Origin of the sequence: Microbacterium sp. 4R-513 (assembly GCF_011046485.1) — a bacterium.
Classification (GTDB): domain Bacteria; phylum Actinomycetota; class Actinomycetes; order Actinomycetales; family Microbacteriaceae; genus Microbacterium.
This window is the reverse complement of record NZ_CP049256.1, coordinates 2524812-2582482: the sequence shown is the minus strand read 5'-3', so window position 1 is coordinate 2582482 and position 57671 is coordinate 2524812. Positions and strand designations below refer to the sequence as shown.

General features: G+C 70.8%; 49 protein-coding genes and 2 tRNA genes (2 of these 51 cut by a window edge). 18 read left to right on the top strand and 33 right to left on the bottom strand.

Annotated features, from left to right (window positions below):
• The 3 genes from G5T42_RS11345 to cysS all read right to left on the bottom strand — a co-directional run.
• Positions 1–255, bottom strand: the 5' end (the start) of a protein-coding gene (locus G5T42_RS11345; RefSeq protein WP_165128600.1) for an NAD(P)H-binding protein. 387 nt of this gene lie to the left of the window's left edge; only the first 255 of its 642 coding nucleotides appear in the window; its start codon is at positions 253–255; its stop codon lies beyond the left edge, outside the window.
• Positions 256–339: 84 nt separating this feature from the next.
• A complete protein-coding gene (gene rlmB, locus G5T42_RS11340; protein ID WP_165128598.1) occupies positions 340–1329 on the bottom strand; it encodes a 23S rRNA (guanosine(2251)-2'-O)-methyltransferase RlmB in 990 nt (329 codons plus the stop codon).
• Positions 1322–2740 (bottom strand): cysteine--tRNA ligase, encoded by a 1419-nt coding sequence (cysS, locus tag G5T42_RS11335; RefSeq protein ID WP_165128596.1) that lies wholly within the window; start codon positions 2738–2740, stop codon positions 1322–1324. Before cysS ends, rlmB begins: the two co-directional genes overlap by 8 nt.
• Before the next feature lie 95 nt (positions 2741–2835).
• On the opposite strand from cysS, the gene G5T42_RS11330 reads away from it, so the two are divergent.
• Both G5T42_RS11330 and G5T42_RS11325 read left to right on the top strand, forming a co-directional pair.
• Positions 2836–3804, top strand: coding sequence for an EamA family transporter (locus G5T42_RS11330; RefSeq protein WP_165128594.1), 969 nt, complete (start codon positions 2836–2838; stop codon positions 3802–3804).
• A 7-nt stretch (positions 3805–3811) separates the two neighbouring features.
• A complete protein-coding gene (locus G5T42_RS11325; protein WP_165128592.1) occupies positions 3812–4282 on the top strand; it encodes a GNAT family N-acetyltransferase in 471 nt (156 codons plus the stop codon).
• On the opposite strand, the gene G5T42_RS11320 is transcribed toward G5T42_RS11325, so the two are convergent.
• The 4 genes from G5T42_RS11320 to G5T42_RS11305 form a co-directional block, all read right to left on the bottom strand.
• Complete coding sequence (locus G5T42_RS11320; RefSeq protein WP_165128590.1) at positions 4260–5369, bottom strand: NAD(P)/FAD-dependent oxidoreductase; 1110 nt, start codon at positions 5367–5369, stop codon at positions 4260–4262. The genes G5T42_RS11325 and G5T42_RS11320 overlap by 23 nt on opposite strands.
• 98 nt (positions 5370–5467) lie before the next feature.
• Complete coding sequence (locus G5T42_RS11315) at positions 5468–7105, bottom strand: response regulator transcription factor (RefSeq protein ID WP_165128588.1); 1638 nt, start codon at positions 7103–7105, stop codon at positions 5468–5470.
• Between the two features lie 51 nt (positions 7106–7156).
• Positions 7157–8365: a 2-C-methyl-D-erythritol 4-phosphate cytidylyltransferase gene (gene ispD, locus G5T42_RS11310; protein WP_206535768.1), complete on the bottom strand. Its 1209-nt coding sequence runs from the start codon at positions 8363–8365 to the stop codon at positions 7157–7159.
• 96 nt (positions 8366–8461) lie between these two features.
• Positions 8462–8944, bottom strand: coding sequence for a CarD family transcriptional regulator (locus tag G5T42_RS11305; RefSeq protein ID WP_133542479.1), 483 nt, complete (start codon positions 8942–8944; stop codon positions 8462–8464).
• 143 nt (positions 8945–9087) lie between these two features.
• On the opposite strand from G5T42_RS11305, the gene G5T42_RS11300 reads away from it, so the two are divergent.
• Positions 9088–9555, top strand: coding sequence for a DNA modification methylase (locus G5T42_RS11300; RefSeq protein WP_165128586.1), 468 nt, complete (start codon positions 9088–9090; stop codon positions 9553–9555).
• A gap of 76 nt (positions 9556–9631) precedes the next feature.
• On the opposite strand, the gene G5T42_RS11295 is transcribed toward G5T42_RS11300, so the two are convergent.
• Both G5T42_RS11295 and G5T42_RS11290 read right to left on the bottom strand, forming a co-directional pair.
• Complete coding sequence (locus tag G5T42_RS11295) at positions 9632–10315, bottom strand: response regulator transcription factor (protein ID WP_165128584.1); 684 nt, start codon at positions 10313–10315, stop codon at positions 9632–9634.
• A complete protein-coding gene (locus G5T42_RS11290) occupies positions 10312–11541 on the bottom strand; it encodes an ATP-binding protein (RefSeq protein WP_165128582.1) in 1230 nt (409 codons plus the stop codon). The genes G5T42_RS11295 and G5T42_RS11290 overlap by 4 nt, the downstream gene beginning before the upstream one ends.
• Before the next feature lie 166 nt (positions 11542–11707).
• On the opposite strand from G5T42_RS11290, the gene phoU reads away from it, so the two are divergent.
• Positions 11708–12400 carry a phosphate signaling complex protein PhoU gene (gene phoU, locus G5T42_RS11285; protein WP_165128580.1) on the top strand — a complete coding sequence of 231 codons (693 nt, stop codon included), beginning with the start codon at positions 11708–11710 and terminating at the stop codon, positions 12398–12400.
• Positions 12401–12484: 84 nt separating this feature from the next.
• On the opposite strand, the gene G5T42_RS11280 is transcribed toward phoU, so the two are convergent.
• Positions 12485–13234, bottom strand: coding sequence for a phosphoglyceromutase (locus tag G5T42_RS11280; protein ID WP_165128578.1), 750 nt, complete (start codon positions 13232–13234; stop codon positions 12485–12487).
• Between the two features lie 52 nt (positions 13235–13286).
• Here G5T42_RS11280 and G5T42_RS11275 point away from each other — a divergent pair, with 52 nt between their 5' ends.
• On the top strand, positions 13287–14114 hold the full coding sequence (locus G5T42_RS11275) for a class I SAM-dependent methyltransferase (RefSeq protein WP_165128576.1): 828 nt from the start codon (positions 13287–13289) through the stop codon (positions 14112–14114).
• 3 nt (positions 14115–14117) lie between these two features.
• Here the strand turns inward: G5T42_RS11275 and G5T42_RS11270 are convergent, their stop codons facing one another.
• The 4 genes from G5T42_RS11270 to G5T42_RS11255 form a co-directional block, all read right to left on the bottom strand.
• Positions 14118–15230 (bottom strand): FUSC family protein, encoded by a 1113-nt coding sequence (locus G5T42_RS11270; protein WP_206535628.1) that lies wholly within the window; start codon positions 15228–15230, stop codon positions 14118–14120.
• A complete protein-coding gene (locus G5T42_RS11265) occupies positions 15227–16333 on the bottom strand; it encodes a folate-binding protein YgfZ (protein WP_165128574.1) in 1107 nt (368 codons plus the stop codon). The genes G5T42_RS11270 and G5T42_RS11265 overlap by 4 nt, the downstream gene beginning before the upstream one ends.
• Positions 16330–16929 carry an FABP family protein gene (locus G5T42_RS11260; RefSeq protein WP_165128572.1) on the bottom strand — a complete coding sequence of 200 codons (600 nt, stop codon included), beginning with the start codon at positions 16927–16929 and terminating at the stop codon, positions 16330–16332. Before G5T42_RS11260 ends, G5T42_RS11265 begins: the two co-directional genes overlap by 4 nt.
• A gap of 134 nt (positions 16930–17063) precedes the next feature.
• A complete protein-coding gene (locus tag G5T42_RS11255) occupies positions 17064–17354 on the bottom strand; it encodes a hypothetical protein (RefSeq protein ID WP_165128570.1) in 291 nt (96 codons plus the stop codon).
• Positions 17355–17469: 115 nt separating this feature from the next.
• Here G5T42_RS11255 and G5T42_RS11250 point away from each other — a divergent pair, with 115 nt between their 5' ends.
• Genes G5T42_RS11250 through G5T42_RS11240 form a run of 3 tightly spaced genes read left to right on the top strand, consistent with a single transcriptional unit; the run spans position 17470 to position 21316 of the window.
• On the top strand, positions 17470–18171 hold the full coding sequence (locus G5T42_RS11250; protein ID WP_165128568.1) for a response regulator transcription factor: 702 nt from the start codon (positions 17470–17472) through the stop codon (positions 18169–18171).
• 44 nt (positions 18172–18215) lie between these two features.
• Positions 18216–20381 (top strand): RNA degradosome polyphosphate kinase, encoded by a 2166-nt coding sequence (locus tag G5T42_RS11245; RefSeq protein WP_165128566.1) that lies wholly within the window; start codon positions 18216–18218, stop codon positions 20379–20381.
• Entirely contained in the window at positions 20378–21316 is a 939-nt protein-coding gene (locus G5T42_RS11240) for an NUDIX hydrolase (protein WP_165128564.1), read from the top strand. Before G5T42_RS11245 ends, G5T42_RS11240 begins: the two co-directional genes overlap by 4 nt.
• A 60-nt stretch (positions 21317–21376) precedes the next feature.
• Here the strand turns inward: G5T42_RS11240 and G5T42_RS11235 are convergent, their stop codons facing one another.
• A complete protein-coding gene (locus G5T42_RS11235) occupies positions 21377–22012 on the bottom strand; it encodes a hypothetical protein (RefSeq protein WP_165128562.1) in 636 nt (211 codons plus the stop codon).
• A gap of 191 nt (positions 22013–22203) precedes the next feature.
• Between G5T42_RS11235 and pstS the strand changes: the two genes are divergently transcribed.
• The 5 genes from pstS to G5T42_RS11210 all read left to right on the top strand — a co-directional run bounded on the left by pstS (position 22204) and on the right by G5T42_RS11210 (position 27259).
• Complete coding sequence (gene pstS / locus G5T42_RS11230; protein WP_165128560.1) at positions 22204–23304, top strand: phosphate ABC transporter substrate-binding protein PstS; 1101 nt, start codon at positions 22204–22206, stop codon at positions 23302–23304.
• 78 nt (positions 23305–23382) lie between these two features.
• Positions 23383–24327, top strand: coding sequence for a phosphate ABC transporter permease subunit PstC (pstC, locus tag G5T42_RS11225; RefSeq protein WP_165128558.1), 945 nt, complete (start codon positions 23383–23385; stop codon positions 24325–24327).
• Positions 24327–25427 (top strand): phosphate ABC transporter permease PstA, encoded by a 1101-nt coding sequence (gene pstA, locus G5T42_RS11220; RefSeq protein WP_165128556.1) that lies wholly within the window; start codon positions 24327–24329, stop codon positions 25425–25427. Before pstC ends, pstA begins: the two co-directional genes overlap by 1 nt.
• Positions 25428–25452: 25 nt before the next feature.
• Positions 25453–26232, top strand: a complete 780-nt coding sequence (gene pstB, locus G5T42_RS11215; protein ID WP_165128554.1) for a phosphate ABC transporter ATP-binding protein PstB — start codon at positions 25453–25455, stop codon at positions 26230–26232.
• A gap of 556 nt (positions 26233–26788) precedes the next feature.
• Positions 26789–27259, top strand: coding sequence for a DUF559 domain-containing protein (locus tag G5T42_RS11210; protein ID WP_241245785.1), 471 nt, complete (start codon positions 26789–26791; stop codon positions 27257–27259).
• A 114-nt stretch (positions 27260–27373) separates the two neighbouring features.
• On the opposite strand, the gene G5T42_RS11205 is transcribed toward G5T42_RS11210, so the two are convergent.
• The 6 genes from G5T42_RS11205 to sigK all read right to left on the bottom strand — a co-directional run bounded on the left by G5T42_RS11205 (position 27374) and on the right by sigK (position 31690).
• Positions 27374–28261, bottom strand: coding sequence for an aminodeoxychorismate lyase (locus G5T42_RS11205; protein WP_165128553.1), 888 nt, complete (start codon positions 28259–28261; stop codon positions 27374–27376).
• 306 nt (positions 28262–28567) lie between these two features.
• The gene (locus G5T42_RS11200; RefSeq protein ID WP_165128552.1) at positions 28568–29206 is read right to left on the bottom strand and encodes a DNA-directed RNA polymerase subunit beta; all 639 of its coding nucleotides are present in this window, start codon (positions 29204–29206) and stop codon (positions 28568–28570) included.
• A 101-nt stretch (positions 29207–29307) separates the two neighbouring features.
• Positions 29308–29715 (bottom strand): VOC family protein, encoded by a 408-nt coding sequence (locus G5T42_RS11195; protein WP_165128551.1) that lies wholly within the window; start codon positions 29713–29715, stop codon positions 29308–29310.
• Between the two features lie 77 nt (positions 29716–29792).
• Positions 29793–30140: a helix-turn-helix transcriptional regulator gene (locus G5T42_RS11190; RefSeq protein WP_165130203.1), complete on the bottom strand. Its 348-nt coding sequence runs from the start codon at positions 30138–30140 to the stop codon at positions 29793–29795.
• Between the two features lie 99 nt (positions 30141–30239).
• Complete coding sequence (locus G5T42_RS11185; RefSeq protein WP_165128550.1) at positions 30240–31091, bottom strand: anti-sigma factor; 852 nt, start codon at positions 31089–31091, stop codon at positions 30240–30242.
• Positions 31088–31690: an ECF RNA polymerase sigma factor SigK gene (gene sigK, locus G5T42_RS11180; RefSeq protein WP_165128549.1), complete on the bottom strand. Its 603-nt coding sequence runs from the start codon at positions 31688–31690 to the stop codon at positions 31088–31090. The genes G5T42_RS11185 and sigK overlap by 4 nt, the downstream gene beginning before the upstream one ends.
• 337 nt (positions 31691–32027) lie before the next feature.
• On the opposite strand from sigK, the gene G5T42_RS11175 reads away from it, so the two are divergent.
• Complete coding sequence (locus tag G5T42_RS11175) at positions 32028–32699, top strand: fasciclin domain-containing protein (RefSeq protein WP_165128548.1); 672 nt, start codon at positions 32028–32030, stop codon at positions 32697–32699.
• Positions 32700–32809: 110 nt separating this feature from the next.
• Positions 32810–33958, top strand: coding sequence for an SLC13 family permease (locus G5T42_RS11170; protein ID WP_165128547.1), 1149 nt, complete (start codon positions 32810–32812; stop codon positions 33956–33958).
• A gap of 98 nt (positions 33959–34056) precedes the next feature.
• Here G5T42_RS11170 and G5T42_RS11165 read toward each other — a convergent pair.
• Positions 34057–34129: transfer RNA gene (locus G5T42_RS11165), tRNA-Lys, on the bottom strand.
• Positions 34130–34319: 190 nt separating this feature from the next.
• On the opposite strand from G5T42_RS11165, the gene G5T42_RS11160 reads away from it, so the two are divergent.
• Both G5T42_RS11160 and G5T42_RS11155 read left to right on the top strand, forming a co-directional pair.
• On the top strand, positions 34320–35564 hold the full coding sequence (locus G5T42_RS11160; RefSeq protein WP_165128545.1) for a serine/threonine-protein kinase: 1245 nt from the start codon (positions 34320–34322) through the stop codon (positions 35562–35564).
• Complete coding sequence (locus tag G5T42_RS11155; RefSeq protein ID WP_165128543.1) at positions 35561–36067, top strand: hypothetical protein; 507 nt, start codon at positions 35561–35563, stop codon at positions 36065–36067. The genes G5T42_RS11160 and G5T42_RS11155 overlap by 4 nt, the downstream gene beginning before the upstream one ends.
• Positions 36068–36086: 19 nt before the next feature.
• Here the strand turns inward: G5T42_RS11155 and G5T42_RS11150 are convergent, their stop codons facing one another.
• Positions 36087–36665 (bottom strand): isochorismatase family protein, encoded by a 579-nt coding sequence (locus G5T42_RS11150; protein ID WP_165128541.1) that lies wholly within the window; start codon positions 36663–36665, stop codon positions 36087–36089.
• On the bottom strand, positions 36662–38935 hold the full coding sequence (locus G5T42_RS11145; protein ID WP_165128539.1) for an efflux RND transporter permease subunit: 2274 nt from the start codon (positions 38933–38935) through the stop codon (positions 36662–36664). Before G5T42_RS11145 ends, G5T42_RS11150 begins: the two co-directional genes overlap by 4 nt.
• Before the next feature lie 55 nt (positions 38936–38990).
• On the opposite strand from G5T42_RS11145, the gene G5T42_RS11140 reads away from it, so the two are divergent.
• Positions 38991–39953, top strand: coding sequence for an EamA family transporter (locus G5T42_RS11140; RefSeq protein WP_165128537.1), 963 nt, complete (start codon positions 38991–38993; stop codon positions 39951–39953).
• 124 nt (positions 39954–40077) lie between these two features.
• Here G5T42_RS11140 and G5T42_RS11135 read toward each other — a convergent pair whose 3' ends face one another.
• The 9 genes from G5T42_RS11135 to tmk form a co-directional block, all read right to left on the bottom strand.
• Positions 40078–40473 carry a hypothetical protein gene (locus G5T42_RS11135; RefSeq protein WP_165128535.1) on the bottom strand — a complete coding sequence of 132 codons (396 nt, stop codon included), beginning with the start codon at positions 40471–40473 and terminating at the stop codon, positions 40078–40080.
• A 231-nt stretch (positions 40474–40704) separates the two neighbouring features.
• Positions 40705–42090, bottom strand: a complete 1386-nt coding sequence (locus G5T42_RS11130) for a hypothetical protein (protein ID WP_165128533.1) — start codon at positions 42088–42090, stop codon at positions 40705–40707.
• Between the two features lie 3 nt (positions 42091–42093).
• On the bottom strand, positions 42094–44523 hold the full coding sequence (locus tag G5T42_RS11125) for a zinc dependent phospholipase C family protein (RefSeq protein ID WP_165128531.1): 2430 nt from the start codon (positions 44521–44523) through the stop codon (positions 42094–42096).
• Between the two features lie 14 nt (positions 44524–44537).
• Positions 44538–50429: a toxin TcdB middle/N-terminal domain-containing protein gene (locus G5T42_RS11120; protein ID WP_165128529.1), complete on the bottom strand. Its 5892-nt coding sequence runs from the start codon at positions 50427–50429 to the stop codon at positions 44538–44540.
• A gap of 25 nt (positions 50430–50454) precedes the next feature.
• Positions 50455–53700 (bottom strand): tetratricopeptide repeat protein, encoded by a 3246-nt coding sequence (locus G5T42_RS11115; RefSeq protein ID WP_165128527.1) that lies wholly within the window; start codon positions 53698–53700, stop codon positions 50455–50457.
• Positions 53701–54087: 387 nt separating this feature from the next.
• A tRNA-Thr gene (locus tag G5T42_RS11110) sits at positions 54088–54163 on the bottom strand.
• Between the two features lie 149 nt (positions 54164–54312).
• A complete protein-coding gene (locus G5T42_RS11105; protein ID WP_165128525.1) occupies positions 54313–55872 on the bottom strand; it encodes an alpha/beta hydrolase in 1560 nt (519 codons plus the stop codon).
• The gene (locus tag G5T42_RS11100; RefSeq protein ID WP_165128523.1) at positions 55869–57026 is read right to left on the bottom strand and encodes a DNA polymerase III subunit delta'; all 1158 of its coding nucleotides are present in this window, start codon (positions 57024–57026) and stop codon (positions 55869–55871) included. Before G5T42_RS11100 ends, G5T42_RS11105 begins: the two co-directional genes overlap by 4 nt.
• A 10-nt stretch (positions 57027–57036) precedes the next feature.
• A protein-coding gene (gene tmk / locus G5T42_RS11095) for a dTMP kinase (RefSeq protein ID WP_165128521.1) crosses the window boundary here: on the bottom strand, positions 57037–57671 show its 3' portion. 70 nt of this gene lie beyond the right edge of the window; 635 of the gene's 705 nt are visible here — the last part of the coding sequence; the start codon falls outside the window, past its right edge; its stop codon occupies positions 57037–57039.

The following is a 57671-nucleotide window of genomic DNA, read 5'->3' as shown; positions in this document are numbered from 1 at the left end:
CGCGACGTTCGACCGGACGTTGCCCTCCATGTCGCCGCGCGCGGGAACCGCCAGGACGACGACGTCGACCCCCTCGAGCTCGGCCACGAGGCTCGGCACGTCGAGGAGCGTGCCCTCGATGTAGGTGGCGCCTTCGACGCGCTCGGCGGGGACGGTCCGCGCCACGGACACCACCGTGTGACCGCGACTCACCGCCTCTGCGACGATGTGCGAGCCGGCGTAGCCGGTGCCTCCGATGACGGCGATGCGAGCCATGGTCTTCCTTTCGTCGGTGTCTCGGGGTGCAAGCTCAGCCCGGGACGGTTCATTCCCTCGAATGGAATTGTTTCGGACGGTGACTCAGGCGCCGGCGGCGCGCAGCGTCGCGACCTGGTAGAGCGCGACGGATGCCGCGATGCCGGCGTTGAGCGACTCGGTCGACGCCGAGATCGGGATGGAGACGATCTGGTCGCACGTCTCGGTGACCAGGCGCGAGAGGCCCTTGCCCTCCGAGCCGACGACGATCACGACGGGCCGGTCGGCGAGCTCGAGCGCGGGAAGCGACACGTCGCCCCCGCCGTCGAGGCCGAGGACGAACACGCCCTGCTTCTTGAACTCCTTGAGCATCGACGTGAGGTTGGCCGCGATCGCCACCGGGATGCGCGCTGCGGCACCGGCGCTCGTCTTCCACGCGGCCGAGTTGACGCTCGCCGAGCGGCGCTGCGGCACGATGACGGCGTGCCCGCCGAAGGCGGCGGTCGACCGGATGATCGCGCCGAGGTTGCGCGGATCGGTCACGCCGTCGAGCGCGACGAAGAGCGGGGTCTGGCCGGCGTCGATGACCTGCTCGAGGAGATCCTGCGGATGCGCGTACTCGTACGGCGGCACCTTGAGCGCGACGCCCTGGTGCACGCCGTCGAAACCCGCCATGCGGTCCAGCTCAGGACGGGTGACCTCCATGACCGGGATGTCGCGGTGGGTGGCGATCGACAGCATCTCCTTGACGCGGTCGTCCATCTCCACGCGCTGCGCGATGTAGAACGCCGTCGCCGGGATCTTGGCGCGGAGGGCCTCCAGCACAGAGTTGCGGCCCGTGACCGTCTCCGTGTCGTCATCCTTCTTCGCCCGCGACTGACGGGTCTGGCCGGCCTGCCCACCGGGACGGCCCTTGCCGCCCGCGGCGGCGTAGCGCTCGGCCGCGGCCTTGCGCTTGCCGGCGGGGTGCCACGCGCGGTCCTCGGCCTTGGGCGTCGGTCCGCGCCCCTCAAGCGACCGCTTGTTCTTGCCGCCCGAGCCCTTCGTGGGGCCCTTGCCGCCCTTGCTCGCGCCGGGGCGCCCTGGCTTAGCCATCGATACTCCAATGCGTCCCTTGGGGACCGTCTTCGAGGGCGATGCCGGCCGCCGCGATCGCGTCGCGGATGCGGTCGGCTGCCGCCCAGTCCTTGGCAGCCCGCGCTTGTGCGCGCTGCTCGATCATCGTCTGCAGGAGGGCGTCCAGAGCGGATGCCTCGGGCCCCGCCTGTCCTGCCATCCACCTGGGGTCTTCGGGGTCGATGCCGAGGATCCCCGCCATCACCGCCACCTCACCGAACGCCCGGAGCACTCCGTCGCGGTCGCCGGCATCCAATGCGGTGTTGCCGTCCCGCACCGTCTCGTGCAGCACGGCGAGCGCCTGGGGCACGCCGAGATCGTCATCCATCGCCGCCGCGAATCGCTCGGGCACGGAGGTCTCGACGCGCTGGTCGTCGTCTGCCGCGAGAACGCGCGCCGCACGGTGAAGGAACGTGCGAATGCGGTCGATCGCCGCTTCGGCCTCATCGAAGGACGTTCCCGTGATGTCGAGGCTCGACCGGTAGTGCGCCGCTGCGAGCGCATAGCGCACGACGAGCGGGTCGCGCTCGCGCAGCACGTCCTCGGCGAGGACGAAGTTGAAGAGCGACTTCGACATCTTCTGCCCGCCGACGGTCACGAGGCCGTTGTGCACCCAGTACCGCGCGAACGGGTCGCCCGCGGCCGTCGACTGAGCGAGCTCGTTCTCGTGGTGCGGGAAGCGCAGGTCGAGCCCTCCCCCGTGGATGTCGAACTCCGGCCCCAGATACCGGCGCGACATCGCGGAGCACTCGATGTGCCAGCCGGGACGGCCCTTGCCCCACGGCGAGTCCCACTTGGCGGACGCCGGCTCATCGGCCTTGGCGCCCTTCCAGAGCGCGAAGTCCCGCGGGTCGCGCTTGCCGCGGGGGTCTGCGTCCTCGGCCGGCTCCATGGCATCGAGGGACTGGTTGGTCAGCGAGCCGTACGAGGCCCACGACCGCACGTCGAAGTAGACGTCGCCGGCCGCGCCCTCCGACGCGGCGGCGTACGCGTGCCCCGCGTCGATGAGACGCTGGATCAGCTCCTGCATCTGCGGGATGGACGCCGTCGCCCGGGGCTCGTAGGTGGGAGGCAGGATGCCGATCGCGGCATACGCCCGTGAGAACTCGAGCTCCATGCGGTAGGCCAGCGCCCACCACGGCTCGGCGTCCGTCGCGTTCACGAGCACCTTGTCGTCGATGTCGGTCACGTTGCGCACGAACGTGACGCGCCCGTAGCGATGACCGAGCCACCGACGGAGGATGTCGAAGCTGAGCGCACCGCGCAGGTGACCGATGTGCGGCCCGGACTGCACCGTCGGCCCGCAGACGTAGATCGTGACGTTCCCGGGGGCGAGGGGCACGAAGTCGCGCAGCTGCTGCGCCTTGGTGTCATAGAGCCGGACGGTCACCGCACAAGCTTACCGGCGCGGGTCTGTGCGAATCGGGTGTGACGACGAGGCCTGCCGGGGACGAGGCATCCCGTCCAGTGCGGTGAGAATAGAGCGTGCTCCACGTCCTCGCCGTCTTCGCCGCGGCCGTGCTGTTCGGCACGACGGGGACATCGCAGGCCATCGGCCCGGAGGGAACGACGCCCCTCGCCGTCGGCGCTGTGCGTCTCGCGATCGGCGGCACGGGCCTCGCCATCATCGCCTTCGCACTCGCCCGCCGTCACCGCGTGCGCGCCGAGCGCGCCGGTGAAGAGCGGCCACGGAGCTTCCGCACCCTTCCCAGCACGGCGAGCCGGATGCGCCCGCTCGCGCTCATGGTGCTCACCGGGGTGTGCCTGGCGATCTACCAGCCGCTCTTCTTCCTCGGGACGGAGCGCAACGGCGTCGCGGTCGGGACAGTGATCGCCCTCGGCTCCGCCCCGATCATGGCGGGCGTCCTGGAGTGGCTCCTCACCCGACGCTCCCCGAGCGGCGCGTGGATGGTCGCGACCGCCCTCGCGACGGTCGGTGTCGTGCTGCTGGGCTTCGGCGGCGCGGCGTCGGGCACCGGTGCGGGCGGGACGGATCCCGTCGGGCTCCTCGGATCGCTCGGGGCCGCGGCATCCTTCGCGGTCATCGCGAACGCGCAGCGGCGCCTGCTCGACGGCGGTTGGAACCCGTTCACCGTCGTCGGGGCGATGGGCGCGAGTTCGGCCGTCATCTCGTTTCTCGTGCTGCCGTTCGTCGACCTCTCGTGGTTGGCGACACCGGCGGGGCTGGCGATGGGGCTCTGGCTCGGAATCGCGACGATCTCGATCGCCTACGTGCTGTTCACGTGGGGCCTGAACGGCCTCACCGCTGCGACGGCTGCGACGTTGACCCTCGGAGAGCCTCTGACGGCGAGCATCCTGGGGATCACCGTGCTCGACGAGCGGCTCAGCGCCCTCGCCATCACGGGGCTGGTCGTGCTCGCCGCGGGCCTCGCCCTGCTCGCGTGGGGCTCCCGGGCACGGCGGGACCCCCAGCCGTTCGCAGTGGAAGGATGACGCGGTCATGACCCCGAGCATCGAGATCCTCGTCGACGACCTCACGAGCGACGCGACGCGCGCGCTCATCGCCCGTCATCTCGACGGCATGCACGAGTACTCGCCGCCCGAGAGCGTGCACGCGCTCGACGTCGAGGCGCTGCGGCAGCCGGGGATCACATTCTGGTCGGCCTGGATCGGCGGTGAGCTCGCCGGTATCGGGGCGCTCAAAGCGCTCGATGCGGATCGCGGCGAGCTCAAGTCGATGCGCGTCGACGACCGCTTCCGCGGCGCGGGCGTCGGCCGCGCCATCCTGCGCCACATCGTCGCAGAGGCGCGCAAGCGCGGGATGACGAGCCTGTGGCTCGAGACCGGCACGACGCCCGACTTCGCCCCCGCACAACGCCTCTACGAGAGCGAGGGCTTCGTCACGTGCGAGCCGTTCGACGGGTACGCGCACGACCCGTTCTCGCGCTTCATGACGCGACGGCTGGAGTGAGCGCCGGCTGGGAGGATGCCGCGGTGTACAGCCGCTGCACGAGATAGTCGGCGTCGGCACCCATGCCCATGAGCGTCGACGAGGCGATCGAGTACTGGAACGCCAGACCGAGGAACGCGAGCCCCGGCACGCTGCGCGCGAGGCCGCGGTACTCGTCCGGCCACCCCGACTCGTCGAAGAGGCCGTCGATGCTGATCCAGGAGAAGTCGGGCACCGAACCCGTGCACCACACGATCGTGCGGCAGTCCACGACGGTGCCGTCCGCTGCGACGGGGCGGCCCGCGGCATCCGTCCCGGAGATCCTCGGGAGCCGGGCGATGCCGGCCGCGTCGAGGTCCTTCAGCTTGTTGCGCACGAGGTTCACTCCGTGGCCGCGGACCTGCTCGCGCACCGCGCGACCCTTCGCCGTGTCGACCGTCGTGCGCCGCAGCTTGCGGATGAACACCCTCGAGACGAGGTTGCCGACCGGCGTGTCGATGTCGGCCGGCACCTGCCCCGGGTGCCGGCCGGCGAGCGTGACGGTGTGGCCCGCCCGGGCCGCCTCGAGCGCGACGTCCGTCCCGGAGTTGCCCGCGCCGACGACCAGCACCGGTCCCTCCGCGAGATCGTCGGGTCCCGCGTATGCGACCGAGTGGAGTTGACGGATGCCGGGATCCACGCCCGCCGCGATGTCCGGCGTGACGGGCATCCGGTGCTCCCCCGCCGCGACCACGACATGGTCCGCGACGAACGCCTCGCCCGACGCGGTGTCGAGCCGGAATCGCGCGCCGCTGCGCGCGAGCGACGTGACGCGCGTCCCGAGCCGCACAGGGAGGTCGAAGAGCCGGGCATAGCGCTCCAGGTAGTCGCCGTACTGCGCTCCTGTCGGGAAGTCGAAGTACCCGATGTCGAGGCGGAGGCCGGGAAGCTCGGCCAGGCTGCGCGGTGTGAACAGCTTGAGCGAGCGGTAGCGCTCGCGCCAGGTGTCACCGATGCGCGGACGGTCGTCGAGGATGACGAAGTCGATCCCGCGGTCTCGAAGCCGCTTGCCCATTCCGAGTCCGGCGGCGCCTCCGCCGACGATGACGGTGTCGATTCGCGTGTCCATGGTGTGCTCCGATCACGATTTCGATCGTGACGTTAGGCGCACGGCGCGGCCGATTCATCGGCAGAAATGACCAATTCACGCTCGACACGCGAAACGGCTCAGGCGGCCTCGAGGAGTCCGTGCTCGAACGCGTACGCCGTCGCGGCGGACCGGCTCGCGAGACCGAGCTTGGCCAGGATGTTGCTCACGTGGCGGGCGACGGTGCGCTCGCTGAGGAACAGGCGCCCGGCGATGTCGCGATTGGACGAGCCGGTCGCGATCAGCCTGAGGACTTCGAGCTCGCGCCGGCTGAGGCCCGCAGCGGCCGCCGCCGCCGGTGCCGAAGCGGCGAGGCGTTCGAGCCGCGCGAGGTCGGCCAGTGCCCCGAGACCCGCGAGCGTCGTGCGGGCCGCGTCGAACTCGAGCTGCGCGGCATCCTCGTCACCGAGCGCGCGAGCCGTGCGCGCCAGGAGGATGCGGGTGAGGGCGCCGTCGTAGGGGTCCTCGAGATCGCGCCAGCCGGTCCACGCCCGGCGGAGGACGGGCTGCGCCCGTTCGGGGTGGCCCTGGGCGAGGAGCAGGGTCCCGCTCGTGCGATCGGCGAGCGCCGTGAGATACGTCGTGCCGATCGTCTCGGCGAGCTGCCGGAGCTCCTCGTCCGCGGCGGCGGCGACCTCGAGCTCGCCGCCTTCGGTCTCGAACTCCACCTGCGCAGCGAGGAGGTCGGCACGCCGACCCGGCGGCGGCGCGGCCGCGAGCGCCCTCGCCACCCCGGCCCGAGCGGTCGCGAGGCGTCCGGCGTCACGCCGCAGTCGACCGAGCCCGGGCTGCACCTCCCTGCCGAGTGCCGCCGCCTTGCGGAAGCCGTCGTCGGCCGCGTGTGTGCGGCCCGCGCGCCGGTGCAGCTCGGCAAGTTCGTACAGTGCGTTCTCGAGGGTCGCGGGCCGCCGCTCCCGCGACGCGACATCGGCGAGAACACGCTCCGCCTCGGTCCACTCCCCGCCGATCCCGAGCACCGTCGCTCGATGCACGGAGCACTCGCCGCGGAAGATCTGGAGGCCGCGCTGAGCATCGCACCAGTCGTTCAGGTCACGCGTCCAGGCGCTCGCCCGGCCGATGTCCCACCGTTCCAGGCACGAGGCGATCACCGCGCAGTATGCCGGGCCGGCCACGCGCTCGCCCACGCCGCCGTCGGCGATCGACAGCATGAGGGCATCCATCAGCTCGAAGCCGCGCTCGAACGAACCGGCCCTCACGAGCGCTCGGGCGAGGCCCATCGTCGCGAAGACCTCGATGTCGCTCGATCCCGCGTCCCGCGCGAGCGAGCGAGCCCGCTCGCCCACCTCCACTGCCTCGGCGACCCGGCCCGCGCTCCACGCGGCCTGCGCCTGGCACAGCGCCGCCGTCGCGGCAGCACCCACTTCGCCCTCCTCCGAGCGCCGCTGGCAGAGGTCCATGACCCGGGACATCCATGCGTGCGCCTTGACGGCCGCTCCGCTCTCCTCGAGCATGTAGCCCACCCAGAAGGCGCACCGGATGGCGGCATCCGTCTGCCCCGACTTGACGTAGATGTCGTAGGCGGCCGTCCAGGCGCGCTCGCACTCGTCCATGCGCCCGAGGAACCAAGCCGCCGTGCCGAGCTCCTCCAGGCCGTCGCCCGTCGACACGCCGGACTCGTGCAGTTCGCGCAGGCGAGCTGCCCAGTCGGTCGCGACAGGACTTCCGTCCGCCGCGGAGCGAACCCCGCCGGTCGGCATGCCGTCAGTATCGTGCCGCACAGCTCGCACGGCAAGGACGCGAGAGCGAGGCTAGGCGGGGATCAGAAGGGCGACGGCGAAGGCCGCGACGCCCTCGCCGGCACCCGTGAAGCCGAGTCCGTCGGTGGTCGTCGCCGAGACGGAGACGGATGCCCCGCCCAGCGCGGCCGAGAGCGCCCGCTCGGCCTCGGCGCGACGAGCCGCGAAGCGCGGCCGATTCGCCTGCACCTGCACCGAGACGTTGCCGATGCGCCACCCCGCCTCGCCGAGGATCCCCAGAGTCCGCGCGAGGAAGGCGTCGGCGTGCGCTGCGGCATACTCAGGACGATCCGTTCCGAAGTGCGTGCCGATGTCGCCGAGGCCGGCGGCCGCGAGGAGTGCATCGACGATAGCGTGCGCGACGGCATCACCGTCGGAGTGTCCCGAGAGCGCCGGCTCGCCCGGCCACTCGAGGCCCGCGAGCCAGAGGCTGCCCTCCCCGCCGAATCCGTGCACGTCCGTGCCGAGCCCGACGCGGGGCGCCGCCGGCGAGGGCGTGAGGCTCACCGGCACGTGGGCGAGCGGTGCGACGAGTCCCCGGGCGCGTTCGAGGTCCGCGGGGGTCGTGATCTTGAAGGCGAGCTCGTCTCCCGCTACGGCGGCGACGGGATGCCCCGCCTCCGCCACGAGTGCCGCGTCATCCGTGAACTCGTCCATCGCCGCACGGTACGCGGCATCCAGCACCTCCCGACGGAAGCCCTGGGGCGTCTGCGCGGCGGACAGCTCGGAGCGGTCGACGCCGGCCACGATCTCGGAGCCCGCGACGCGCTTGATCGTGTCGATGACCGGCAGCACCGGGATCGCTCCGTCCGCACCCCCGTCGATCGCCGCGATCACGCGCTCGAACACGGCGGGCGGGGTCAGCGCCCGCGCGGCATCGTGCACGAGGACGATGTCGACGTCGGGCCACACCGCGTGGAGCCCGGACTGCACGGAGGACTGACGGGTCGCACCGCCGGGCACGACCGAGATGAGGTCGCGTCGACCCCCCGCCGCCTCGAGCGCCTCCGTGAGCGCGTCTCCCTCGCGGCCCGCCGGCGCGACGACGATCACCTGCGCCTCGGGCGCGGCGAACACGCCGCGAAGGGCGTGGCGAAGGATCGAATGCTCATCGAGGCCGACGAAGGCCTTCGGCGATCCGCCGCCGAGACGGGTTCCCGATCCCGCGGCCACGACGATGACCGCAACCCGCGGCACAGCGATCAGCGGTTCCCGAGCCACGTCGAAGGACGGTTCCCGAGCACCATCGAGGAAGGGTTCCGGCGCGTTGTCGAGGGGCACGCCCCCACGCTACCGGGACAGCTCAGCGGGAGCGCGTCAGGACGCGAGCACCTCGTCGAGGACGACGCTCGCCTGCTCCTCGTCGGTCTTCTCGGCGAGCGCGAGCTCGGAGATGAGGATCTGACGGGCCTTGGCCAGCATGCGCTTCTCGCCCGCCGACAGGCCGCGGTCCTGATCGCGGCGCCAGAGATCGCGCACGACCTCGCTCACCTTGATGACATCGCCCGAAGCGAGCTTCTCGAGGTTGGCCTTGTAGCGGCGCGACCAGTTGGTCGGCTCCTCGGTGAACGGCGCGCGGAGCACCTCGAAGACGCGCTCGAGGCCCTCCTTGCCGATCACATCGCGAACGCCGACGAGATCGACGTTGTCGGCCGGGACCTCGATCGTGAGATCGCCCTGTGTGACTCGAAGCTTGAGGTAGACCTTCTCTTCGCCCTTGATGACGCGGGTCTTCACTTCTGCGATTGTCGCCGCCCCGTGGTGCGGGTAAACGACCGTTTCGCCAACCTCAAAAAGCATGCAGTTATGTCCTTTCGGCAACCTCCAGGATACCACAGGCGACATACGCTAAGGTTCGCCGCCCACCCCTCGTGGCGACACGGCGGACGGGACGGCGACCCTCTAGACTGCAAGGGTTGCCGTCATCCGCACCAGGAGGATCCGTGAAATCGCGCCTCATCGCGTCGCTCGCCCTCGGCGCCGTCGTCCTCTTCGGGACCACCGGCTGCGCCATGCTGTCGACGCAGGCCACGACGCTGCCCTACTCCCCCGCGGACGGCGTGAACGTGCCGGACTCGGGTCCTGTGCTGATCCGCAACGCGCTGTTCGTCGCCGACGAGAGCGGCGAGGACGCCAACTTCATCGCGGCGCTCATCAACAACACCGATGAGAACCAGACGCTCCACATCGAGATCGGCGAGGAGTCGCCGATCAAGAAGACCGTGCGCGTCCCCGCGAAGACGACCGTCAGCCTCGGCGTGACCGAAGACCCGATCCTCGTCGAAGGACTCGACGCGAAGCCCGGCGCGGACGTGCTGGTCTACTTCCAGTCCGGCGACACGGAGGGCACCCAGGTCGCCGTACCCGTCCTCGACGGAGCCCTCGACTACCTGTCGTCGTTCGTCCCCTGAGCCGGACCGCACACTTCCACGAGAACGGCCCCCGGCGCATCGCGCCGGGGGCCGTTCTCTGCGCTGGGCGGGGCGCTCAGCCCTCGAAGCGGTAGCCCAGGCCGCGGACGGTCACGAGCATCGACGGGTCGCCCGGGTTCTCCTCGATGCGCGAGCGGATGCGCTTGATGTGCACGTCGAGCGTCTTGGTGTCGCCGAAGTAGTCGGTGCCCCAGACGCGGTCGATGAGCTGACCGCGCGTGAGCACGCGACCCGCGTTGCGCATGAGCACCTCGAGGAGCTCGAATTCCTTGAGAGGCATGCTGATCTCGCTGCCCGCGACGGCGACCGTGTGGCGGTCGATGTCGAGCGTCACGCGCCCGCCGTTGAGGACGCGCTCGTCGAGGTCCGCATCGTTCGACGAGAGGCGGCGCAGGACGGCCCGCATACGGGCGAGCAGCTCACGCGCCGAATAGGGCTTGGTGACGTAGTCATCGGCGCCCAGCTCCAGACCCACGACGATGTCGACTTCGGAGTCCTTCGCGGTGAGCATGATGATCGGCACGCTCGAGGTGGCGCGGATCTGCCGGCACACCTCGGTGCCCGGCATCCCGGGAAGCATCAGGTCGAGGAGGACGATGTCGGCACCGCGCTCTCGGAATGCCGCGAGGGCCGCGGGCCCGTCCTCGGCGATCTCGACCTCATAGCCCTCGCGCCGGAGCAGGTAGGCGAGGGGGTCGGCGAGGTCTGGCTCGTCCTCGACGATCAAGACGCGGCTCATGGGGTGTCTCCGTTCACAGGGGCGGGGGCTGGGGGCGCCGGCCGCGACAGCGCGGCCTTCGCACGACTCTTCTTACGCTTCTTGCGCGTCGGCTCGGGGGCCGGCCCCTCGACGAGGGGTAGCCGGATGGTGAAGGTCGAGCCACGCCCCGGCCGCGACCACAGCGTCACCTCTCCGCCGTGGCGCTGCACGGCGTGCTTGACGATGGAGAGCCCGAGGCCCGTGCCGCCCGTGCGGCGGGAGCGGGCCTGGTCGGCGCGGTAGAAGCGCTCGAAGACGCGCTCCTGCTCGCCCTCGGGGATGCCGATGCCGCGGTCGGTCACGGCGATCTCGGCGATGCCGTCGATGGCCTTGACCCCGACCCCCACGCTCGAGCCGCGCGGCGAGTACGAGATCGCGTTGGCGACGAGGTTGCCGATCGCCTCGCTCAGGATCTGCGGGTCGCCTCGGACCCACAGGCCACGGGCGCCGCCCCGGACGACGGTGACTCCGGCCGAGTCGGCCTGGATCGCGTGCGCCTCGACCGCGGACGCGACGATCTCGTCGACGGCGACATCGCGCTCGTCGTTCAGCTCATCGGCGGCCTGGAGGCGGGACAGGTTCATGATGCGCGACGTGAGCGAGGCGAGCCGGGCCGCCTCGGCGGTCAGCCGCGCCGCGAAGATCCGCACCTGCTCGGGGTCGTCGGCGGCCGACTCGATGGCCTCCGAGAGGAGGCTCACAGCGCCCACAGGGGTCTTCAGCTCGTGGCTCGTGTTCGCCACGAAGTCGCGACGCATCTGCTCGACGCGCTCCTTCTCGGTGATGTCGCGCAGCACGAGGAAGGTCAGCCGCGGCGAGATGCGCGTCGCGCGCACGACGACGAGGCGCGGCTCGGCGGGCGGCGCACCGCGGCGCAGCCGCATCGTCTCGGTGGTCGCCGTCTCACCCGTCCGCGCGCTGCGCGCGAGGCCCTTCAGCTCGTCGCTCGGGAGCACGGTGCCGACGACGAGCCCGAAGGGGCTCGCGGGCGGCGAGCTGGCCAGGATGGTCGCCGACGTGTCGACCACGACGGCCGCGTCATCCATCCCGCTCAGCACCTCGGCGACGCCGTCGGGGATCTCGGAACTCGCCTCGGCCTGCACGCGATCGCGGGCGCGCAGCGACGTGAAGACGAGGGTCGACACGAGGCCCCCGAGTGCTGCCCCCAGGATCAGGGCGAGCAGGACGAGCTGCGTCGGTTCCATGCCTCCCAGGGTACGGGCCGGTGAATGCGCGATCCGGCCCGCGCCAGCTTCGCGCCGGGAGCGCCGACTAGTATTCATCCTCGTGGCACCGTTCGTTAACCTTCGCTGACGACAATCGCGGGGGTCGAGGCATGAGCTCGTGCCGCGAAGACGAAAGGTGTCGCGAATGCGCGAAGTGTTCCATCAGTCGCTCGAGGACGTCCAGGACCGGCTCGTCGAGATCGCCGAACTCGTGACGACGGCCATCGAGAAGGCGACTCGCGCTTTCGGGACGAGCGACGTGGCGCTCGCCGAGGAGGTCATCGAGGCCGACCTGATCATCGACGAGAAGGCACTCGCCCTCGACGAGCAGGCGATCGAGATCCTCGCCCGTCAGCAGCCCGTCGCCCGCGACCTGCGCATCGTCGTCAGCGCCCTGCGCATCAGCGCCTCGCTCGAGCGCATGGGCGACATCGCCGAGCACATCGCCCAGCTGACGCGCATGCGGTTCCCGGAGCGGGCGATCCCCAAGGGCCTGAAGGGCACCTTCACCCGCATGGGGCAGCTGGACGTCGAGGTCGCGCGCAAGCTCACCGAGCTGCTCAGGACTCAGGACCTCCCGCTCGCCGAGGAGATCCGCAACGACGACGACAAGGTCGACGAGCTGCACATCTCGGTCTTCGAGAAGGTCCTCTCGGACTCCTGGCAGGGCGAGACCGCCGCCACGGTCGATGCGACGCTCGCCAGCCGCTATCACGAGCGGTTCGCCGATCACGCCGTGTCGATCTCGAAGAAGGTGACCTACCTCGCCACCGGTGACTGGTCGGCCGAGCCCGACGACACGTTCATCACGCCCGGAGCCGCGGCGACGACCGCGTAGCGCTCCCGCGGAACGAAAGAGCGGATGCCTCGACGAGGCATCCGCTCTTCTGCGTGTTCGGTGTGCGCGCGGCGCGCGATTGTGTCAGCCCTTGCCCTGGTTCGCGACGGCGGCGGCGCCCGCGGCCGCGGCCTCGGGGTCGAGGTACTCCCCGGCGCCGGCGGGCGTGAAGTCCTCGTTGAGGTGGTAGACGAGCGGGATGCCGGTGGGGATGTTGAGCTCGGCGATGTCGGCGTCGCTGATGCCGTCGAGGTGCTTCACCAGTCCGCGCAGCGAGTTGCCGTGCGCCGTGACGAGCACCGTCTTGCCGGCCGCGAGGTCGGGCTTGATGTCGCTCTCCCAGTAGGGCAGGAAGCGGTCGATGACGAGCTTGAGCGACTCGGTGCGCGGGATCTCCCCGTCGATGTCCGCGTAGCGCGGGTCGCCGACCTGGCTCCACTCGGAGTCGTCGGCGAGGACGGGCGGCGGCACGTCGAACGAGCGGCGCCACAGCATGAACTGCTCCTGGCCGAACTCCTCGAGGGTCTGGGCCTTGTCCTTGCCCTGCAGGGCGCCGTAGTGACGCTCGTTGAGGCGCCACGAGCGCTTGACCGGGATCCATGCCCGGTCGGCCGCGTCCAGGGCGATGTTCGCCGTCTGGATCGCACGGGTGAGGACCGACGTGTGCAGGATGTCGGGAAGCAGCCCCGCCTCGGCGAGCAGCTCGCCGCCGCGCTGGGCTTCGGCCTTGCCCTGGTCGGAGAGCCGGACGTCGACCCATCCTGTAAACAGGTTGAGCTTGTTCCATTCGCTCTGGCCGTGGCGCAGCAGGATCAGGGTGTAGGGGGCGGTCATGCCGCCAGCATACCGAGGCCGGATGGCGCGATCGGCCTGGCATCATGGGGGCATGGCGACCGGCCGATCCCCCGTCGGGCAGGTGACGCGGGGCACGACGGGCACCAACCGCCTGCGTCGCGTGGATCGGTGGATCGCCCGTCATCCGGCGCTGCGCCGGGCCGCAGACCCGCTGGTCGTCGACCTCGGCTACGGAGCGAGCGCCGTCACGACACTCGAGCTGCACGCGCGCCTCGCGCGCACGCGCCCCGACGTCGAGGTGCTCGGCCTGGAGATCGAGCCGGCACGCGTCGCTCGGGCGCGCGACCAGCTCGCGCTCGTGCGCGCGGGCGGGTCGTCCTTCGCCGCCGACGCACGGGTCTCGTTCGAGCTCGGAGGCTTCGAGGTCCCTGTGCCGAGTGGACGCCGCCCCGCCGTCATCCGGGCCCTCAACGTCCTGCGACAGTACGACGAGAGCGAGGTCGCCGCCGCGTGGGCGCGCATGTGCGGGCGGCTCGCACCCGGCGGCCTGCTCGTGGAAGGAACGTGCGACGAACTCGGACGGATCGTCACCTGGGTCGCCCTCGGCTCGGACGCGGTGCCGCGCTCGCTCACGGTCTCGCTGAGACTCGCGGGGCTGCAGCATCCGTCGATCGCCGCGGAGCGGCTCCCCAAGGCGCTCATCCACCGCAACGTCCCCGGACAGCGCGTGCATGACCTTCTCGCGGCGCTCGACGAGGAGTGGGCGCGCGCCGCGTCGGTCGCGCCCTTCGGCCCCGTCCACCGCTGGCAGACGGCGCTCACGGCGCTCGCCGCAGCGGGCTGGCCGCTCGAGGCGCGCTCGCGATGGCGCCTCGGCGAGGTCACCGTGCCGTGGTCGGCGGTCGCGCCCGCCGCCTGAGTCTCAGATGCGCGGCACCGCGAGCCTGGCATCGGCGTGCGGCATCCCGGTCGCGGTCAGGAGGTCGACGACGAGGGGGCGGAGCCCCGCGACGAGGTTCTGCTCGCCGAGGGATGCCTCGGGCACGATCGTGCGGGGGTCCAGGCGCGCCGCCACGGCGAGCACCGCCTCGCGCGCGGCCGGTTCGAACGAGATGTCGTCGAGTGACGACGCCACGATGCCCGCGGCACGCGCGATCTCACCGAGGAGGTCGGCCACGACGGGGCGCGGCATCCCGTCGTCGCAGAGGTAGACGACGCGGCGCGCGACGACGCGGAGGTTGCGGACCGCGAGATCCATCGACCGACGGATGCGCTCGTGCCGCTGCAGCTCCGACCGCTGGCGGCGGAGGAACGGCGAGATGCGCGCGACGGCGCGGCCCGAGTCGAGCGACGAGCGCCAGTCGTCGACCACCGGCGTGACGGCACGCGCCTTCTCGAGGCCGCGCTCGGCCCGGAACCGGTCGCCCCGCCGCAGCGCCTGGGTGAGCGCCGCCATCGAGCCGTCGAAGGCGGCGAAGAGTCGCTCGGCGTCGCGCACCTCGGTCTTGACGGGGCTGCGAGGGATGAGCGCCGTCACGACGAGCGCCGCGACGCCTCCCACGATGCCGTCGATGAGCCGCACCCACGGGACGGGCGACGGGATCACCATCACGATGAGCGATTGGATGGCCGCCGCGATGGCGAACCCGGGCTGGGCCGACAGGAAGCGCGCGACGATGAGCGTCACACCCAGCGCGAGGGCGATCTGCCACCATCCCGTGCCCGCGATGAGATACAGCAGCTCGGCGACGACGATGCCGACGAGCATGCCCAGCACGGTCTCGGCCACCTGGCGCGGACGCGCATCGCGCACGAGCCCGAGGCTCCCCACCGTGACGGTCGCCGCGAGAAGGGGCGCAGGATGTCCCAGCACGAAGTGGGCGAAGACGAAGGCGCCGGTCGCCGCGACCACGATCTGCACGATCGCCATCGACGACGCGACGACCCGCTGCAGACCCGGCCGCGGGTCGACCCTTCGTCGCCAGCCCGTCGGGATCGCCTGCGTGGACGGCACACCGGCGGGGCTCGCGCTCACTGGACCTGCGCGCGCCGCGAGAGTCGTGTGAGGCGGGGGATGGATGCTGTCGCCCCGGCCTCGGGGGGCACGATGACCTCCTGCGCACCGGCGACTCGCACCTCGTCGGCGTCGATCGTCAGGGTCGCGTCGGTCGGCGTCGTCCTGCGCACCAGCGCCAGGGCGATCGGGCCGTCCTCGTGGTGCTGCGCGACCGACGTGACGACGCCCACGACGTCATCGCCGACGCGGACCGCTGCGCCCCGCGCGGGCAGAACGCTCTCGCTGCCGTCGAGATCGAGCGCGACGAGCCGGCGCGGCGGGTGCCCGAGGTTGTGCACCTTGGCGACGGTCTCCTGGCCGCGGTAGCAGCCCTTCTCGAGGTGCACGGCCGTGCGCAGCCAGTCCAGCTCGTGCGGGAGCGCCCGCTCGTCGACCTCGGTCGACCACCGAGGACGCCACGCGGCCACCCGGAGGGCGTCGGCGGCGATCAGCCCGGCGACCGCGAGTTCACCGCGGGACGCGGCATCCGCGATCCGATCCTCTTCTGCCCTGGGGACGATGGCCTCGGCCCAGTCCCGCCCCGTGCCGGGATGCGGGTCGACGACCGCGTACGCCCAGCCGCCCGTGGCCACGCCCGGCCACGGGTCGCGCCAGACGAGCGGCACCTCGTTCGGGGCGGCCACGCCCAGGGCTTCGACCGCCGCCCGGGTCCCGCCGATCACCGCGAACTCCTCGCTCGCGTCACGCGGGGCGACCCGCAGGCGGAACCGCATGCGCATGAGCCACGCGAGGAGCCCCTCGGCGTCGGCCGCGTCGGTGATGAGCCAGGTCGTCTCGCCGTCGTCGACGACGGATGCCGCGTGCTCGATGTGGCCCTGCGGGTCGAGGATGAGCAGCTCAGTCCCCTCGCCGGGGGCGAGGTGCGTCAGCGCCTGCGACGAGAGCGAGTCGAGCCACGACAGCCGGTCCTCGCCCGAGACGGCGATGACGCGGCGATCCCCGAGCGGGGCGACGGCCGAACCCGCCGCGAGCCGGCGCTGCTCGACCACCGGGTTGCCGACGTGAAGCAGCCCCGTCTCGTCGAGGACGGCACCGGGGACGAGCGCGAATCCGGACATCATTCCGCCCGCGCGAGACGTGCGGAAGCGTGCGAGCGGAGCTCCGCGCCGAGCGCGGCGATGTCCCACGCCCAGAGGAGGTGCCCCTCGACGAGTCCGTACATGCGGGTCGCGGCCGCGTAGACCTTCGCGCCGGCGGTCCGGACGACTGCGTCGGTCGCGATGTCGATCCGCGGCCCGCGCACCTGGCCGAGGTAGAGCTCGCTCACTCCGTCCGAGTGGACGATCGTCGCCTCGATGTCGAAGCCGCCTTCCGCGTTGCGCAGCGTCTCGACGTCGTCGACCGTGCGGGCGACGGCCGCCGCCGTCGGAGGCAGCAGTCCGGGGCCGGCATCGGCATCCGTCGCCGGACGGGACAGTCGCCAGTAGCCGATCTCGGACACGAGGGGCGTCCTGACGTCCTCACCGAGAAGCCACGCGCTGGCGGAGTAGTTCAGGAAGTCGCCGCCGTCGTGGCTGAAGCTCACGCGATGCGCGAACTCGCCTTCGAAGTGGCGGTCGGATGCCTCGTAGTCGATGACACCCGTGCCCTCCCAGACGCCGAGCAGCCACGAGAGCGGCGCGAGGTCGGCGGGAAGGTCGGTCGGCAGCTCGATCACGGCGCCGCCAGTCAGCGCTGGCCGCGATACAGGTTCTTGACCACGACGCCGGAGATGAAGACGATCGCGAGCGACGCAAGAGCGAGGAGGCCCACGTAGAAGAGTTCGAGCGCGACGAGATCCATGAGGAAAGCCTACCCGGGAACGATCGAAGCCAGACCGAACCCCAGGCTGATGACGCCCATCACGAGGAGTGCGCCGAGGACGCTGATCGCGACTCGCTGGATGTAGCCCTGGGATCGGCCGTAGGCGAGCTGCACGACGAAGGCGAGGATGAGGCATCCCCCCATTCCGACCACGAGCCAGGCGGCGCGCCACTCGGCGGGCACGAACAGGCCGACCGCGAGACCGATGACGGCGGCCGCGACCCAGACCGAGACGACGCCACCGGTGGCGCGGCGGGGAGCGAGGACAGGACCTGCCATGAGTCCATTCTGCCCAAGCTCGAAGCGTCATGCACCGCCTCGGAGAAACCGGCGCGGCCGGTCGCACCCTAAACTGGGGTTTCACGCCGCGACCCCTGCCACGGGAGGTTCCCCTTTGGCACAGCTCCTCGTACTGAGTTCCGCACACGGAGGAGGCCCGGTCCTGCCCTCTCTCGAGCTGCTCAGCCACCGAGTGCGCCAGATTCCGGCCGAGCCCGCACAGCTCGTCAACGCCCCGAGCGCAGACGTCATCTTCGTCGACGCCCGCATCGATCTCGTGGGCGCGAAGTCGCTCTGCAAGATCCTCAACACGACCGGTCTCGACGCGCCGCTCGTGCTCGTGGTCACCGAAGGCGGCCTCACGGCCGTGTCGACCGACTGGGGCATCGACGACGTCATCCTCGTGACGGCGGGTCCCGCCGAGGTCGACGCCCGCGTGCGCCTGGCCATCGGCCGTCAGTCGGCCGAACAGGTGTCGACGCGCATCCAGACTTCGGGGATCACGATCGACGAGTCGTCGTACTCGGCGAAGGTGCACGGCAAGCCGCTCGACCTCACCTACAAGGAGTTCCAGCTCCTGCACTTCTTCGCGACGCATCCGTCGCGCGTCTTCACACGCGAGCAGCTGCTCAGCGAGGTGTGGGGCTACGACTACTTCGGCGGCACCCGCACGGTCGACGTGCACGTGCGACGCCTGCGCGCCAAGCTCGGCGATCTCGAGCAGCTCATCGGCACCGTCCGCAACGTCGGCTATCGCTTCAACGTGTACGACGACGACCAGCTGCCCGCGCCCTCCTCGAGCCGCTCCCCCGCCTGACGCCAGTTCACACACTCGTCACGCGGCCCTGCAATGATGAGTGGATGATCGAACACGAGGTTCTCGACGCGGGTCTCGGCGACGCCGACGACGACGACTTCGAGCTGTCCGAGACCTTCGACTCGCAGCTGCCGGAGCACCGCTACCTCGACCGCGAGGTGAGCTGGCTCGCCTTCAACCAGCGGGTGCTCGAGCTCGCCGAGGATCCGCGGCTCCCCGTGCTCGAACGCGCCAACTTCCTCGCGATCTTCGCGAGCAACCTCGACGAGTTCTTCATGGTGCGGGTCGCGGGTCTCAAGCGCCGCATCCTGACGGGTCTCGCCGTACCGACGAACGTCGGCCGCGCACCCCAGGAGGTGCTCTCCGACATCTCGGCCGAGGCCCACACGCTGCAGCTCCGCCACGCCGCCGCCTGGACGAACGACGTCATGCCCGCCCTCGCGGCGGCCGGGATCGAGATCCTCGGCTGGAACGACCTCGGTGACGAGGAGCGGGACCGCCTCTACGAGTACTTCCAGTCGCAGGTCTTCCCCGTCCTCATGCCGCTCGCGGTCGACCCGGCACACCCCTTCCCGTATATCTCGGGGCTCTCGCTCAACCTCGCGATCCGCATCCGCAACGCCAGGACGGGACGTCAGGAGTTCGCCCGCCTCAAGGTGCCGCCGATGCTGCCCCGCTTCGTCGAGGTGTCGCGCGAGGGCGAGTCGGTGCGATACCTGCCGCTCGAGTACCTCATCGCGAACCACCTGAGCGACCTCTTCCCAGGGATGGAGATCCTCGACCACCACGCGTTCCGCCTCACGCGCAACGAGGACGTCGTGATCGAGGAGGACGAGACCGAGAACCTCATCCAGGCGCTCGAGGCCGAGCTGCTGCGTCGGCGCTTCGGTCCGCCGATCCGCCTCGAAGTCACCGAGGACATGGACGAGCTGACACTCGATCTCCTCATCAAGGAGCTCGACATCACCGATCAGGAGGTCTACCGGCTCCCCGGGCCGCTCGACCTCCGCGGCCTCTTCGACCTGTCGCGGATCGACCGCCCCGACCTGCGCTACAAGCCGCACGTCCCGACGACCGCGACGGCCTTCCAGCCGGGCGACAACAACGAGCGGCCCGACATCTTCGCGTCGATCCGCAAGGGCGACGTGCTCGTGCACCACCCGTACGAGTCCTTCGCGACGAGCGTCCAGGCCTTCCTGGAGCAGGCGGCGAAAGACCCGCACGTGCTCGCCATCAAGCAGACGCTGTACCGCACATCGGGCGACAGCCCCATCGTGCAGGCCCTCATCGACGCCGCCGAGTCGGGCAAGCAGGTGCTCGCCCTCGTCGAGATCAAGGCGCGCTTCGACGAGGCCAACAACATCGTGTGGGCGCGCAAGCTCGAGAAGGCGGGCGTCCACGTCGTCTACGGCCTGGTGGGGCTGAAGACCCACTGCAAGCTCGCGCTCGTCATCCGTCAGGAAGGCGGCGTGCTCCGCAGCTACAGCCATGTCGGAACGGGCAACTACAACCCCAAGACGAGCCGCATCTACGAGGACTTCGGCCTCTTCACGATCGACGACCAGGTGGGCCGCGACCTCACGCGCCTCTTCAACGAGCTCAGCGGCTACGCGATCGAGAAGAAGTTCAAGCGTCTCCTCGTCGCGCCGCTGCACCTGCGCAAGGGCCTCCTCCGGCAGATCGACCGGGAGCGCCGAAACGCGCTGGACGGCAAGCCCGCCCACATCCGCATCAAGGTCAACTCGATGGTCGACGAGCAGATCATCGACGCGCTCTACCGGGCGAGCCAGGCCGGCGTCCCCGTCGAAGTCTGGGTCCGCGGGATCTGCTCGCTCAAGCCGGGTGTCGAGGGGATGAGCGAGAACATCACGGTCCGCAGCATCCTGGGCCGCTATCTGGAGCACTCGCGGATCTTCGCGTTCCACAACAACGGCGACCCGCAGGTCTACATCGGCAGCGCCGACATGATGCACCGCAACCTCGACCGCCGCGTCGAGGCGCTGGTTCGCGTCGTCGCGCCGGCGCACGTGAAGGAGCTACTCGACCTCTTCTCGCTCGCGATGGCCGACACGACGAGCTCGTGGTGGCTCGGGCCCGAGGGCGAGTGGACGCGCCACAGCCTCGGCGAAGACGGCCGCCCGCTCGTCGACATGCAGGACAAGACCATGACCAACGTGCAGCGCCGGCGGCGCGCACGGGCGGTGCGATGACCGAGACCGCCGTCTACGCCGCAGGCGGTGTCGTGTGGCGCCTGGTGGACGGAAAGCTCACCGTGCTGCTGATCCACCGCACGGCATACCGCGACATCACGTTGCCCAAAGGCAAGGTCGATCCCGGTGAGACGCTCGCCGAGACCGCCGCGCGCGAGATCCTGGAAGAGACGGGCATCCGGGTGAGCCTCGGCGTGCCGGTCGGCGTCTCGCGCTATCGCATGCCGAACAAGCGCCAGAAGATCGTCCACTACTGGTCGGCCGAGGCGACGGATGCCGCGATCCGGGCATCCGTGTTCGTGCCGAACCGCGAGATCGCGGCGCTCGAATGGGTGACGCCGAAGAAGGCGCTGAAGCGACTGAGCTACCCGGTCGACATCGAGATCCTCGAGAACTTCCTCAAGTTCGTCGACGACGGCGTGCTGGCCACCTTCCCCCTCATCGTGCTGCGGCACGCGAAGGCCGTCCCCCGCGACGAGTGGAAGGGGAAGGATGCCGCGCGCCCGCTGTCGCACCGCGGCCGTCGTCAGGCGAACGCCGTCGTCGGACAGCTGCTCGCCTTCGGCCCGCGTCGGATCGTCTCCTCCCCGGCGATCCGGTGCATCAAGACGGTGACGCCCCTCGCCTCGACCCTCGGGCGCCGGATCGAGCAGTCGAAGCTCATCAGCCAGGACGCCTGGGAGGAGGGTGCCTCGGACGCCCGCCGGGTCGTCGGCGAGCGCGTCCGGGCACGCAAGCCCGCCGTGCTGTGCAGCCACGGGCCGGTGCTCCCCGAGCTCCTGAGCGAGCTCGCCCTCGCGACGGGCACTCTGCGCGGCTCGTACCTCGGGAGCGCCTCGGCGCTGGACCCCGGCGCGTTCTCGGTCGTGCACCTCTCGGCGACCAACCCGGGCTCGGGCATCGTCGCGATCGAGACGCACGAGCCGAAGGTCTGATCTTCTGCGGCGTCGGGAGGCTCGCGAGCCGGCCGCACGCCGGCCTCCCGCGAGGGTGGCTCAGGACAGGAGCTCGATGAGCTGCGCCTTCGTGAGTCGCGAGTAGCCCGTGCGGCCCTCGTCCTTGGCTCGCTCGCGGAGTGCGGCGACGGTGAGGGTGTCGAGGTCCGTCGGCCCGCGCGGTTCGGGCGGAGCGACGTCGTCCGGAGCGGTCTGCGGCTCGGCGAGCGCCGGCGAGGGCTTCGCCGCGGCATCCGTCTTCACCGATTTCTTTGCGGCCTTCGTGGTGGCGTTCCGCTCGGTGGTCTGGGATGCCGCGGCCTTCTCGGCCGCGTTGCGCTCGGTGGTCTGGGATGCCGCGGCCTTCTCGGCCGCGTTGCGCTCGGCGTTCTGCGTCGCCACGGCCGCCTCGGCCTCCGCCGCGGCCTTCTTCTGCTCGCGCGCGAGCGCCGTCTCGGTCGCCGCCAGCGCCGCGTCGGCGGCCTTGTCCGCCCGCTTGGCCACCCTCTTGGGGTGCTTGCGGATGGCCTTCTTCGAGACGTCGATCGCATCCTTCGCCTGATCGGCCGCAGCGCGGAGCTTCTTCGCCTCCTTGCCGGGAAGGGTCTTCGAGACCTGCTTCGCGAACTTCGCCGCCGCGGCGGCGTCTTCCAGCGCGGCGATCGCCTTGCGCTCGGGCTTCGTGGTCTTCGCCATGGGCCGAACCCTAGTCCTCGCGGGTGAACGGAGGGAAGAATCGGCCCGCTCCGCGGCCACTCCGGCGAGGGGATTCCGCAGCCCGTTCACCTCCCGTTCACCCGCGTTCCGCATCCTCTTAAGAGTCGCTGTCTACCGTCGGGACGAACCCTGCACCGGGTTCTCACCCTGACACCCGAAGGATCCACACAGTGAAGATCTCTCGCATCGCCCAGCTGGGCGCTGTCGCCGCCATCGCGGCCCTCACCCTCGCCGGCTGCGCCTCGAATGAGACCGCCGCGGGCGGAGCGCCCTCTGAGAGCTCGGGCCCCGCGCTCTCCGGCACCCTGAACGGCTCGGGCGCCACGTCGCAGCAGGTCGCAATCCAGGCCTGGACGGCGGAGTTCCAGACCGCCAACCCCGACGTCACGGTCAACTACGACCCCCAGGGTTCGGGTACCGGCCGCGAGTCCTTCCAGTCGGGCGCGGTGCAGTTCGCCGGCTCCGACCGTCCCTTCAAGATCGAGGAGATCGAGGCCGGCCCGTTCGACGCGTGCGCCGAGGGCTCCGACCTCGTCGAGATCCCCGCGTACGTCTCGCCGATCGCGATCGCGTTCAACGTCGAGGGCGTGGACTCACTGAACCTCGACCCGGCGACGATCGCAGGCATCTTCGCGGGCACCATCACGAAGTGGAACGACCCGGCGATCGCGGCGACCAACGCCGACGTGACGCTTCCCGACCTCGCGATCACGCCCGTCCACCGCTCCGACAAGTCGGGCACGACGGCGAACTTCACCGACTACCTCTCGCAGTCGGCCGGTGACGTCTGGACCTACGGCTCGGTCGAGGAGTGGCCGATCCAGGGTGGCGAGGCCGCCCAGGGCACCTCGGGCGTCGTCAACGCGATCAAGGGCGGCAACGGCACGATCGGGTACGCCGACCACTCGCAGACGGCCGACCTGAGCGCCGTCAACGTCCAGGTGGGCTCGGATTGGGTCGAGCCGTCGGCCGAGGGTGCCGCCAAGGCGCTGGACGCCTCGGCGATCGAGGAGGGCCGGGCGCCCACCGACCTCGCGTTCGCCATCGACCGCACCACCCAGGAGTCCGGCGCCTACCCCGTCATGCTCGTCAGCTATCTCATCGGCTGCGTCGAGTACAAGGACTCGGCCGCTGCGGAGCTCGTGAAGGGCTTCTTCTCGACGGCCGTCAGCGAGGCCGGGCAGGAGACCGCAGCGAAGAACGCCGGCAGCGCCCCGATCTCGTCGGAGCTCGCCACCCAGTCGCAGGACGCGATCGACCAGATCAAGTAAGACCCTCGTCCGGCCCCGGATCGCGCTCCCCATGGCGATCCGGGGCCTGATGCGGACAACACGACCCGAACGGATGACATGACCGCCGCACCAGCCACGACGAAGATCGAGGCGAAGAGGCGCCCCGGCGATATCTGGTTCTCCGGCACGGCCCTCGCGGCCGGCTCGATGATCCTGGTGACGCTCGCGGCCGTCGCGCTCTTCCTCATCATCCAGTCGGTCCCCGCCATCGGTGCCACCTCGACGGACGCCACGCTCCTGACGACCAACTTCTGGGACTATGTCTGGCCGTTGCTCTTCGGCACGATCTGGGCGGCGTTCCTCGCGCTGCTGATGGCGGTCCCTCTCTCGCTCGGCGTCGCCCTCTTCATCACGCACTACGCCCCGCGGCGCATCGCATCGGGCCTCGGCTACATCGTCGACCTGCTCGCCGCGGTGCCGTCCGTCGTGTTCGGCCTGTGGGGCATCCTCGTGCTGGCGCCCGCCGTCCAGCCCGTCTACGTCTGGCTCAACGCGAACGTGGGCTGGTTCCCGCTCTTCGCCGGGGACGTCTCGGCGACCGGTCGCACCATCTTCACGGCATCCATCGTCCTGGCCGTCATGGTGGTGCCGATCATCACGGCCATCTGCCGGGAGATCTTCCTGCAGACGCCGGTGCTGCACGAAGAGGCCGCGCTCGCCCTGGGCGCGACGCGCTGGGAGATGATCCGCATGGCCGTGCTGCCGTTCGGCCGCAGCGGCATCGTGTCGGCGTCGATGCTCGGCCTCGGGCGCGCCCTCGGCGAGACGATGGCCGTCGCGATGGTGCTCTCGGCGACGGGCACCGTCACGTTCCAGCTCTTCACGTCGACCAACCCGTCGACGATCGCCGCCAACATCGCACTCACGTTCCCCGAGGCCTATGGGACGAACATCAACGTCCTCATCGCCACGGGCCTGATCCTGTTCATCGTGACGTTCGCGGTCAACTTCGTCGCGCGGTGGATCGTCAACCGCCGCAAGGAATTCTCGGGGGCCAACTGATGACCATCACCGCTACGCCTCCGCAGGAGCAGCGGACCGTCCCTCGGCGGTCCACCCTGACGACCGGACGGCTCCCCCGCTGGTCGCCGTGGGCACTCCTCGCCGGCGCCCTCTTCGCGATGCTCGCCGTGTTCGGCGTGCTCGCGACGGGCTCGGGCGAGTCGCTCAACGTCGCCGGCTGGCTCATCACGAGCGCGATCCTCTATCTCGTCATGATCTTCACGCTCTCGGCCATCATCGAGAGCCGCCGCAAGGCCGTCGACCGCCTGGTGACCGGGGTCGTGGCATCCGCGTTCCTCATCGCGATGGTGCCGCTCGTGTCGGTGGCCGTCACGGTGGTGGTCAACGGCATCAACCGCTTCGACGCGGAGTTCTTCTCGTCGTCCATGCGCAACGTCGTCGGCGAGGGCGGCGGCGTCCTGCACGCGATCGTCGGAACCGTGCTCATCACCGGCATGGCGGCGCTCATCTCGATCCCGATCGGGCTGATGGCGGCGATCTACCTCGTGGAGTACGGCGAGGGGAAGCGGCTGGGTCGCGGCATCACCTTCCTCGTCGACGTGATGACCGGCATCCCCTCGATCGTCGCGGGCCTGTTCGCGTACGCCCTGTTCGCCCTCTTCCTCGGCCCCGGCATCCGCATGGGCTTCATGGGGTCGATCGCGCTGTCGGTGCTGATGATCCCCGTCGTCGTGCGCTCGACCGAGGAGATGCTGCGTCTCGTCCCCAATGAGCTGCGCGAGGCGTCTTACGCGCTCGGCGTGCCGAAGTGGCGGACGATCGTCAAGGTCGTGCTCCCGACGTCGATCGCCGGCATCACGACGGGCATCATGCTCTCGATCTCGCGCGTCATCGGCGAGACGGCGCCGCTGCTCATCACGGCGGGCTTCACGAACAGCATGAACTACGACCTGTTCAGCGGCCGCATGCAGACACTGCCCGTCTTCACCTATACCGAGTACGCCAATCAGGGCATCCCGCCCGAGGCCTACACCGACCGCGCCTGGGCCGCCGCGCTCACGCTCATCCTCATCGTCATGCTGCTGAACCTCATCGCCCGCGTCGTGGCGAAGGTGTTCTCCCCCAAGACCGGTCGCTGACCCTCCAACCCGAAAGATCTGAGCCTTGTCCAAGAGCATCGAAGTCAACGACCTCAACGTCTACTACGGCGACTTCCTGGCCGTCGAGGGGGTCTCGCTCTCCATCGAGCCCCGCAGCGTCACGGCCTTCATCGGCCCGTCGGGCTGCGGCAAGTCGACCTTCCTCCGCACGCTCAACCGCATGCACGAGGTCATTCCGAACGCCCGCGTCGAGGGCGAGGTGCTCCTCGACGGGGACAACCTCTACGGCCCCGGCGTCGACCCCGTGCTCGTGCGCCGCCAGGTCGGCATGGTGTTCCAGCGGCCGAACCCGTTCCCCACGATGTCGATCAAGGAGAACGTGCTCGCGGGTGTCAAGCTGAACAACAAGCGCATCTCGCGCTCCGACGCCGACGCCCTCGTCGAGAAGTCGCTGCGCGGCGCGAACCTGTGGAACGAGGTCAAGGACCGCCTCGACAAGCCCGGCTCGAGCCTCTCCGGCGGCCAGCAGCAGCGTCTGTGCATCGCCCGCGCGATCGCCGTGGCGCCGGAGGTGCTCCTGATGGACGAGCCGTGCTCGGCCCTCGACCCGATCTCGACCTACGCGATCGAGGAGCTCATCGAGGAGCTGAAGAACGAGTACACGGTCGTCATCGTGACGCACAACATGCAGCAGGCCTCGCGGGTCTCGGACAAGACGGCGTTCTTCAACATCGCCGGCACGGGCAAGCCCGGCAAGCTCATCGAGTACAGCGACACCACCTCGATCTTCACCACCCCGACCGTGCAGGCGACCGAGGACTACGTCTCGGGCCGCTTCGGGTAGCCCCTCCCCCGTCGTTGGGCTGCACAACGGCGGATTAATTCGGCGACACGCCGGGACGAGGCATCCGTCACCGGCGTGTCAGCATTTCGACCAGCCGCTGTGCGGTCATGCGTTCGACCCGCCGGCTCCACCCCAGGCGCCGGCTCGCGCCCATTCCTCCACCGGCTCCTCAATCCGCCCGACCGGCGGGAGGCCGCTCGCGAGGCTGGCATTCGTGTGTTCAACGCCCTCGCCGATCGTGGGGTATCGAGAGTCGCGGGCGGGCGGGACGTCGCGAGGCGACCTCGATGCGGCTGTCCGGGACGGATGCCTCGTCCGCCTGCGCCGCGGCGTGTACGCGTTCGCCGACTCCTGTGCGGACGTCCGCGCGGCCGCCCTCCACGGTGGCTCACTCGCGTGTGTGAGTGCGGCGCGGCATCTCGGCCTGTGGCTGCTCGACGGGAGTCCCTCCGTCCACGTGTGGCTCGCGAGCAATCGTTCTCACGCGCACGACGGGTGCTCATGTGTCGCGCACCGCGACGAGGCATCCGGCTTCCCTTCCTTCCAGATGCCGTCTGTGCCGCGCATCCTGCGACAGATCCTCTCGTGCCGTGGCATCGAAGAGTTCTTCGTCGCCTTGGAGTCTGCGCTCAACCGCGGACTCATCACTCCGGCCGGGATAGCGTGGCTGCGGCAGAAGACCAACGACGCCGGCCGAGACGCCATCGATTTCGCGCGACCGGACGCGGACAGCGGCCTGGAGTCCCTTCTCCGTTGGCGGCTGCGCAGACATGGCCTCTCGATCAGAGCGCAGGTCTCAATCGTGTCAGTCGGGCGCGTCGACTTCCTCATCGGGGAACGGGTGATCGTCGAGGTGGATGGCCGTGGAAACCACGCCGGGGCGGAGCGGCGACACAACGACCTGGTGCGCGATGCGAACGCCGCGGCGTGGGGTTATGTGACGCTTCGGTTCGACTACGCCCTCGTCGTCCACGACTGGGAGACGGTCGAGCTCGCCATCCTGAACCACGTGGAGCGATTCGGGTGACACTCACTGCACAGTGGCGGGCGGATTCGGCGACACGCCCGAATTGGCTCCCAGCCTGCGGCGTGTCCTCGATCACAGCCGCCGCTGTGCGGGGGCGCAGGGCCCGGCGGCGAGTCAGTCGCGGGGGCTCAGCAGGTAGCGGTTGATGGATGCCGTCAGGTCGGCGTCGACGGGAATCTCGACGCCGTCGACCGCCGTGATCGGGGCGGCGAGGCGGACGCTCGAGAGCAGCCACGCCGCGTCGGCCTTCGGCAGGTCGGAGACCGGAACCCGCTCGTACGCGACCTCGTGCCCCTCGTCCTTCAGGTGATCGAACAGGCTGATCTGCGTCGTGCCGTGCAGGATCGCGCCCGTGGGCTCGGGCGTCACGAACCGGTCGCCGAAGCGCAGCACGACCGAGGCGGTGGGCGCCTCGAGCACGAGCCCGTCGCTCGACACGAAGATCGCGTCATCCGCCCCCCGGCGCTTCGCCTCGCGGATCGCCGCCATGTTCACGGCGTACGAGAGGGTCTTGGCCCCGAGCAGCAGCCACGGGGCGCGGGCGGGCGCACCGCTGTCGTACCCGCGATCGAGGGTGACGACACGGATGCCTCGCGTCCGCGCCGCCGAATTGTCCGGCGCCTGCGCGGCGGTGACCCAGGCGGTCGGCGCCGGGCCGTGCTCGACCCCTCGACTGAGGATGAGCTTGATGACCCCCTCGCCGGACTCGGGGCTCTCGGCCGCCGCCCGGACGATCGCCTGCCGCCACTGCTCGCGGTTCGGGGCGGGGAGGTCGCAGAGTTCGGCGGAGTGCGCGAGACGGTCGAGGTGGGGGCCGACCTCCTGCGCGTGGCCGTCGACGACGCCGATCGACTCGAAGATGCCGTCGCCACGCTGAGTGCTGAGCTCGCCGACGCTGAGAGCGGGAGTCGTCGGGTCGACGACGGTGAAGGTGTCCGAGAAGTCCGAGCGGGAGTCGTCGGATGCCGCGGGGTCGATCATGAGGGCGTAGCGCCAAGCCATGCATCGAGCCTACGCGGCGGGAATACCCGCCCCGTGCGCTCGGTTAGACTGTGATGGCCGGGCCGCAGTAACCCCGGGCTCCATCTTCTGCCGCCGCGAGCGGCCTTGCGCCGAGAGGCGTTCTGCGGCCCGGCACTTTCATGCCCGCTCACCGTTCCGCGCCGAGGTGGGCACCGGCCCCCGGCAACGGCCTCAGCCGCGCCGGCCCACTCAGGGCCCCGGCCTCAGCCGCGCCGGCCCACTCAGGGCCCCGGCCTCAGCCGCGCCGGCCCACGCGGGTCGACGGCCTACAGCCCCGCCAGCCACTCAGGTCAAGGCATCCCGGCGCCACAGCGCGGCGCACGCCGCGAGATCGCTCGCGTAGTCGGAGAGGCGCAGCGCGCGCGTCGTGAACGCGGACGCCCGCTCGGGCTCGGTGGCCTCGTAGTCGTCGGCGAGATGCGTCGCACCCGACGCCTGCACCCGGCAGAACGCTGCGGCGCGGTCGAGCGCGACGGCGAAGTCGCCCTCGAACAGCCCGCGGAGGATCGTGTCGATGAGCGTCACGAGCTCGTCGGGCCCCGCCGGAACGGGAGCACCGGCGACGACGGCATCGGCCGAGTGGAGCTCGGTCCTTCCCCGCTCGTAGAGGAGCGCCGCCGTCTGCGGGTCGTCGTGGATCATGAGCTGAAGCAGGTACAGCCGCCACAGCGCGCCGGGCAACGTCTTGGCGGGCGACCGCGACCACAGCTCGGCGATGTCGTCGATGCCGTGCTCGGAGGTGAAGGCGACGAGGCGGTCGATCACCTCGCCGTCGCGATCCTCGCGGACACGCGACAGGAGGGCCTGCGCGGTCGAGTGCGCGACGCGCGAGACCTCGGCCGGGTCCTCGGCCGAGAACAGGCGATCGAAGAGCTCCGCGGGGCGTCGCACCGGCTTGTGGTAGTCCCTCGATCCGTCGCTCACCCGCTCTAGGCTACCCGCGGCGACGAGGGCGAGCGCCTCGTCGCGCGCGGGCACCATCCATGGGAGGCACATCGTGGCGGCCTCGTCCGGAGCCCCCGCCGTCAGGCCTGGTTGATGCGGATGTGGTTTCCGGAAGGGTCGCGGAACGCGGCATCCCGAGCCCCCCAGCCCTGGTCGATGGGCTCCTGGAGCACCTCCGCGCCGAAGGCGCGCAGACGCTCGAAGGTCGCGTCGAGGTCGCCCGTCGCGAAGACGTAGGGCCCGGGGCCCGAGCCCTTGAGCACGAGGCGCTGAAGCGCGTCGCCGTCCTCGGGCGAGCGACCGGCCGTGGGGTCCGAGACCACCAGCGAGAGGCCGGGCTGGCCGGGGAAGCCGAAGCTGACCCAGCGGTGTCCGTCGTACGAGACGTCGTTCACGACCTCGAGGCCGAGGCCGTCGCGGTAGAAGGGGATCGCCGCTTCGACGTCGTCGACGGTGATGGGGCTGTAGGCGAGTGTGATGTCGGTCATGGCTGCCACGCTAGGCCAGCGTCCGTCGCGGGGCTTCTCCGATCCTGCTCGATCGGCGAGCGGTCTGCGGACCCCGGTCAGACGTACCGCGTCGGCCGCGTCAGCACCCTCGCGATGCACAGCGGCATCGCCTCGGCGGCCTCGTGCGGCCGCGCGCGGTACGCGCTCGGGGTCTCGCCGACGATCTCGGTGAACGTCGAGCTGAACGAGCCCAGCGACGTGGCACCCACGGCGGTGCAGGCATCCGTCACCGACGCGCCCGCCCGCAGCAGGGCCATCGCGCGCTCGATGCGCCGGGTCATGAGGTACGCGTAGGGCGTCTCACCGTAGGCGGCCTTGAACTCGCGCGAGAAGTGCGCGGGCGACATGAGGGCCTTCGCGGCCATCGTCGGGACGTCGAGCGGGTCGGCGTAGTCGCGGTCCATGAGATCGCGGGCGCGGCGAAGGTGCACGAGGGTCTGCGGAGTCTGCTCGGAGCGAACGGATGCCACGAACCGAGGCTACCGGGATCCGCCCCCGCCCGGTCAGGCCGTGGGGATGGTGAAGATCGGGTCGGACGTCGGCTGGCCCGTCTTCGATCCACCGCGGTCCTCGACCGTGACGGCGATGACGTCGCCCGCCTGCATCGTCTCGTCGAGCACCGCTGTCGCCTGCCCGGTGTCGTCCGGATCGAAGACGCCGGCGGGCACAGGGGTGTCGCCCCGCACGAACCACAGCTCGTACGTCTTTCCGGAAGCCGGCTCGGCCACGCCGTCGGTGACGAGCACGGCCTTGCCGATCGACTCCGCCCAGTGCGCCGTCGCGGTGCCTCCGCCCTCGACCTCGACCGTCGCGACCTGGGCGTCCGGAGCGTCCTGGATCTGATTGAGCGCGGCGACCGAGGCGGGCTCCCGCAGGCGATCGCCGATGACGACGGCGGTCGTGCCGAGCGCGATGAGGAGGACGAAGGATGCCGCGAGCGCGAGCAGCCCCCGCGTCCAGTTGCGGCGGGCCACCGTCTGGACCGCCTCCGTGGTCGGCGGCGGTTCGATGCTGCGGCGCGGCTCGTCGGCCGCGGGCAGCGGCTCGACGAGGCCCGGAAGAGCATCGACGACAGGCACGGCGGCGATCGGCGCCTCGCCCGACGGCGGAGCGGCGGGTGCCTCAGCAGTGGTCGTCGCACCGATACGGGCGAGCAGCTCGGCCCGGAGCGCCGGCGGCGGCTCGACGGGCGTGACGGATTCGGCGAGCCGCGCCGCGGTCGCAGCATCCGCCTCGGCGATCGTGGACCATTCGGGGTGCTCGGCGAGCGCCGCCTCGAAGGCCCGCTCGTCGTCGGGCGACAGCGCGTGCAGCGCGCGCCCTGCCGCCAGTTCGGCGAACTCATGCACGTTCACGATGTCACCCCCATCTCGGTGCGCAGGCGGGACAGGCCGTCCCGCATCCTCGTCTTTATCGTTCCCAGTGGGGCGCCGACCAGTGCGGCGATCTCGCTCTGAGAGTACCCACCGAAATACGCCAGTGTGATGGCCTCGCGCTGAGCCTCCGGCAGCGTCGCGACGGCCTTCGCGACCCGCCGCCCCTCGATGCGAAGCTCCACCTGTTCGGCGACTCCGTCATGTGCGACGTCGAGATCGCGGAAGCCGATGCGCGCGTCGCGGTCAGCACTCGCCTGCGCCGACCGCACGCGGTCGACGGCACGCCTGTGCGCAATCGTGAGCACCCATCCCCTCCCCTGACCCTTGTTCGGAGCGAACCGGTCAGCGGATTGCCACACCTCGAGGAAGACCTCCTGCAGCACTTCCTCGCTCTGTGCGCGGTCGACGAGCACTCGGAGGATGAGGCCGAAGACGCGGGACGCGAGCATGTCGTAGAGGCGCGCGAAAGCGGCCTGATCGCCGCCCGCGATGCGGGTCAAGAGGTCTGCGACATGGTCGATGCGCTCGGAGCCGTCCTCCGGGACGTCCACATCATCGATCACCACATCCATCAGCATGCCCTAGCCACCCCCTTCGCCCTAGCCGACCGGGCCGCCTGTCTCGCCGAAAAGCGAGCAGGTAAAATGCGACGCCCGTCGAGATGTCGACTCGAGGCGGACATCCCGTCCGTCCACTTCCGCCGCGACCTCGTGCGAGTCCGCGCGCTCCCGAGAGGGTTATTCGCTTCGCGGCGCCGTTCGGATTGCCCAGACGCTGAACTTCACGGATTCCGAGCTTTTTCCAATCCATTCAGACGGATGCCTCGAACAGCCCCTGTACGTCGCTTCGCGGCGCACCACCCGGAGCACCGGGGTGTCCACAGGGCCGCAGCGGCCCTCGACAACGGAGGAACTCATGCTCAAGAAGAAGACCCACCTCGCCGCGGGATTGTCTCTCGCGTTCGCGGCAGCCATCGCCCTCTCCGCGTGCAGCTCGTCGAGCGGGGGCACGTCGGACGACTCGATGGAGTCCACGGCGCCGAGCTCGGAGCCCACGCAGTCGTCGATGACGGACGACACGATGGACCCGGCTGCCAACCTCGTCGGCCCGGGCTGCCAGGACTACGCGGACGCCGTGCCGGATGGCGCCGGATCGGTCGAAGGCATGTCGCAGGACCCGGTCGCGACCGCGGCATCCAACAACCCGCTCCTGAAGACGCTCGTCGCGGCGGTCAGCGGACAGCTCAACCCCGACGTGAACCTCGTGGACACGCTGAACGGCAGCGAGTTCACCGTGTTCGCACCGGTCGATGACGCCTTCGCGAAGATCGACCCCGCGACGATCGAGGCCCTCAAGACCGACTCGGCCACGCTCACGTCGATCCTGACGTACCACGTGGTTCCGGGCGAGATCGAGCCGGCCGACATCGACGGCACGCACACGACCGTCCAGGGCGCGGACCTCGAGGTGACCGGCAGCGGAGACGACATCATGGTCAACGGCGCCAAGGTGATCTGCGGCGGCGTCCAGACCGCCAACGCCGTCGTCTACCTCATCGACGGCGTGCTGATGCCCCCGGCTCAGTAAGGCTTCACACGGAAGGGGGCGGCCCGGAAGGGACGCCCCCTTCGGTCTGCCCGGAGGCTTCGGGCGGCGGATGGTCGGAGGGGACCCCGGGTCGGGCCAGGATTGAGGACGTGCCGATCGCCATCATCGGAGCAGTGCTCCTGGTCGTCAGTGCGTCGGCCGTCGCGTTCGGCATCCTCCCGGTTCAGGACGTGCTCGCGATCGCCGACCGCGTCTGGCCGATCATGCTCTTCGTCGTCGCGATCACGATCGTCGCCGAGCTCGCGGCGGCGGCGGGCGTCTTCGATGTGGCGTCGGCCTTCCTCGCGCGGGTCGCACGTCGGCGGGTGCTGCTCCTCTGGCTCCTCATCGTCGGCCTCGCTGTCGTGTCGACGGCCTTCCTGTCGCTCGACACGACGGCGGTGCTCTTCACGCCCGTCGTGGTGGCCGTCGCCCGCGCGCACCGCCTGGATCCCCTCCCCTTCGCGTTCACGACAGTGTGGCTCGCCAACACGGCCTCGCTCGTCCTCCCCGTGTCGAACCTCACCAATCTGCTCGCCGTCGAATCGCTCGATGTCGGCGTCGGCTCGTTCGTCGCACTGATGGGCCCGTCGGCGCTCGTCGCAATAGTCGTGTCGGTCGCGATCCTCTGGATCGTCTTCCACCGCCGCCTGCGCGGGCGATTCGCTCCGGCGGCCGATCCCGTGATCGGCGACCGGCTGCTGTCGTGGATCGCGGGCGCGGTCGTGGTCGTGCTGCTGCCGCTTCTCGTCTCGGGCGTACCGCCATGGATGCCGGCGCTCGGCGCCGCGGTCCTCCTGATCCTCGTCTTCGCCTGGCGCTTCCCGCGCGCGCTGCGTCCTGCTCTGGTTCCGTGGCAGCTGCTCGTCTTCGTGAGCGGCCTGTTCCTCGCGGTCGGCGCAGTGGAAGCGATCGGGGGGCGGACCGTGCTGGCGTCGCTCAGCGGCAGCGGCGACCACCTCTTCGCGCTGTGGCGACTGGCAGGGATCGGGATGCTGGGCGCCAACGGCGTCAACAACCTCCCGGCATATCTCGCGCTCGAGGGGGTGGCGGACTCCCCCGCACGGCTCGGTGCCCTGCTCGTCGGGGTCAACGCCGGCCCGCTCATCACGCCGTGGGCGTCACTGGCGACGGTGCTGTGGCACAGCCGGCTGACCGCGGTCGGCGTGACCGTCGCGTGGAAACGGTTCATGCTCCTCGGACTCGTCGCGGCGCCGCTCGCCGTCGCTGCGAGTGTCGTGCCGATCGCCTTCCGCTGAGCCTCCGGCGGCGGGGACCCCGCCCACAAGCGCGCTCTCGCCGACACAGGACGCAGATGGTGGAAGGGGCGCCCCTCCGGGACGCCCCTTCCACCATGTGGGCCCCGTGGGGCTCGAACCCACGACCCGCGGATTAAAAGTCCGATGCTCTACCGACTGAGCTAGAGGCCCGCGACGTACAAGCCTACTGGGAGCCGGATGCGAGCGAGACGCCGGGTGAACCGACCGCTCGGCAGCGTCGTGCCACTAATGCGCGGGCAAGTCAAGCGCCTCTATCCGGCCCCCGCCGAAGGGTAGGTTGCACGACATGACCCCCCACGTCGGTTCCCGGCCGACACCCTCGACGAGGACGCCCTGACCTATGCCCCATCTGACCTCGACCGACGTCGGTACCGGCAGCATCCTCGACGGTCGTTATCGCCTCGACGAGACGATCGGCGAGGGCGGCATGGCACGCGTCTATCGAGCGCAGGACATGGCGCTGCAGCGCACCGTCGCGATCAAGGTCATGCGTGGTCCGACCGAGGGCGCACCCGCTCAGGATCGGGTGCGGTCCGAGACGACGCTGCTCGCCTCGCTGGGGCATCCGTCGCTCGTGACGCTCTACGACGCGCACATCTCCGCCACCGAGCCCAGCTACCTCGTCATGGAGTTCGTCGAGGGCAAGACGCTGCGCGACCGGCTGGATCAGGGGCCGCTCCCTCCCGACGAGGTCGCCGCCCTCGCGATCGATCTGGCCGAGGCGCTGCACGTCGTCCACGAGAAGTCGGTCGTCCACCGCGACATCAAGCCCTCCAACATCCTGCTGTGGCCCTCTCCGCTGCCCGACCGCACCTTCCGTGCGAAGCTCACCGACTTCGGCATCGCCTACCTTCTCGACGCAACGCGGGTGACCTCGCCGGGCACGGTGATCGGTACGGCCGCCTACCTCGCGCCCGAGCAGGTGCGTGGCGAGAAGCCGTCGCCGGCGGCCGACATCTACGGGCTGGGGCTGGTGCTCCTCGAAGCCCTCACCGCCCGGCGCGCGTTCGCCGACGCCGTCGGCCACGAGGCGATCGTCGCCCGTCTCACGGTGTCGCCGACCATCCCCCTCGAGCTCCCGGCGACGTGGCGCGCGCTCCTGGCGGCGATGACGGCATCCAATCCCGAGCGTCGCCCCACGGCGCTGCAAGTCGCGCTCGCGGCGACCGAGCTGCGCGAGCCGCGCCCCTCGACGGGCGAGGTCCTCGCCGCGCTCATGGACCCGGCGATGACCGCGCCCTCTTCGATCACCGCGCCCTCCACCATCGAGGAGGAGGTCTTCTCGATGCAGGCCGAGGCATCGGTCGCGACCCCGCCGGGGACCCCCGTCGTGCCCGAAACGACTCGGACGCAGCTTCTGGTCCCCGACGAGCCGCCGCACCACGCCGACGGCTCGCGAGACCGCCGACGCACCTGGATCCTCGCGGTCGTCGGAGTCCTCCTCGCGATCGCCGTCGCCACGGTCATCGCCGTCGGAGTCGCCGTGTCGACGAACTCGGCACCCGATCCCACGCCGTCTCTCCCCGCCGTGGAAGAGCCGCTGGGCACGCACCTGCAGGATCTCCTCGACGAGGTCACGCCATGATGCGCCACCGCCTCGCCGCCGCTCTCGCGGGCTCGGCGCTCGTCGTCGCCCTCGCGGGGTGCGGGGCGCAGCCGACGCTCGACGGGACCGCTGCAGCCGGAATGCAGGACTCGGTCGTGGCGGTGGCGCAGCTCGCCGCGAACGGCGATGCTCCGGGAGCGACGGCTCAGCTCGATCAGCTGCAGAGCCAGCTGGATGCCGCGATCGACGGCGACCTCGTGACGGCGGCGCGGGCCGCGCGCATCCAGGACGCGATCGACGCCGTCCGCGCCGATCTCGCCGCGCTGGCGGCACCTCAGCCGGCGCCGAGCCCATCCGAGAGCGAGACGCAGCTCGTGGATACGGGCGGGAGCGACGACACCGGCGCCGACAGCGGCAAGAGCGACAGCGGCAAGAGCGACAGCGGCAGCACCGACAACAGCGGCTCGAACGGCAACGACAACAAGGGCCCCGGCAACAACAACGGCAAGGGCAGCGGGAAGAGCGGCAAGGCCGGCGGCTGACCCGCCGTCGCCGGGTCGGTCAGACGCCGCTCTGCGCGAGTTCCGCGCCGGCGTGCGCGAGCTCGGCGAGAGCGGCGTCGCTCGTCTCGGCGGCCACACCGGCCACCAGGTCCGTGAGCACCCGGACGTGCCGCCCGTGCTCGATTGCGTCGAGTGCCGAAGCGCGCACGCAGTAATCGGTCGCGATGCCCGCGACATCAACGTCGACGACCCCTGCCGCCTCCAGCAGCTCCGAGACCTTCTGGCCCTCGTCGGTCGTGCCCTCGAAGAGCGAGTAGGCCGGCTGCCCCTGGCCCTTCTTCACGTGATGCGTCACCGAGGACGTGTCGAGCCCCTCGTCGTACTCTGCGCCCTGCGTGCCGCTCACGCAGTGGACGGGCCACGTGTCGATGAAGTCGGGCTCGGGGTGGAAGTGCCCGCCGTTGTCGTTGTCGGCGTCGTGCCAGTCGCGTGACGCGACGATGAGGGCGTACTCGTCTGCGTGCGCCTCGAGGTAGCGCGAGATGCGCTCGGCGACGGCGTCGCCGCCCTCGACCCCGAGAGCGCCGCCTTCGGTGAAGTCGTTCTGCACGTCGACGATGAACAGCGCTTTGCTCATGCTTCGAGATTACGCCGGCTGCGTCTGGATCTGCCCGGTGCGACGGCGACGGATGCCTCGGCACCCCGGGCCGCGGCATCCGTCCCCCTCCTCGCCAGACGCGACGGCCACCAGATCGCGCGCCCGATGTCGTACGCGACAGCAGGGACCAGGAGCGACCGGACGACGAAGGTGTCGAGGAGCACGCCGAAGGCGACGATGAAGGCGATCTGCGCGAGGAACAGGATCGGGATGACGCCCAGCGCCGCGAACGTCGCCGCGAGCACCAGCCCGGCCGAGGTGATGACACCTCCGGTCGCGACGAGACCGCGCAGGATGCCCGGTCTCGTGCCGTGTCCGATCGTCTCTTCCCGCACGCGCGACATGAGGAAGATGTTGTAGTCCACCCCGAGGGCGACGAGGAAGACGAATCCGTAGAGCGGGACGGCCGGATCGGCGCCCGGGAAGCGGAAGATCCCGTTGAACACGAGAGCGCTCACTCCCAATGCGGCCCCGAACGACAGGATGACGCTCAGGATCAGCAGCACCGGCGCGAGGATCGCCCGCAGCAGCAGCATGAGGATCACCAGGATGACCGCGAGCACGACCGGGATGATGAGCGTGCGGTCGCGGATCGACGTGTCGTTCGAGTCGATGTCGGTCGCGGTCACACCGCCGACGAGGGCGGTGCCGGCACCGAGCTCGTCGTCGAAGGCGACGCGAAGCTCGCGCACGGTGTCTTCCGCCGCGAGGGAGTCGGCGGCGTCCGTCAGCGTCCCGATCAGGAGCACATCCCCGTCCGAGACCGTCGGCTCCGGTGCGGGCGTGCCCGGCGGCCCGGGCGCCGTGAGCACGGCTTCGCCGTCCTGCACCTCGATCGCCGCCTGTCCCGTCGGAGAATCCGCGGATGCCGCGGCCACCGTGTCGATGCCGTCGCTGTCGTCGAGCACGCTCGCCGCTTCGTCGAGCTGGTCCTCGGGGACGACGACGTAGACGGGGCTCCCCGATCCGGCGGGGAAGTGCTCGGCGAGGACGTCCTGCCCGTCGCGCGCCTCGGACGCGCCGAGGACGAGATCGCTCGACGGCACGCCGTCGGCCTGCAGCACGAGGATGCCGGCGGCCGCCGTGAGCAGGAGCGCCGTGCTGACGATCCAGATGGGCCGCGACCGCCGAGCGACGAAGCGCGCCTGGCGCGGCCAGAACCCCTTGACGGGCTGGGTGAGGTCGTCGGGCAGCGGCTTCGCCGGCCCCTTGGGGATGAACGGCCAGAACGCCGAACGGCCGAAGACCGCCAGGAGCGCGGGAAGGAAGGTCAGCGCTGAGAGCACCGCGAAGGCGATCCCGATGGCGGCGATCGGGCCGAGCGCGCGGTTGGTCGCGAGATCCGAGAGGAGGAGGCAGAGCAGGCCCGCGATCACCGTCCCGCCGGAGGCGATGATCGGCTCGAAGGATCCGCGCCACGCGCGGGTCGTGGCATCCCATCGCTTCATCCCCTCGGCGATCGCCTCGCGGAATCTCGCGACGTACAGCAGGGCGTAATCGGTCGCGGCGCCGATCACGAGGATGAAGAGGATGCCCTGGACCTGGCCGTTGAGAACGACGATGCCTGCCTTCGCGAGCCACCAGACGGTCAGAAGTGCGACGCACAGCGCGAACGTCGAGGTCAGCAGCACGAGGACCGGGAGGAGCGGCGAGCGGTAGACGATCACGAGGATGACGAACACCGCAGCGAGGGCGACGACGAGGAGAAGCCCGTCGATGCCGAGGAAGCCTGCGACGAGATCGGCCGTAAACCCGGCGGGGCCCGTGACCCACCCCTCCAGCCCCGCGGGGAGGTCTTCGTCGATCATCGTCCGCAGCGCCTCGACGGTGTCGCTGACCTCGCCGGAGGAGTCGATCGGCACGAAGATCTGCACCGCCTCTCCATCGTCCGACACGATCGGCGGGGAGACGTCCCCGGTCACGCCCTCGACCTCGGCCAGCTGTTCGGCGAAGTCCTGTAGGTCGGCGAGCTGCTCGTCGGTGAGCGTCCCGTCTCCCGTCACGACGACGACAGCAGGGATCGTGTCCTCGCCGAGGAAGTCGGGCAGGCGCTCGCTGACCGCGGTCGCGTCGGCACTCTGCGGGAGATAGCTCGACTGGTCGTTCGTCGACACCTCGTCGACCTTGCCGAAGTACGGTCCCCCGATCGAACCGCCGACGACCCACACCAGGATGAGGACGACAGGGATGCCGATCCTCAGCCACCGCGTCGGCTGATGGCTGCTGCGGAGCTCTCGACGCGTCGACATATCGCTAGATTATCTAGCAATTCCGAGATTGTGCGAGTCCTCTAGGCTGAGGCGGATGCTTCCGGCCCTGATCGCTCTCGTCGGTGCGCTGGTCTACGGCTCCGCCGACTTCCTTGGGGGGCTGGCGGCGCGGAGTCTCCGCTCGATCGTGGTCACGGCGGTGGCGGCCATCGCGGGGCTCGTCCTCCTGCTGGTGGCGTATCCGTTCGTCGGCGGGCAGTGGATCCCCGCCGACATCGGGTGGGGCGTCGTCTCCGGGTTCACCGGGGCGGCGGCGATCGTCCTGCTCTACGCCTGCCTCGCGATCGGGCCGATGAGCATCCTCTCGCCGCTCACGGCGGTCGTCTCGGCCATCGCTCCGATCGTGTGGGGTCTCGTCGTCGACGGCGAGACGCTGTCGTGGGTCGGCTGCGCCGGCCTCGCCGTCGCCCTCGTCGCCGTGGTCCTCGTGGGCTTCATACCCGGCGAGAAGGTCGTGCGCCCGAGCGCCCGCGGGCTCCTCCTCGCGATCGGCGCGGGGCTCGCGATCGGCGCCTTCCTCATCGTGATCGACCAGACGAGCGACGAGAGCGGCCTCGTTCCCCTCATCCTCAACCGCTCGGTGAGCAGTGTCATCACGCTGGCTGCTGTGGGCGTCATCGCGGTCATCGCCGTCCGGGCCGGCCGGGGCGCGGCATCCATCCTTCCCCCAGCCGGTGCGCGGCTCGGCGCGACGCCCACGGGACACGCCGATCTCGAGCACGCGGTCGAGGAGGCCGCCTCGACGAGGGTTGCGACCCCGCTTCGCCGCGCCTTCCTGCTGACGGCGGCGTGCGGGGTGGTGGATGCCGTGGCGAACGTCGTGATGCTCTTCGCGCTGCGCACCGGCGACCTGACGATCGTCTCGGCGCTCACCGCGATGTACCCCGCGGGCACGATCCTGCTCGCGGCGCTCGTGCTGCGTGAGCGCATCGCCGGTGTGCAATGGCTCGGTCTCGCTCTGGCGCTCGCCGCGGGGGCGATGCTGGCACTGGCCTGATCGCGTCGAGCCCGGGGCGGCCGGCGCAGCGTGAGTCGGCGCGGGACCGGGGCGGCCGGCGCAGCGTGAGTCGGCGCGGGACCGGGGCGTCCGGCGCAGTGTGAGTCGGCGCGGGACCGGGGCGTCAGCCGCGCGCGAAGAGCAGCACCCAGGAGATGATCGTCGCGACGACGCCCAGGCCGAACAGTCCGGCGGCGAGGAGGGCGACGGCCCGGACAGCGGGTGACCCGTGCGTCAGCCGCATCCGGTTCGCTCGACCTCGCCGGTAGAAGATGTCGGCCATGTCCTTGCCGGCGAGCTCGCGGGCCTGCTCGTGCGTGAGGAACGATGCGTTGACGCCGCCATCCTCGTCGAACCAGCGCACAAGAGACGAGTCCTCCCCGTGCTCGACGATCGCGCGGACCGGGAGCCAGGTGCCGTCCGCGAGGCGGAGGACCAGCGCGATGATGCCCAGGAGCAGACCGGCGCCGATCCCCACCCACGTGAAGATCTCGATCACGGCGTCGAGCGCGTGGTCCATCGGCTCCTCACGGGATCGAGGTGAGCAAGGGGGGCGGACAGGCCTCGAGGCTGCGCCTCGGATCACCCCGCGGCATCGATCCTTCGCGAGGTCCGAGCACGGGGTGCGCTCCCGATGCTACCCGAGCCCTCCGGGTCGCTCGCGCGCATCGGGACGCCCCAGCCGCCTCGTGCCGCCGGTCGCCCGGCGACACGCCCTCACGCCGCGCGCCGCCTCCGCCTCCCACTCGGGTCAGCCGATGATCGTCACCGAGTAGCCCCCTGCCTCCTTCGTCTCGGGATCGACGTGGCTGAAGCGCAGCAGATGCGCGAACGGCCCGCCTTCGGCGAGCGCCGCCGCGAGGTCGTGCGCCGTCAGGTCGCCGACATCCCACAGGCGGGCGATGCCCTCGACGAGCGCGCTCTGCCCGCGGTCGATCAGGACGCCGACCTTCTCGAAGACGTCGGGCCCCATCTCCTCGAGAAGCCGTCGCGTGGCCAGCGGCCGGGCGAAGGGATGCCCCGCAGCGACCCCGCGTTCGATGCCCGGCGCGTTCCGCGCCGCCCCGAGCGCGGCATCCCTGGGCTTCTGTCCACGCGCCGCAGGGCGCTGGGGCTTCACGAGCCCCCGCTCGAGCGCCGCCGCCCAGACCCGTTCGCTGTCGGCGACGAGCCAGCCGCGGTCGGTCTGGAACATCGTCAGCAGGTGGGTGCCGGCATCCCCCATCGCCACCCCGTGCTTCAGCGCTTTCGCGACCGGAGCGCGCAGCCGCTGCACCGGCCCGAACTCGGAGCGCGCCTTGCCGAGCAGCGCGCGCAGCACCGGCACGACGGCCGCGCCGCCGTGCACGAGCTCGAGCGTGCCGGTCTTGGTGACCATCTCGCCCAGGGTGAACAGGAGGGACTTGGCCTCGTCGGCGCCGGCGAGGATGGTGAGATTCCGCTGCCCGACGTGCCGGTCGTGGTTGGAGTCCAGGGCACCGCCCCACTGATCGAGCGGGCACGAGGCCGTCGCCATGAGGCACTCGTGGCCGGTGAGGTCGACCGGGATGTCCCACGTGCGGTCGAGCTCGACGACCTGCATCGCGCCGGGGCGCGTGCGGTCGTCGAGGTTGACCATCGCCCCGCCGATGAGGTGCGGCTGGTACGCGGGATTTGAGGGGTCGCCGCCGAAGAAGCCCGGATTGACGTACCACGCGCGCACGTGCACGCCGATCGCCGGAAGCAGCCCGAGGTTCCACACCCGCACGAACACCCGGTAGCGCCGGCCCGACGTGGGGTTCCCGACGAGCTGTGCGGGATCGAAGGGGCCTGTGTAGCTCGCGTCGATGAGCAGCAGGTCGGGCGACTCCCAGCAGGGGATCGGCGGCCACGTCGGCCGCGCTCCGCGGTCGCCGGGCGAGTAGGCGCGGATGAGGAGGTAGGGGTACACGTCCTCCCGATGGGGGCGCCGCTCCTTGCCATAGGTGCGGATGAACTCCTCGGCGTCCTTCTTCGTGTCGTCGTTCGGCTGCCAGTTCGGTTCGAGGCCGCCGTCGGCGGGCTTGTTACTTCCGAACGACCCCGGAGGATCGTCCCCGCGCTGAGCCGCGTCTTCCTTGGGTGTGAGGATCGGGTGGTCCTCGTTGTCGCGAGGCATGTCTCAGCCGTCCTTCCGGCGCAGGCGTTCGCGCCACTTGGGATCCGTGTTGGGCTCGTGCTTTTTGGGCGGGATGCACCGGGCCGGGTTGGGACCGGGCACGTAGTGCACGTTCAGGTCCTCGGCCTCGACGTACCAGCGGCCGGGTTGAGCCGGGAAGTCGTGGTCGGCGTGGAACAGCTGCGGCGACGTGCATGGCAGCGGATAGCTGTAGTCCTCGCCTCCCACCGGGTTGATGTCGGGAACAGCCGTGCTGCGGCTGCGGTCCCAGTCCCACGTGTGCCAGGCGTACCCCCGGTCCGAATCGAGGTTGAAGTCGGGCACCGTGAACTCGTCGACGCCGTGCACCTGGTCCCCCGCCATCCGGCCCACGAGGTAGACGCCGTAGTCCACCGGAGCACCGAGGTGCTGGTTCAGCGGAAGGTGGGTGTCGAGCGTGCTCTCGGTCTCAGCCGGCGTCGAGGCCTTCTCCAGATCGGTGCGGGCCGCCGCATTCCCGGGCAGACCGGACAGCAGGATCGTGGAGTTCGATCCGACGACATACGGTCCGACGTGCGTGCCCGCTCCTTCCTGCGCCACGCCGTCGCCGGCCTGGTTCGTGAGCGGGTAACGCCAGGGCGCGATCCACTCGGACGCCTTGAACTCGTCACCGGGCGCATCGGCCCGGTAGCGCAGCGGTGCGGTCAGCCCCAGAGCGCCAGTGATGTCGGGGCGGCTGATCGCCGACGGCAGGTCCCGGACGATGCCGCGAGGGTAGGCGTGATCGATGCCTTGGGCGTCGGTGTCCTGCAGGCGACCGGACGGCTCGGTGATGGCCGGCAGCCCCGTCGGGATGCCCGACGGACTGTCCAGCGCCGACGCGATGTCGTACGTGCCTTCGCGGCCGAGCGTCGTGAGGCCCGGGTTGATCTCCCCCGGCTTCGGCATCGCGAACCCCGACATCACCAGCGCCCGGCGGGCGAGGAGGTACAGGTTCCAGGCCGGCACGATGACCGCCCAGTAGATGACCTCGCGCGCGGGGAAAGTCGTGATGTCGACGATGAGGCTCGGGAGGATCGTCGCGAGCCACACCACCACCTGCGCGAGGTAGACGATCCACGCGAAGAGTGCGAGGAGCAGGTCGAGGAGCGTGAACGAGTCGTCGTCGTCGACGTCCGCGCCGCGAGCGGGATCGTCGTCGATGCCCGAGCCGCCCCCTCCCGGCGGGGTGGGGAACGAGTGGTCGGTGAAGACGCTCGGGGGCGGTGGCAGCCGCAGGCTGATCGCGTCGGAGCTCACCATCTTCAGGTAGCGGTAGGTGATCTCCCACATCTCGTCCATCGCTGCCTGGTTCGGTCGCCCGTCGGGCTGACCCGTCGCCGGGTCGGTCGCGGAGAAGGGTGGATCCTGCATCAGGATGTGCGGCCCGTCGGCGCCGTACACGTCGCGCATGGCGTCGAGCAGCCCCTCGACCAGATGATCCGGGAGGGGACCGGTGTCGAGGTCGAAGAAGGTGTGCCGGTTGGCCGTGGCGGTGGGCCCGTCGCCGTTGTCGTACGCCGGGAACCCCGTCCAGTAGTCGTACGCGGGCGCGTCGTCGCGGCCGTTGTAGGGCGCGTCGTCGCGATGGCGGAACGCCAGACGCATGTGCAGCGCCGACGTGCCGTACTCCCCGTAGAGCGGTCCCGGATGCCGCGCCCCGTAGTTCTCCGAGTCCATGTGGTTCTCGACGAGGTGGTGCCGTTGCCAGTGATCCCGGTACGGGCCGCCGGATTTGGCGTTGGTGAACGGATGCCCCGTGACATCGGTCGCGCAGTGAGTGAGCCATCCCACGGCGAACGCGATCCGCGCCTCGGCGTCCTGCCGTTCGTCGTCGGTCCCGGCCGCCGCGAGAGCGTCCTGGGCCTGCCGGAAGAGGACGTACGGGAACTGGTAGGTGCGGCGGTAGTGGAAGATGTCCGACCAGTAGAAGGCGTCGTCGCCGAAGGCCTGCGGCACGCCCGATGTGAGCACCCCGAACCAGTCCCCCATCTCGGCGAGCAGGCCTTTGAAGGCGGCCATGATCGCGGAGGTGAGCTCGTCGAGCACCTGGGCGAGCTGCTCGGACAGACCGCCCGTCAGCTGGGAGGCGAGCTGGGCGTTGTTGGTCGAGATGGGGCCGATCCAGTTCTCCCACTTGCCCACGAACTCGGAGTCCACGACCTCCCACACGTCGAGGGCCCACTGCACGACCTGCCGGATGACCTGTCCCGTCGTGTTCTTGAAGTCGGGCAGCAGATAGAAGAGGTCGGGTCCGAGAGAGCCGAGCGCGAGGTAGTTGCGCCACGTATGGCAGTGCTCGCCGATGGTCTGCGCCTCCGCGACGCTCACCGGGAACCCGCCCGGCACGACGCCGTCGCGCAGACGCCTGGCGGTGTCATGCGCCGCCTCCACATGGACATACCAACCGGGCATGTCTTCCTCCTTCTCTAGAAATCGGTCTTGATGAAGTTGAACGGTCCGAGATCGACGTTGTGCGTGCGCACGTACTCCTGGATGTCGTCGTAGAAGCCCGCGCCGCCCGCGGCGATGAGGTCGACGAGCGCCACCTGGACGGGGTACAGGGCGGCGGCCGGCGCGAGGGCGGCCGCGACGTGCGGGGCGACCGCGGAACCGACCCTGCCCAGCGCCTGCGGGGCGAGAGTGCTGACGACACCCCCGGCATCGTTGATCGGAGCCGGGGGTCCGGTGAGACCGCCGCCGGGCGCGCCGGCCCCCGGCATCCCGCCCGCCCCGCCGGTCTGCTGCGGGGTCTGGAACTGCTGCTGGATGTCCTGCTGGATGCTCGTCTTCGGCGCCACGACACCGCTCACCGCGCCGACCGCTGCCCCGATCACGAGGCCGATCACCGCGCCCACCAGAACCTTCTCCATGATGTCGCCGATGCCCTTGTTCTTGCCGCCGGCGAATCCCGCGGCGAAGCCCATCGCCGCACCGTTGATCGCACCGGCCACGCCGCCGCTGACGGCGCCGCAGAGCACCGTGCCGCTCGTGAGCCCGAGGCCGCCGGCGACCGCCACTCCCGCGAAGGCCGCGCCGAAGGCCGCCCACCCCCCGACCGCGCCGCCGACGACGACCCCCAGGAAGATGTCGCCCGCATCCCCGCCGGCTCGCGCCGCCGCGATGCCCCCGATGACCCCGCCCGCGGCGATGCCGATCATGGTGGCGGCGAACACCGCGCCCCACGTGACGCTGAGTCCGCCGACCGTCAGCGCGGCTGCGCCGGGAGCCGCGATGCCGAACGTGAAGACCGTCACGATGACCGCGACCGCGATGATCGCGATCGTGGCGACGACCGCGGCGAAGATCTTCCAGAAGTTCCGGCCCGACGGGTCGACGAACGAGGTCGGGTTGTCGCGGCAGTAGGCGTAGAGGTTCCAGGCCAGAGGGTCGTCGACGTCGGCGATCATCGAGTCGGGCGAGATGAACCGGCCGAGGGCCGGTGCATACCATCGCGCGCCGAGCAGAACGAGGCCCGGCCCATCGGTCGCCGCCTCGCCGGTCGCGAACCCCTGGACGATCGGGACGCCGTTGCGGGCGATCACCTGCCCGTAAGGACCGTAGGAGACGGATGCCGCGACCGCGCCGGCACCGTCCGTGGCGAGCACGATCGAACCGAGGTGGTCCGCGTGGAGCCACACTCGCGTCCCGGCCCGCTCGGTCGCGACGATCCGGTCGCCGTCGCTGAACTGCAGCACGACCTCGCCGTCCTCGATGCGCAGCAGCCGATCGGGAGTGAGCACGACCGTTGTGCCCGCGCCCGAGACGCGGCGGCGCACGGCGAGCCGGCCGGAGTGGTCGTAGGTGTACTCCTCGGTGACTCCATCGGCGCCCACGAGGCGCCGCAGCCGGCCCTCGTCGTCGACCGAGTGAACGCCCCAGGGAGCCGTGGCGAGGTGACCGCGGTCGTCGTAGGTGTATTCGTCGGCGCCGACGGAGGTCAGCAGCGTCGCGGCAGCGCCCGCACCGCCGTACCCGTAGGCGGGCGCACCGGGAGTCCCGTCCGAACGGAGGTTGCCTGCGTCGTCGTACGAGTAGGCGTATGTGCGCCCCGCGCCGGTCGCCTGCACCAGTCGGTGCAGGTCGTCGTATCCGTAGCTCCACGCGAGCGCCGGATCCGGTGACGCGACCGATGCCAGATCGCCGGTCGCATCGTGCTCGTAGGTGACCGCCCGGAGGACGCCGCCGGGTCCCGTGACGGTCGTCCCCGCGAGCCAGCCGGTGAGCGGATCGACGGCGTCGTCGGTCGTGACGCCGTTCGCGTAGACGGTGCGCGTGCGGTGGCCGACGTCGTCGTAGTCGACGGATGCGATGACGCCGTCGACCGAGCGGAGCCGTCCGGCCACGTCGTAGTGGTAGCCGATGTCCACGCCACCCGGATAGGCGATCGACGTCACGACGTCGTCCGACCGGTACGCGAACCGAAGGGTCACCGGTGCTCCGCCCGTCGGGGTGACCGTCTTGCGGGCGACGTTCCCGCGCAGGTCGTAGTCGAAGACGGTGGACCCGCTCTCGTCGTCGACCCGCACCAGCCGCCCGCCGTCGGTGTGCGCTCCGGCGTCGGCGGGCGCGGGAGCGCCGTTGTCCTGATAGACGTAGGTCACGACGGGAGCGCTCGCGAGGGACCCGTGCCGCACCGCCGTCGGTCGCCCGCCGAGGTCGAACGCCCGGAACACGCGATGTGCGCCGCTCCTGGCCTCGACCGGGTTGTTCGCCGCGTCGAGCACGACCACCTGCGTGGCTTCCGGGCGGACGATGCGCAGAACCCGTCCCAGCAGGTCGCGCGTGAACTCCGTGCGGTTGCCGGCGGCGTCCACCTGGGCGGCGACAGCGCCCTTGCCGTCGATCTCGAAGGTCGAGGTCAGCCACCGCGCCCCCAGCAGCTGATCGATGCGGACGACGCGCCCTCCGGCATCGAGGTGCCGGCGGGTGCGAGAGCCCGCGGCATCCGTCTCCTCGGTCATTCCCGGGGTGTACGCCACGGTGGCGACCGACCCGTCCGGGCGCACTGTCCGCACCGCCCGCCCGAGTGCGTCATAGGTCATCGAGGTGTGGGGCAGACCGGCCGGGGGCGGCGCCCATGCTCCCGCGACGCGACGCGGCAGGTACGCACGCACCGGCAGCCCCCGCGCGCCGAAGACCGTGGCGGCATCCGCGACCTCGCCCGCCGCATCGGTGCGGCGCCGCTCGACGATGCGACCGTCGCCGTCGAGGTACTGGCGCTCGACGATCGGGTCCGACCCGGGCCGGGTGGCGCGGCGCGCGGTGACGACGACGGGAGTGGATGCTGCGCCGTACTCGAACGCGACCGTAGGGGTCACGGGACTGTCGCCGTCCTCGATGGTCTTCACGGTGCGGGCGAGTGCGTCGTAGACGGCGGCGCTCTCGCCGCCCGAGGGGTGGACCACGCGCGTCGGGCGGTACGTGCGAAGGTCGAAGTCGGCGGTCAGGACGTTGCCGAGGGCGTCGACGCTCCGCACCGGATAGCATCCCGTCGGATCGAACTCGAGAGTCGCGACGCCGCCCATCGGACCCGTGATCCGGCCGCGGACGGTGCCCCCGGCGTCCGTCCGCTCATACGCGCCGAGGCGGACCCACCAGCCGTCGTCGCCCGGCACACGCTGATAGCCCAGGCCGGCGAAGTCGGGGGTGTCGGCGCCGTACACATCGGCGACGGCCGCCGCCGTTACGGCGAGGGCGAGCCGTTCGGTCACGAGGCCCTGGGCGCCGACCTGACCGGCGGGCAGCCCGTCGTAGCGGATGCGGAGGTCGGAGAGGACGGCGCCCGGCCCGTCCTGCTGCAGGATCCGGGCGACCCGCTGGCGGTAGCGGCCCGTGGGATCGACGGCGTAGTCAGTGCGGGTGCGCAGCTCACCGGTCTGGACGGCTCCCGCGAACGAGCGCTCGCGAGCCTCGGTCGGGTTCCCGTCGGCGTCGAAGGCGAGCTGCTCGGTGACGATCCGCGAGACGGGATCGGCCGCGCCCTCGAAGACGCTCTTCGTCGAGCCGGTCAGCCTCGGGATCACCGTGCCGTCAGGTCCGTCGAGCACCGCCCACGTCTGCTCGAACCGGTCGTAGAGGGTGCCGCCCGGGGCGGGGTCGAGGCCGCGCCGGTCGATGCGGCGGATCCGCCCGCGGATGGCGCGGGCGCGGACGCGGTCGGCTCGGGTGGCGGGTTCCGCCCCCGCGTCGGTGAGCCCGACGTGGAACGTGTGCTCCGTGACGAGGGTCGCGACATCCGCATCGCCGTGCTCGGTCATCGTCACCCGGCCGAACCCGCAGACCTCGCGGAGCACACCGTCGTAGCGGCCGTCGTGGTAGGCGTAATCGGTGTGCCCGACGAGACCACTGACCTCATCTGTGACCGTCGTGGAAGCGACGACCGGCAGCACGATCGGAAGTCGCGTCGGCCACGCGCGGCCCGCTGCACGGTCCCGCTCAGCCTCACCGGCCGATGTCGACCACGTGATCTGCGTCCGTCGGCCCACGCCGTTGTCGATCGTCGCGAGCAGACCCGGGTGCACGCCCCCGAGCGGCTCGAGCGCGAACCACTTGGCACCGCCTGACGGCAGGGTCACCGTCCAGGTGAGGGCCGGCGCACCGGTGCCCCGCACGTCGGCGATGCGGACGTCCGAGAGCCTCGGGACCGGCAGGTGCGCGATGGTGCGGGGCGCGCCGAAGCCCTGCCCCGAGCGATTCGGCCACCACGTCATCACCCCCGCTGCGACGTGCAGCACGTCGGCGCACCCGTCGCCGTCCAGATCGACGACGAGCACATCTGCGGGGTCGGTGTCGAACGGCAGCGCCGGAGCATCCGTCATCTGAACGGCTGGTCCGAACGTGCCGTAGCCGAGATAGGGCCAGTAGCGCACCCCGCCCGCGTCGATCCGCACGAGATCAGGTGTCCCGTCGCCGGTCATGTCAGCGCAGAACACCCGGGGATCCGAGAGGTCGGTCGGAGGGCCGCCGGGCGTTTCGGGGACGACCGCGGGCACGGCGCTCCAGCCGTCCTCGACGCGGGACGCGACGAGGAGGGACCTGCCCGTACTCCAGAGCAGGTCGGGCAAGCCGTCGCCGTCCAGGTCCGCGAAGCGGACGGATGCCGCGCCCAGCGCCGCGGCCGGAGCGCTGGTCCACGAGCGGGGCACGTCGAATCCGTCGGACGTCCGAGGCTGGTAGCCGGCGAGCGGAACATCCGCGCGGACGATGTCCGCGATGCCGTCGCCGTCGACATCCACGAGCGCGGCTCGGGCGTCGGGGGCGGAGAGCGCGGGCACCGTGCCGACGCTCTGCGGGCGGCCCCAGGAGCCCGCATGGTTCGGCCAGACGCGCGCGGTGCCCCCCGTGCCGAACGCGATGATGTCGGGAAGTCCGTCACCCGACCAGTCCACGAGCTCGACGCGGCCGTCGCCGTCGAGCGACGGAGGAAGCGCGCCGAGGTCGACTGCCGGGATCGCGCGGAGCACGGGTTCGGACGGCGTCGTGTAGCTGAGGGAGAGAGGCGGGGCATCGAGATGCGACCCGTCGGCGGCGAAACCGGTCATGGTGACCGAGGCGAGCTGGGACGCTCCGCTCGGCTCGGCCTGGGAGTAGCCGAGGGTCCAGCGGCGGACGACCGGGTGCGCGTCGCCCGGGAGCCGGAGCTCGATCGCGCGGCACCGCTCCGCCGTCTCGAGCAGGAACCCGCCCCTGCCCCACCGCAGCCGGTCGGGCCGCGGCTCGTAGAGGAACGCGATCTCGAAGGGCCCGAAGGCGATCGTGTCGAGGTAGCGCTGCGAGCCGTCCGCCCGCCAGGTGAAGATGCTCGTCTCCCCGAGGTTGTCTTCGATGCGCTCGAGCAGCCACGCCCACGGCTGTCCCCCGGCGCCCGGGATCCGGCCGCCGGGCGCGGTGCCGAGCGTGAAGCGCGTGCCGGCCCGATCGACGGCCAGGAAGCCGTCGCCCTGAGCGGCGAGCGTCCAATCGCCGGTCGACACCTGTGGTGCGAGCGACCCGTCCGCCCGCCGCACGAGCGGCCCGGATCCCTCCAGGACGAGCGTGTCGTCCTCGTCGTAGCGAGGTCGGCCGACCATCGTCGAGCGGACGATCCGGGGCAGGGTCAGGGTCCATCCGACGCCGAACGGGCCGTTCCCTGTGCCGGAGTCGTACCGCAGTACGAGCTTCGGACCGCAGTCGTTGGGGCCGTTGGGCACCTCGATCGGCACCGACAGAGTGCCCGTGCCGGTCGAGAGGTCGGGGGCGAAGGTCTCGCCGAGGCCTCCCGCCGACCCGCCTCCGGGCAGTGACGGCGCTTGGCTGGCGAAGCCGATGTCGACGCTCATGTCCCGCTCCTGGTCCGAGGCTTCCTCACGCCCGGGGCGTGAAGGAGTAGGCGAGGATCAGGGCGATGTTGTCGATGTCGTCCAGCTCCAGCGCGCCGTCGTGCACGCGGTCGGGGTTGTCGCCCGGATCGACCTGGATCCGGTAGGCGCCGAACGCGCTCTGCCCGGTGACGGCCGCCTGCAGCGCGGTCGCATCCACCGAGCCATCCGCTGCGGTCGTGACCGTGACCGGGGCCGAGCCCGGGGCGGTGACCCGCAGCACGAGCCCCTCTGCGCCGGGGGCCGGCGTCGTGCTGGCGATCAGGCTCAGTCCCGTCAGCACGGGCAGCGTCTCGGTGGCGGAGAAGCTCGTGCGGTCGAGCGAGAAGTCGAGCACGCCGGTGCTGTAGAACGCGAAGAACGCGTCGGCGAACGCCCAGCGGAGCGGGAACGGCCGCGTCCGGTCGTTCGCAGCCGGGCGGTTGGCCAGCTCCTCGAGCACCGCCTCCTTCAGATCGGGGTCGAAGCGGGCTGTGTAGGTGAACGTCAGCCGCACGTCGATGAGGCTCGCGAACTGCAGCTCGTTGGCCGCCTTCGGGAACTCGAGGGTCCACGACGACGCCACGCCCGCGCCCTCGAAGACCCGCAGACGCCTGGCGTCGGGGTGGTCGAGCAAGGCGTCCCGCCTGAGGTCGAAGTCGGAGAGGACGAGGGTCTCCCGCGTCTGCACGCGGTGCTTGGTGGCGCCTCCCGCGGTCGACGGCACGCGGTAGTGCGAGATTCCGGCGTTCGACAGGGTGCCGCTGAGGCCCCGCGCCGGGACGATCCCGTCCACCGCGACCTCCACCGCCTCGATCCGACCCGCGTACGTGCCGGGATACTTCGCGTCGAAATCGTCGAGGTCGGTCTGGAACTCCATCCGGCCGGTCCGGCGCAGCTGTGTCTCGAAGAGGAACGGGTAGCGCTCGGCCAGCGAGATGGTCTGCGAGACGGGCTGCGGCTTCGGCGCCGTGGAGGTGATGAGGTCGTACGTGAACGACTGGACGTCGGCCATGAGCGCGTCGCTGGCGAGGAGACCGTGCACGGCGCTGGCCGTGTAGTCGGGGCGGATCACCGCCATGGCCACGTCGTTCTCGAAGTTGTACGCGCGCTGCATGCGCTTGGCGACGTCGAGCGCCATAGCGAGGTACCGCCCCGAGATCTGGCTCATCCGATCGCCGAGCGCGTTCCACACATCGGGCGTGAACCGCTGGTCGTCGAAGGCGGCGAGCAGCTGCTGCGCGTTCTGCACGCGCACCGCGGCGGCATTCGCCTGCGCCTGGGTGGCCGCGGCGCGCGCCTGCGACGCCGCGACCTCCGCACCGGCCTGAACGGCCGCCGCCTCCAGCTCCGCCGCCTGCCGGCGCATCGCGTCGATCTCGTATTCGCGCTGCTGCCGCGCCGCGGTGAGCGACTCGGCTGCCGACAGCGTGCCCCGGTCGCCCGACAGCGAGTAGCCTCCGCGGGACATCCGGTCGGCCAGGGAGTTGAGCTGGCTCGCGTTGCCGTCCTCACCGCCGGACATCTGCTGCGACAGCGCCTGATGCATCGTCCAGTCCCAGGACTTGGCGGTGTACTCGTCGGCATTGTCACGGGCGTCCTGCGCCCGCAGGTTGGCCACGTCCTGACCGGCACGGTACGCGGCGACCTCGGCGTTGGCCGCGGCCACGGCCCGCTGGGCGGCCTGAAGTTCGGCCGCGGACTGGGTGATGTTCTGCGTCAGCTGGGTGCGCGTCAGCTCACCGGAATCGGCCTTCTCCCAGAAGGTCATCGAGTCGCGCTCGGCGCCGATCGCGAGCTGGCAGAAGTTGACCGCGACGGACTGCAGGTAGTCGAACGTCCAGATCGGCACCTGCTGCGCCCAGTGCCCCCAGAAGTCCAAGCCGCCCGAGATCTTGGCGAGGCGCGACCACACGTCGAAGAGCACGGCGGTGATCGCCGGCGAGGCGGTGATGGCCGACGGGTCGTCGAGGTGCGCGATCGCCTGGCGTGCCTGGTCGGCTGCGGGAGCCAGCGGCTCCAGCGTGTACAGCGAAGCGTCCGGCGCGGCGCCGTCGGCCGTCAGCACCTTCTCGTAGACAGGGAGCGCCGCAGCGGGATCGTCGGCGCGGAACAGCGCGTCGCCCCAGTCGAGGTAGAGGTTCGCCAGCCGTGCCCACACATAGGGGGCCTCGATAGCCGCATTCAGGTAGGTGTAGGAGGCGGCCTTCAGGTACCACGTCTCCGCCGCCGCCCACTGCCCGAGAGCGTGGTAGTCCTCGGCGAGGCCCAGCGTCGTCTCGTAGTACCAGGCGTGCGCGAGGCCGGCCGCGACATCCGCCGGCTTCTTCGGCTCGAGCAGCACGTCCGGCAGGAACTTCAGTTTCACGCGTGAGGCGTACAGCACGTCCTGCAGCTTGGTGGCATCGGGCGCGGATCCCTCCGCCCAGGCGATCGATTTCGACCCATCGCCGACGGGGAACGAATAGGTGCGCTTCTGCGCGGTGAGCTGCGGAGGAATGCCCACCACGACCGGGTCTGCGATCGCGTCGAACAGCCCGGCTGTGAAAGCCCCCTTGCGCGTGAGCGCCACCCCGAAGCCGTCGCCGCCCGCAGCGAAGTGCTCGACACCGTCCCCGTCGAGGTTGAGCCCCCGTCCCACACGGCGTCGGATGACGGGTCCGCCGACTACAGGGACGGGTTCGGCGGGATCCGCCACCTCCGGCTTCGGCGACTCGGCCTTCGTGATCGCTTCGATGAGCCTCGGCGCCTCGGCGTTCGCCCGCTCGAGGAAGAACGCCGACGACTCGGTCGCCCCGTTGGCCTTGAGGGTCTGGGACAGGCGGTAGTCGGCCACCGCGGCTGCCTCGGTCGCTCCGGTCGCGTTGCTCAGGAGCCCGTAGACGGGTGCGTCGACGGCCATCGTCTCGCGTGGGCGCACGCCGTCGAGTCCCTGCTCGACGGGCAGGACGTTGAGCCATTCGACGGCGTAGGAGAACAGCGGCTTCGAGACGTCGAGCCGGTCGACGATGCGGTCCTTGTACTCGGTCAGCGGGAACAGCTGTCCCCAGATGAGCTGCCTCGCCCGCGTGTAGCCGTCGATGGATGCAGTGAAGCGGCGGGCTCGATAATCGCCGGCCGCTTTGACTAGGAGCTGTTCGATCGACGCGAGGGTCGCGGCATCCTTGCTGTCGGTCACCCCCGCGACCGCGGTCAGAAGCGCCTCCGTCCGCCGGAATGAGTAAGCGATGTCGAGCGTGTAGTCGATGGACATGTCAGCCTCCCGAAAGCGTGGTCCACCTGATGAGAGGGCGACGCGCACCGCCTGATACATCGACGGACGACTCGATCTGTCGACGTCCTCGGGAGTGGGTCGCGGAGCTCCGCCGGCTCACGCCGACGGGAGGCCAGGCGATCACCGGAGCGTGGGATCGCCTGACGCCGACGCTTCAGGAGTGCACGCGGGCTCTCTTGCGAGCGCTGCGGGAACAGGACATACGAAGCCACCCTTCGCCTGCTCGTGACGCGCAGACCTGGCGATCCCCCGATCGCCGACCCGGCGCCAAACCACCGTGGTGGTCTCGGCCGAGACGATAAACCTCGCGGAGCGCGTCCGCAAGGGCGGGTGCCGAGGCGAGATCCCGCCGGGGATGGAGGCTTGTGGAGCCACCTAAGGGAATCGAACCCTTGACCTATTCATTACGAGTGAATCGCTCTGCCGACTGAGCTAAGGTGGCGCACCTCGCTTGCGCGGGGCACGATCAACGATCTTACAGGGTCGCGGGAGTGCTCGCGAACCGAGCCGCACACCGCGCGGGCCGCCCGCACCTCACACCGATTCGAGGGGTGACGAGTCGGTTCCGGATGCCGCGGCATCCGGCATCCGTCACTTCTCGCAGCGCAGCCCGTCTTCAGGAACCGTGCCCTGGAGCAGGTACGCCTCGACCGCCCGGTCGACGCAGCTGTTGCCCTTGTTGTAGCCGGTGTGTCCCTCGCCGACCCGGGTGATCAGCACGCCGGACGACAGCTGATCGGCGAGCGACACGGCCCATTCGTAAGGCGTCGCGGGGTCGTTCGTCGTGCCGACGACGACGATCGGCGCAGCGCCGGCGGCCGTGATCGGCTCGCGGACGCCGGTCGGCGGGTACGGCCACACCTCGCACGGGTCGGGTCCGAACCAGTACGGTGCCACGGTCGGCGCCTTCTCGGCGAGCGTGGCCTGCGCGGCCGCGAGGTCTTCGGGCGACGAGTCGACGGGATAGTCCATGCAGTTGTACGCGCGGAACGCCTCGGTCGAGTTGTCGGTGTAGGTGCCGTTCTCCCGCGCGTAGTAGAAGTCGGCGAGCTGGAACGCCGTATCGGGGTTGCCCTGCAGCGCGTCGGCGAGCGCCATCGTCAGGTAGGGCCAGCTGTCCTCGGAGTACAGCGCCGCCACGATGGCGGTCATGAGCGAGTCGGCGCCGAGGTCGCGGCCATCCGAGCCCGGAAGCGGCGACCGGTCGACACTCGCGAGGAGCGTGCCCAGGTCTGCCATCCCGTCATCGACGGTGCCGCTGAAGGGGCAGTCGTCGCCGTCCAGGCAGGCGGCCATGTAGGCGCGAAGCGCGCTCTCGAACCCGATCCCCTGAGTGATGTTGACGTCGAGCCCCGTCACCGACGGGTCGATGGCGCCGTCCAGCACGAGCCGGCCGACCTTGTCGGGGTAGAGCTTCGCGTAGGTCGCGCCGAGGAAGGTGCCGTACGAGTAGCCGAGGTAGTTGAGGCTCTCGTCGCCGAGGACGGCACGCAGGAGATCCATGTCGCGCGCCGCGTTCTCGGTCGTGATGTAGGGCAGGATGCCGTCGCTGTTGGCGTCGCACGCCTCGGCGAACCGCTTGTGCGCGTCGAGGAGGTCTTCCGTCCACGCCGCCGAGCCGCGCGGGTCGGGGACGATGTCGAAGATGTAGGCGTCCATCTCCGCGGCGTCGTAGCAGCGGACGGCCGTCGACTCCCCCACGCCGCGAGGATCGAAGCCGATGACGTCGTAGGACTTCTGCAGCGGCTCGCCGACCGCGAACGACAGCGAGTCGCGGATCAGATCCACTCCGCTCGCGCCCGGACCGCCGGGGTTCGTGAGGAGCGATCCGATGGCCTCGCCCCCGGTCGCACGGTGGCGGATGACCGAGAGGTCGATCTCACCGGCGCTCGGATCGGCCCAGTCGAGCGGTGCCGTGACCGTCGTGCAGTCGAAGCCCCCGCCGCAGTCCTTCCACGTCAGCTCCTGACCGTAGTACGGCAGGAGCTCGGCAGCGACGCCCTGCGTGTCGGGCGTGGCGCTCGCACTCGACCGGGGCGCCTCGTCGGGGATGAGCTGGTAGAGGCAGCCCGAGAGGAGGAGGGAGGCCGCGGCCAGGGCTGCGACGAGCGCGGGGACGCGGCGCCTCCGGCGCGTGGGGGTCTGGTTCACGGGGTCCTTCCACTGGCGACGGTGATCAGCATGCTCTCGAGCGCGAGGGCGGGGGCCGCGTTCTGCTCGAGGTTGCGTCGGGTCTCGGTGATCCGATCGAGCACCGTGAGGGTGCGCTCGGGCGTCCACGCCGGTGCGAGCGCGCGGAGCTCGGTCTCGAGCTCGGTGTTGATGAGATCGTCGTCGCGGCCGAACTGCAGCACGACGACGTCACGGAACATCGACTGCAGATCGGTGAGCACCCGGTCGATCCCGTCGCGGAGGCTCCGCGTCGCACGGCGCTTCTGGTCGTCCTCGAGAGCCGAGAGCTGCGAGCGCACGGCCGGAGGGATCGGCGATCCCTCGGCGATCCCGAGCGTCCGCAGAAGGGTCGAGCGCTCCGACTCGTCGCGCTCCGCGGTCAGGGCCTTGGCGTCGTCGGTCGCCACCTGCACGATCGTGCCGGCGACCTCGACGGCGTCGCCGACTCCGCGCACGCGGAGGACGGCCCGCAGCGTCGCATCGCGGCGAGCGCGAGCCGAGGCATCCGTCGCCAGCCGCTGAGCCATGCCGATGTGCCGCTGCGCGTGGCGCGCGGACTGCTCGGCGACGGCCTCGTCCACACCGGTGCGCTGCACGATGAGCCGCGCGACATCGGCGATCTCGGGATCCCGGAGTCGGAGGGTGCGCACCCGCGAGCGGATCGTCGGCAGCAGGTCGGCGTCGCTCGGCGCGCAGAGCACCCAGACGGTGCGCTCGGGGGGTTCCTCGAGCGCCTTGAGGAGGACGTTGGAGGTGCGCTCGGCCATCCGGTCGGCATCCTCCATCACGATGACGCGGTAGCGGCCGAGCGACGGGGCGAAGTACGAGCGTTCGACGAGCGCCCGCGCGTCCTTGATCGAGATGATGACGCCCTCGGTGCGCAGAGCCGTGAGGTCGGGGTGCGTGCCCGCGAGCACCTGCCGCATCGCCGCCTCGTCGCCGGGCTCGGCGATGAGGGCGGCGGCGAACGCGTGGGCGAGCGTCGATCGCCCCGACCCGGGCGGGCCCGTGATGAGCCACGCGTGGGTCATCGACGCGGGATCGGATGCCGCGGCCTGCAGCGCGGCGACCGCGTCGTCCTGCCCCCAGACGTCGCTCCAAGGCAGAGCGGCGACCTGCGCCGTGGCATCCATGGCGTCCAGCCTAACCGTGCGCTCCGACGCTTCCCCGTGCGGCCGAGACCCCTGTGAGCAGCGTCTCGACGCGGGCGCGGATGTCGGCAGCGAGGTCGGCGGCGGGTCGCGATGCGTCGAGCACGAGGAACCGGTCGGGCTCCTCGCGGGCGATCGCGAGGAAGCGTTCGCGGACCCGGTCGTGGAACTCCTCGCGCTCGGCCTCGAGGCGATCGAACGGCTTGTCATCGGCGTCGAGGCGCCGACGGGCCGCGGTGTGGTCGAGGTCGAGGAGCACCGTGAGGTCGGGCAGCAGTCCGCCCGCGGCCCACAGGGAGAGATCCCGGATCTGCTCGGCTTCGAGCTGCCGGCCTTCGCCCTGGTAGGCGACGGACGAGTCGAGGTAGCGGTCCTGGATGACGACCTCCCCGCGTTCGAGGGCGGGGCGGACGACCGTCGCGATGTGGTGGGCACGGTCGGCGGCGTAGAGGAGCGCTTCGGCGCGCGGCGCGACGTCGCCGCGGTGATGCAGCACGATGTCGCGGATCAGGACCCCGACGTCGGTGCCGCCCGGCTCGCGGGTGCGCACGACCGCGCGGCCGCGCCCGGCCAGCCAGTCGTCGAGGAGTGCGGCCTGCGTCGTCTTGCCGACGCCGTCGCCGCCTT

What these genes read in the sequence shown, in the direction of transcription:
- rlmB (WP_165128598.1), bottom strand. Translation starts at nt 1,329, where the DNA reads ATGGCTAAGCCAGGGCGCCCCGGCGCGAGCAAGGGCGGCAAGGGCCCC.
- G5T42_RS11325 (WP_165128592.1), top strand. Translation starts at nt 3,812, where the DNA reads ATGACCCCGAGCATCGAGATCCTCGTCGACGACCTCACGAGCGACGCG.
- G5T42_RS11320 (WP_165128590.1), bottom strand. Translation starts at nt 5,369, where the DNA reads ATGGACACGCGAATCGACACCGTCATCGTCGGCGGAGGCGCCGCCGGA.
- G5T42_RS11315 (WP_165128588.1), bottom strand. Translation starts at nt 7,105, where the DNA reads ATGCCGACCGGCGGGGTTCGCTCCGCGGCGGACGGAAGTCCTGTCGCG.
- G5T42_RS11305 (WP_133542479.1), bottom strand. Translation starts at nt 8,944, where the DNA reads ATGCTTTTTGAGGTTGGCGAAACGGTCGTTTACCCGCACCACGGGGCG.
- G5T42_RS11295 (WP_165128584.1), bottom strand. Translation starts at nt 10,315, where the DNA reads ATGAGCCGCGTCTTGATCGTCGAGGACGAGCCAGACCTCGCCGACCCC.
- G5T42_RS11290 (WP_165128582.1), bottom strand. Translation starts at nt 11,541, where the DNA reads ATGGAACCGACGCAGCTCGTCCTGCTCGCCCTGATCCTGGGGGCAGCA.
- phoU (WP_165128580.1), top strand. Translation starts at nt 11,708, where the DNA reads ATGCGCGAAGTGTTCCATCAGTCGCTCGAGGACGTCCAGGACCGGCTC.
- G5T42_RS11280 (WP_165128578.1), bottom strand. Translation starts at nt 13,234, where the DNA reads ATGACCGCCCCCTACACCCTGATCCTGCTGCGCCACGGCCAGAGCGAA.
- G5T42_RS11275 (WP_165128576.1), top strand. Translation starts at nt 13,287, where the DNA reads ATGGCGACCGGCCGATCCCCCGTCGGGCAGGTGACGCGGGGCACGACG.
- G5T42_RS11265 (WP_165128574.1), bottom strand. Translation starts at nt 16,333, where the DNA reads ATGATGTCCGGATTCGCGCTCGTCCCCGGTGCCGTCCTCGACGAGACG.
- G5T42_RS11255 (WP_165128570.1), bottom strand. Translation starts at nt 17,354, where the DNA reads ATGGCAGGTCCTGTCCTCGCTCCCCGCCGCGCCACCGGTGGCGTCGTC.
- G5T42_RS11245 (WP_165128566.1), top strand. Translation starts at nt 18,216, where the DNA reads ATGATCGAACACGAGGTTCTCGACGCGGGTCTCGGCGACGCCGACGAC.
- G5T42_RS11240 (WP_165128564.1), top strand. Translation starts at nt 20,378, where the DNA reads ATGACCGAGACCGCCGTCTACGCCGCAGGCGGTGTCGTGTGGCGCCTG.
- G5T42_RS11235 (WP_165128562.1), bottom strand. Translation starts at nt 22,012, where the DNA reads ATGGCGAAGACCACGAAGCCCGAGCGCAAGGCGATCGCCGCGCTGGAA.
- pstC (WP_165128558.1), top strand. Translation starts at nt 23,383, where the DNA reads ATGACCGCCGCACCAGCCACGACGAAGATCGAGGCGAAGAGGCGCCCC.
- pstA (WP_165128556.1), top strand. Translation starts at nt 24,327, where the DNA reads ATGACCATCACCGCTACGCCTCCGCAGGAGCAGCGGACCGTCCCTCGG.
- G5T42_RS11205 (WP_165128553.1), bottom strand. Translation starts at nt 28,261, where the DNA reads ATGGCTTGGCGCTACGCCCTCATGATCGACCCCGCGGCATCCGACGAC.
- G5T42_RS11195 (WP_165128551.1), bottom strand. Translation starts at nt 29,715, where the DNA reads ATGACCGACATCACACTCGCCTACAGCCCCATCACCGTCGACGACGTC.
- G5T42_RS11190 (WP_165130203.1), bottom strand. Translation starts at nt 30,140, where the DNA reads ATGGACCGCGACTACGCCGACCCGCTCGACGTCCCGACGATGGCCGCG.
- sigK (WP_165128549.1), bottom strand. Translation starts at nt 31,690, where the DNA reads ATGCTGATGGATGTGGTGATCGATGATGTGGACGTCCCGGAGGACGGC.
- G5T42_RS11175 (WP_165128548.1), top strand. Translation starts at nt 32,028, where the DNA reads ATGCTCAAGAAGAAGACCCACCTCGCCGCGGGATTGTCTCTCGCGTTC.
- G5T42_RS11160 (WP_165128545.1), top strand. Translation starts at nt 34,320, where the DNA reads ATGCCCCATCTGACCTCGACCGACGTCGGTACCGGCAGCATCCTCGAC.
- G5T42_RS11155 (WP_165128543.1), top strand. Translation starts at nt 35,561, where the DNA reads ATGATGCGCCACCGCCTCGCCGCCGCTCTCGCGGGCTCGGCGCTCGTC.
- G5T42_RS11150 (WP_165128541.1), bottom strand. Translation starts at nt 36,665, where the DNA reads ATGAGCAAAGCGCTGTTCATCGTCGACGTGCAGAACGACTTCACCGAA.
- G5T42_RS11145 (WP_165128539.1), bottom strand. Translation starts at nt 38,935, where the DNA reads ATGTCGACGCGTCGAGAGCTCCGCAGCAGCCATCAGCCGACGCGGTGG.
- G5T42_RS11140 (WP_165128537.1), top strand. Translation starts at nt 38,991, where the DNA reads ATGCTTCCGGCCCTGATCGCTCTCGTCGGTGCGCTGGTCTACGGCTCC.
- G5T42_RS11135 (WP_165128535.1), bottom strand. Translation starts at nt 40,473, where the DNA reads ATGGACCACGCGCTCGACGCCGTGATCGAGATCTTCACGTGGGTGGGG.
- G5T42_RS11130 (WP_165128533.1), bottom strand. Translation starts at nt 42,090, where the DNA reads ATGCCTCGCGACAACGAGGACCACCCGATCCTCACACCCAAGGAAGAC.
- G5T42_RS11125 (WP_165128531.1), bottom strand. Translation starts at nt 44,523, where the DNA reads ATGCCCGGTTGGTATGTCCATGTGGAGGCGGCGCATGACACCGCCAGG.
- G5T42_RS11120 (WP_165128529.1), bottom strand. Translation starts at nt 50,429, where the DNA reads ATGAGCGTCGACATCGGCTTCGCCAGCCAAGCGCCGTCACTGCCCGGA.
- G5T42_RS11115 (WP_165128527.1), bottom strand. Translation starts at nt 53,700, where the DNA reads ATGTCCATCGACTACACGCTCGACATCGCTTACTCATTCCGGCGGACG.
- G5T42_RS11100 (WP_165128523.1), bottom strand. Translation starts at nt 57,026, where the DNA reads ATGGATGCCACGGCGCAGGTCGCCGCTCTGCCTTGGAGCGACGTCTGG.